Origin of the sequence: Collinsella aerofaciens (genome assembly GCF_015560135.1) — a bacterium.
In the GTDB taxonomy this organism is placed as follows: Bacteria; Actinomycetota; Coriobacteriia; order Coriobacteriales; family Coriobacteriaceae; genus Collinsella; species Collinsella aerofaciens_AN.
Genome location: NZ_JADMRH010000008.1, coordinates 1 through 57,671, shown reverse-complemented (window position 1 = coordinate 57,671; position 57,671 = coordinate 1). Strand labels below are relative to the sequence as shown.

Annotated in this window: 54 protein-coding genes and 1 tRNA gene (1 of these 55 running past the window's edge); 9 read left to right on the top strand and 46 right to left on the bottom strand. The window is 61.3% G+C overall.

Features of this window, described 5'->3' with window-relative positions; genetic code table 11:
- The 26 genes from I2H19_RS05090 to rpsP form a co-directional block, all read right to left on the bottom strand.
- On the bottom strand, window positions 1-1,644 hold the 5' portion of the coding sequence (locus I2H19_RS05090) for a proline--tRNA ligase (RefSeq protein ID WP_229089788.1). It extends 78 nt beyond the left edge of the window; 1,644 of the gene's 1,722 nt are visible here — the first part of the coding sequence; the start codon lies at window positions 1,642-1,644; its stop codon lies beyond the left edge, outside the window.
- Complete coding sequence (gene ispG / locus I2H19_RS05085; RefSeq protein WP_195621726.1) at window positions 1,645-2,727, bottom strand: flavodoxin-dependent (E)-4-hydroxy-3-methylbut-2-enyl-diphosphate synthase; 1,083 nt, start codon at window positions 2,725-2,727, stop codon at window positions 1,645-1,647.
- A 13-nt stretch (window positions 2,728-2,740) separates the two neighbouring features.
- Window positions 2,741-4,102 carry a M50 family metallopeptidase gene (locus I2H19_RS05080; protein ID WP_195621724.1) on the bottom strand — a complete coding sequence of 454 codons (1,362 nt, stop codon included), beginning with the start codon at window positions 4,100-4,102 and terminating at the stop codon, window positions 2,741-2,743.
- A gap of 25 nt (window positions 4,103-4,127) precedes the next feature.
- A complete protein-coding gene (dxr, locus tag I2H19_RS05075; protein WP_195621723.1) occupies window positions 4,128-5,315 on the bottom strand; it encodes a 1-deoxy-D-xylulose-5-phosphate reductoisomerase in 1,188 nt (395 codons plus the stop codon).
- Window positions 5,315-6,214 (bottom strand): phosphatidate cytidylyltransferase, encoded by a 900-nt coding sequence (locus tag I2H19_RS05070; protein ID WP_271745627.1) that lies wholly within the window; start codon window positions 6,212-6,214, stop codon window positions 5,315-5,317. Before I2H19_RS05070 ends, dxr begins: the two co-directional genes overlap by 1 nt.
- Window positions 6,215-6,216: 2 nt before the next feature.
- The gene (locus I2H19_RS05065; protein WP_055309876.1) at window positions 6,217-7,011 is read right to left on the bottom strand and encodes an isoprenyl transferase; all 795 of its coding nucleotides are present in this window, start codon (window positions 7,009-7,011) and stop codon (window positions 6,217-6,219) included.
- A gap of 1 nt (window position 7,012) precedes the next feature.
- Window positions 7,013-7,549: a ribosome recycling factor gene (gene frr, locus I2H19_RS05060; protein WP_006236112.1), complete on the bottom strand. Its 537-nt coding sequence runs from the start codon at window positions 7,547-7,549 to the stop codon at window positions 7,013-7,015.
- Between the two features lie 2 nt (window positions 7,550-7,551).
- The gene (gene pyrH, locus I2H19_RS05055) at window positions 7,552-8,274 is read right to left on the bottom strand and encodes a UMP kinase (RefSeq protein WP_035138557.1); all 723 of its coding nucleotides are present in this window, start codon (window positions 8,272-8,274) and stop codon (window positions 7,552-7,554) included.
- 117 nt (window positions 8,275-8,391) lie between these two features.
- The gene (gene tsf, locus I2H19_RS05050; RefSeq protein WP_022094736.1) at window positions 8,392-9,261 is read right to left on the bottom strand and encodes a translation elongation factor Ts; all 870 of its coding nucleotides are present in this window, start codon (window positions 9,259-9,261) and stop codon (window positions 8,392-8,394) included.
- 45 nt (window positions 9,262-9,306) lie between these two features.
- Window positions 9,307-10,035, bottom strand: a complete 729-nt coding sequence (rpsB, locus tag I2H19_RS05045) for a 30S ribosomal protein S2 (RefSeq protein ID WP_006236109.1) — start codon at window positions 10,033-10,035, stop codon at window positions 9,307-9,309.
- A 219-nt stretch (window positions 10,036-10,254) separates the two neighbouring features.
- Window positions 10,255-11,163 (bottom strand): tyrosine recombinase, encoded by a 909-nt coding sequence (locus tag I2H19_RS05040; RefSeq protein WP_229089790.1) that lies wholly within the window; start codon window positions 11,161-11,163, stop codon window positions 10,255-10,257.
- A gap of 8 nt (window positions 11,164-11,171) precedes the next feature.
- A complete protein-coding gene (gene trmFO, locus I2H19_RS05035) occupies window positions 11,172-12,509 on the bottom strand; it encodes a methylenetetrahydrofolate--tRNA-(uracil(54)-C(5))-methyltransferase (FADH(2)-oxidizing) TrmFO (RefSeq protein WP_195621722.1) in 1,338 nt (445 codons plus the stop codon).
- 14 nt (window positions 12,510-12,523) lie between these two features.
- Window positions 12,524-13,456: a DNA-processing protein DprA gene (locus I2H19_RS05030; RefSeq protein WP_117745984.1), complete on the bottom strand. Its 933-nt coding sequence runs from the start codon at window positions 13,454-13,456 to the stop codon at window positions 12,524-12,526.
- Entirely contained in the window at window positions 13,456-14,979 is a 1,524-nt protein-coding gene (locus I2H19_RS05025; protein WP_195621721.1) for a YifB family Mg chelatase-like AAA ATPase, read from the bottom strand. The genes I2H19_RS05030 and I2H19_RS05025 overlap by 1 nt, the downstream gene beginning before the upstream one ends.
- Window positions 14,979-15,464 carry a YraN family protein gene (locus tag I2H19_RS05020; RefSeq protein ID WP_195621720.1) on the bottom strand — a complete coding sequence of 162 codons (486 nt, stop codon included), beginning with the start codon at window positions 15,462-15,464 and terminating at the stop codon, window positions 14,979-14,981. The genes I2H19_RS05025 and I2H19_RS05020 overlap by 1 nt, the downstream gene beginning before the upstream one ends.
- 189 nt (window positions 15,465-15,653) lie before the next feature.
- Complete coding sequence (locus tag I2H19_RS05015) at window positions 15,654-16,442, bottom strand: ribonuclease HII (RefSeq protein ID WP_195621719.1); 789 nt, start codon at window positions 16,440-16,442, stop codon at window positions 15,654-15,656.
- 93 nt (window positions 16,443-16,535) lie between these two features.
- Window positions 16,536-16,877 carry a 50S ribosomal protein L19 gene (gene rplS, locus I2H19_RS05010; RefSeq protein ID WP_006236098.1) on the bottom strand — a complete coding sequence of 114 codons (342 nt, stop codon included), beginning with the start codon at window positions 16,875-16,877 and terminating at the stop codon, window positions 16,536-16,538.
- Window positions 16,878-17,086: 209 nt separating this feature from the next.
- Window positions 17,087-19,837 carry a pyruvate, phosphate dikinase gene (gene ppdK, locus I2H19_RS05005; protein WP_271745625.1) on the bottom strand — a complete coding sequence of 917 codons (2,751 nt, stop codon included), beginning with the start codon at window positions 19,835-19,837 and terminating at the stop codon, window positions 17,087-17,089.
- A gap of 296 nt (window positions 19,838-20,133) precedes the next feature.
- Window positions 20,134-21,009 carry a pyruvate, water dikinase regulatory protein gene (locus I2H19_RS05000; protein WP_055250015.1) on the bottom strand — a complete coding sequence of 292 codons (876 nt, stop codon included), beginning with the start codon at window positions 21,007-21,009 and terminating at the stop codon, window positions 20,134-20,136.
- Between the two features lie 34 nt (window positions 21,010-21,043).
- The gene (gene glyS, locus I2H19_RS04995) at window positions 21,044-23,140 is read right to left on the bottom strand and encodes a glycine--tRNA ligase subunit beta (protein WP_195621718.1); all 2,097 of its coding nucleotides are present in this window, start codon (window positions 23,138-23,140) and stop codon (window positions 21,044-21,046) included.
- Window positions 23,141-23,143: 3 nt separating this feature from the next.
- The gene (locus I2H19_RS04990; RefSeq protein ID WP_195621716.1) at window positions 23,144-24,055 is read right to left on the bottom strand and encodes a glycine--tRNA ligase subunit alpha; all 912 of its coding nucleotides are present in this window, start codon (window positions 24,053-24,055) and stop codon (window positions 23,144-23,146) included.
- A gap of 59 nt (window positions 24,056-24,114) precedes the next feature.
- A complete protein-coding gene (gene lepB / locus I2H19_RS04985; protein ID WP_195239252.1) occupies window positions 24,115-24,678 on the bottom strand; it encodes a signal peptidase I in 564 nt (187 codons plus the stop codon).
- Between the two features lie 2 nt (window positions 24,679-24,680).
- Complete coding sequence (gene trmD / locus I2H19_RS04980) at window positions 24,681-25,439, bottom strand: tRNA (guanosine(37)-N1)-methyltransferase TrmD (RefSeq protein WP_055250008.1); 759 nt, start codon at window positions 25,437-25,439, stop codon at window positions 24,681-24,683.
- A 10-nt stretch (window positions 25,440-25,449) separates the two neighbouring features.
- Window positions 25,450-25,971 carry a ribosome maturation factor RimM gene (gene rimM / locus I2H19_RS04975; protein WP_195621714.1) on the bottom strand — a complete coding sequence of 174 codons (522 nt, stop codon included), beginning with the start codon at window positions 25,969-25,971 and terminating at the stop codon, window positions 25,450-25,452.
- Window positions 25,972-25,975: 4 nt separating this feature from the next.
- On the bottom strand, window positions 25,976-26,221 hold the full coding sequence (locus I2H19_RS04970; protein ID WP_171021534.1) for a KH domain-containing protein: 246 nt from the start codon (window positions 26,219-26,221) through the stop codon (window positions 25,976-25,978).
- Between the two features lie 42 nt (window positions 26,222-26,263).
- Window positions 26,264-26,605: a 30S ribosomal protein S16 gene (gene rpsP, locus I2H19_RS04965; protein ID WP_022094749.1), complete on the bottom strand. Its 342-nt coding sequence runs from the start codon at window positions 26,603-26,605 to the stop codon at window positions 26,264-26,266.
- A 201-nt stretch (window positions 26,606-26,806) separates the two neighbouring features.
- Between rpsP and dinB the strand changes: the two genes are divergently transcribed.
- Window positions 26,807-28,063 carry a DNA polymerase IV gene (gene dinB, locus I2H19_RS04960; protein ID WP_195621712.1) on the top strand — a complete coding sequence of 419 codons (1,257 nt, stop codon included), beginning with the start codon at window positions 26,807-26,809 and terminating at the stop codon, window positions 28,061-28,063.
- 43 nt (window positions 28,064-28,106) lie between these two features.
- Here the strand turns inward: dinB and I2H19_RS04955 are convergent, their stop codons facing one another.
- The 20 genes from I2H19_RS04955 to I2H19_RS04860 form a co-directional block, all read right to left on the bottom strand.
- On the bottom strand, window positions 28,107-28,847 hold the full coding sequence (locus tag I2H19_RS04955) for a transposase (RefSeq protein ID WP_040359946.1): 741 nt from the start codon (window positions 28,845-28,847) through the stop codon (window positions 28,107-28,109).
- A gap of 137 nt (window positions 28,848-28,984) precedes the next feature.
- A complete protein-coding gene (gene rsfS / locus I2H19_RS04950) occupies window positions 28,985-29,440 on the bottom strand; it encodes a ribosome silencing factor (protein ID WP_022094751.1) in 456 nt (151 codons plus the stop codon).
- Between the two features lie 27 nt (window positions 29,441-29,467).
- A complete protein-coding gene (gene yqeK, locus I2H19_RS04945) occupies window positions 29,468-30,001 on the bottom strand; it encodes a bis(5'-nucleosyl)-tetraphosphatase (symmetrical) YqeK (protein ID WP_193221482.1) in 534 nt (177 codons plus the stop codon).
- Window positions 30,002-30,088: 87 nt separating this feature from the next.
- Window positions 30,089-30,766: a nicotinate-nucleotide adenylyltransferase gene (gene nadD / locus I2H19_RS04940; protein ID WP_089573445.1), complete on the bottom strand. Its 678-nt coding sequence runs from the start codon at window positions 30,764-30,766 to the stop codon at window positions 30,089-30,091.
- A gap of 3 nt (window positions 30,767-30,769) precedes the next feature.
- Complete coding sequence (gene obgE / locus I2H19_RS04935) at window positions 30,770-32,236, bottom strand: GTPase ObgE (protein WP_195621701.1); 1,467 nt, start codon at window positions 32,234-32,236, stop codon at window positions 30,770-30,772.
- A gap of 85 nt (window positions 32,237-32,321) precedes the next feature.
- Window positions 32,322-32,579 carry a 50S ribosomal protein L27 gene (gene rpmA, locus I2H19_RS04930; protein ID WP_006236075.1) on the bottom strand — a complete coding sequence of 86 codons (258 nt, stop codon included), beginning with the start codon at window positions 32,577-32,579 and terminating at the stop codon, window positions 32,322-32,324.
- Between the two features lie 33 nt (window positions 32,580-32,612).
- Window positions 32,613-32,987, bottom strand: coding sequence for a 50S ribosomal protein L21 (gene rplU / locus I2H19_RS04925; RefSeq protein WP_035138585.1), 375 nt, complete (start codon window positions 32,985-32,987; stop codon window positions 32,613-32,615).
- Between the two features lie 67 nt (window positions 32,988-33,054).
- Window positions 33,055-33,867 (bottom strand): TIGR03936 family radical SAM-associated protein, encoded by an 813-nt coding sequence (locus tag I2H19_RS04920; RefSeq protein ID WP_195621699.1) that lies wholly within the window; start codon window positions 33,865-33,867, stop codon window positions 33,055-33,057.
- Window positions 33,864-35,741, bottom strand: a complete 1,878-nt coding sequence (locus I2H19_RS04915) for a TIGR03960 family B12-binding radical SAM protein (protein ID WP_195621697.1) — start codon at window positions 35,739-35,741, stop codon at window positions 33,864-33,866. The genes I2H19_RS04920 and I2H19_RS04915 overlap by 4 nt, the downstream gene beginning before the upstream one ends.
- 10 nt (window positions 35,742-35,751) lie before the next feature.
- Window positions 35,752-36,681, bottom strand: coding sequence for a YcjF family protein (locus I2H19_RS04910; RefSeq protein WP_195621695.1), 930 nt, complete (start codon window positions 36,679-36,681; stop codon window positions 35,752-35,754).
- 18 nt (window positions 36,682-36,699) lie between these two features.
- Window positions 36,700-37,926: an FtsW/RodA/SpoVE family cell cycle protein gene (locus I2H19_RS04905; RefSeq protein WP_152068245.1), complete on the bottom strand. Its 1,227-nt coding sequence runs from the start codon at window positions 37,924-37,926 to the stop codon at window positions 36,700-36,702.
- A 9-nt stretch (window positions 37,927-37,935) separates the two neighbouring features.
- The gene (gene mrdA, locus I2H19_RS04900; RefSeq protein ID WP_118405501.1) at window positions 37,936-40,005 is read right to left on the bottom strand and encodes a penicillin-binding protein 2; all 2,070 of its coding nucleotides are present in this window, start codon (window positions 40,003-40,005) and stop codon (window positions 37,936-37,938) included.
- 13 nt (window positions 40,006-40,018) lie between these two features.
- Entirely contained in the window at window positions 40,019-40,585 is a 567-nt protein-coding gene (locus I2H19_RS04895) for a rod shape-determining protein MreD (RefSeq protein ID WP_195621693.1), read from the bottom strand.
- 11 nt (window positions 40,586-40,596) lie between these two features.
- The gene (gene mreC, locus I2H19_RS04890) at window positions 40,597-41,538 is read right to left on the bottom strand and encodes a rod shape-determining protein MreC (RefSeq protein WP_082421788.1); all 942 of its coding nucleotides are present in this window, start codon (window positions 41,536-41,538) and stop codon (window positions 40,597-40,599) included.
- A 78-nt stretch (window positions 41,539-41,616) separates the two neighbouring features.
- Window positions 41,617-42,648 (bottom strand): rod shape-determining protein, encoded by a 1,032-nt coding sequence (gene mreB / locus I2H19_RS04885; RefSeq protein ID WP_195621762.1) that lies wholly within the window; start codon window positions 42,646-42,648, stop codon window positions 41,617-41,619.
- A gap of 127 nt (window positions 42,649-42,775) precedes the next feature.
- On the bottom strand, window positions 42,776-44,080 hold the full coding sequence (locus I2H19_RS04880) for a tetratricopeptide repeat protein (protein ID WP_229065279.1): 1,305 nt from the start codon (window positions 44,078-44,080) through the stop codon (window positions 42,776-42,778).
- Between the two features lie 11 nt (window positions 44,081-44,091).
- On the bottom strand, window positions 44,092-44,634 hold the full coding sequence (locus tag I2H19_RS04875; RefSeq protein ID WP_006236059.1) for a peptidylprolyl isomerase: 543 nt from the start codon (window positions 44,632-44,634) through the stop codon (window positions 44,092-44,094).
- Between the two features lie 101 nt (window positions 44,635-44,735).
- On the bottom strand, window positions 44,736-45,884 hold the full coding sequence (locus tag I2H19_RS04870; protein ID WP_195621691.1) for a zinc ribbon domain-containing protein: 1,149 nt from the start codon (window positions 45,882-45,884) through the stop codon (window positions 44,736-44,738).
- A 103-nt stretch (window positions 45,885-45,987) separates the two neighbouring features.
- Window positions 45,988-48,711: an HAD-IC family P-type ATPase gene (locus tag I2H19_RS04865; RefSeq protein ID WP_195621689.1), complete on the bottom strand. Its 2,724-nt coding sequence runs from the start codon at window positions 48,709-48,711 to the stop codon at window positions 45,988-45,990.
- A gap of 76 nt (window positions 48,712-48,787) precedes the next feature.
- Window positions 48,788-48,864, bottom strand: a tRNA-Arg gene (locus I2H19_RS04860).
- 204 nt (window positions 48,865-49,068) lie between these two features.
- Between I2H19_RS04860 and aroF the strand changes: the two genes are divergently transcribed.
- The 8 genes from aroF to aroQ all read left to right on the top strand — a co-directional run bounded on the left by aroF (window position 49,069) and on the right by aroQ (window position 57,516).
- Entirely contained in the window at window positions 49,069-50,091 is a 1,023-nt protein-coding gene (aroF, locus tag I2H19_RS04855) for a 3-deoxy-7-phosphoheptulonate synthase (protein WP_035138595.1), read from the top strand.
- 3 nt (window positions 50,092-50,094) lie between these two features.
- Window positions 50,095-51,009, top strand: coding sequence for a prephenate dehydrogenase (locus tag I2H19_RS04850; protein WP_195621688.1), 915 nt, complete (start codon window positions 50,095-50,097; stop codon window positions 51,007-51,009).
- Window positions 51,010-51,045: 36 nt separating this feature from the next.
- Entirely contained in the window at window positions 51,046-52,152 is a 1,107-nt protein-coding gene (gene aroB, locus I2H19_RS04845) for a 3-dehydroquinate synthase (protein WP_195621685.1), read from the top strand.
- Window positions 52,146-53,465 carry a 3-phosphoshikimate 1-carboxyvinyltransferase gene (aroA, locus tag I2H19_RS04840; protein WP_138112729.1) on the top strand — a complete coding sequence of 440 codons (1,320 nt, stop codon included), beginning with the start codon at window positions 52,146-52,148 and terminating at the stop codon, window positions 53,463-53,465. The genes aroB and aroA overlap by 7 nt, the downstream gene beginning before the upstream one ends.
- A 1-nt stretch (window position 53,466) precedes the next feature.
- Window positions 53,467-54,564 (top strand): chorismate synthase, encoded by a 1,098-nt coding sequence (gene aroC / locus I2H19_RS04835; protein ID WP_195621683.1) that lies wholly within the window; start codon window positions 53,467-53,469, stop codon window positions 54,562-54,564.
- A gap of 53 nt (window positions 54,565-54,617) precedes the next feature.
- Window positions 54,618-55,763: a prephenate dehydratase gene (pheA, locus tag I2H19_RS04830; RefSeq protein WP_195621677.1), complete on the top strand. Its 1,146-nt coding sequence runs from the start codon at window positions 54,618-54,620 to the stop codon at window positions 55,761-55,763.
- On the top strand, window positions 55,764-57,014 hold the full coding sequence (locus I2H19_RS04825; protein ID WP_195621676.1) for a shikimate kinase: 1,251 nt from the start codon (window positions 55,764-55,766) through the stop codon (window positions 57,012-57,014). It begins immediately after the preceding gene.
- A 64-nt stretch (window positions 57,015-57,078) separates the two neighbouring features.
- Window positions 57,079-57,516 (top strand): type II 3-dehydroquinate dehydratase, encoded by a 438-nt coding sequence (aroQ, locus tag I2H19_RS04820; RefSeq protein WP_195503086.1) that lies wholly within the window; start codon window positions 57,079-57,081, stop codon window positions 57,514-57,516.
- Window positions 57,517-57,671 lie beyond the last annotated feature (155 nt).

The window sequence follows — 57,671 nt, the reverse complement described above, 5'->3', positions numbered from 1 at the left end:
AGCACGGTCCTTGAGCTCAACGGTGCCATTCTTAAGGCCGCGCTTGCCCAGAACCACCTGATACGGGAAGCCCATGAGGTCGTTATCGACAAACTTAAAGCCCGGACGCTCATCGCGATCGTCGACGACGACCTCGATACCCTCGGCACACAGGCCATCAACAATCTGCTCGCAGACGGTAGCGCACTCTTCCTTCTTGGGATCAAGCGGAATCACCGCGACCTCGTACGGGGCAACGGAGACCGGCCAGACGATACCGTGCTCGTCGTTGTGCTGCTCCACGACGGCAGCAAGCGAGCGGGACACGCCCACGCCGTAGCAACCCATGATGAGCGGCTTCTCCTTGCCGTCCTCATCCATAAAGGTGGCACCCATGGCCTCGGAGTACTTGGTGCCCAGCTGGAAGACCTGAGAGACCTCGATGCCGCGGGCAGCGGAGAGCGGCTTGCCGCAGTGCGGGCAGGGGTCGCCGGCGACAACGGTGACCAGATCGGCCCACTCATCGACGGTAAAGTCGCGCTCGGGGCAGGCACCGGTAAAGTGATAATCGACCTCGTTGGCACCGCAGGCCCACTGTTTGGACTCGCGCAGGCTCTCGTCGCAGACCAGACGAATGCCATCGGGCAGGTTAACCGGTCCGATAAAGCCCTTGTGCAGACCGTTCGCCTGAAGCTCCTCGTCGGTCATCATGCGATAGCCCTTGCCAAAGACGTGCTCGGCCTTGCAATCGTTGAGCTCGTGATCGCCCGGAACAATGGCCACGACCGGCTTGCCCTCGGCGTCGATGAGTGCCAGCGACTTGCGCGTGCCGTTCTCGGGGAACCCAAAGAACTTAGCAACAGCCTCAATGGTGCCCATGCCCGGAGTCTCAACCTTGGTGAGCGTACCGTCACCAGGACCCTCGGTCACGACGACCTTGGTGCTTGCAGCCTCGTCATCGGCAGCGAAGCCGCAATCGTCGCAGTAGACGAGCGAAGCCTCGCCGGCGTCAGCCAAAGCCATGTACTCGACGGAGGTATCGCCACCGATCTCGCCAGAATCGGCGACGACGGGCAGAGCCTTGATGTAGCAGCGCTCGCAGATATTGGCGTACGCCTGCTTCATCTTGTCGTACTCCTCCTGCAGGCTCTCCTGCGTGGCGGAGAAGCTGTAGGCGTCCTTCATGATGAACTCGCGGCCGCGCATCAGGCCAAAGCGGGGACGGAACTCGTCGCGGAACTTGTCCTGGATGTGGTAGAGGTTAACGGGCAGCTGCTTGTAGGAGCGCAGCTCATTGCGAACCAGGGCCGTAACGGTCTCCTCGTGCGTGGGGCCCAGGACGAACTCGCGACCATGACGGTCGTCAAAGCGCACAAGCTCCTTGCCATAGGCGTCGATGCGGCCGGACTCGCGCCACAACTCGGCGTCGACCATGATAGGCATCATAAGCTCCTGGGCGCCGGCAGCGTCCATCTCGTCGCGCACGATGTTCTCGATCTTACGGATCGAGCGCCAGGCAAGCGGCAGGTAGGAATACAGGCCGGCGGCCTCCTTGCGGATCATGCCGGCACGGAGCAGCAGGCGGTGACTGGCGAGCTCAGCGTCCGCCGGATCCTCTTTAAGCGTCGGCGCATAGAGCTTAGACATATACATTGCTCGGGTCATTTATTTCTCCTCAATAAGCTTGTCGACCTCTGCCATAAGCGCGTCGACAATTTGGTCCTCAGCTACTTTACCAATGATCTGGCCATGCGAAAAGAGCAAGGCCTGACCACGTCCGCAAGCAACGCCCAGGTCGGCATCAGAAGCCTCGCCGGGGCCATTAACGGCACATCCCATAACGGCAATCGAAAGCGGCGCGGTATAGTTCTTAAGCCGCTCGGTTACTTCCTCGGCAATGGGAATAAGGTTAACCTGGCAGCGGGCGCACGTGGGGCACGAGACAATCTCGGGGCCACGGCGACGCAGGCCCAACGACTGCAGAATACCCCAGGCAACCGGCGGCTCCTCAACCGGGTCGGCTGTGAGCGACACACGCATGGTGTCGCCAATGCCTTCGGAAAGCAAGATACCCAAGCCTACAGAGCTCTTGATGGTGCCCTGGAGCTTGGTCCCCGCCTCCGTCACGCCCAGGTGAAGCGGAACGTGGGGAATCTCACGCGACAGGGCTCGATAGGTATCGAGCGTCGTTTGCACGCTATGGGCCTTGGCCGAAAGCACAATGTTCGTAAAGCCGTGGTCCTCAAAGTGCTTGACGAAGCGCTCGCTCGACATCACGAGCTTTTCGGGCTGCGTGAGGTCGTCGCGCTCGGCGATATCCTGCTCAAGCGAACCAGCGTTGACACCGATGCGAATTGCGCAGCCCGCAGCACCCGCGGCATCGATGACAGCATCGACCTTGGCCCAATCGCCGATATTACCGGGATTGATGCGGAGCTTGGCGGCACCGGCCTCGACGGCGCCGATGGCCAGCTTGTGGTTAAAGTGGATATCGGCAACGATTGGCACCGGAGACTCGGCACAGATGGTGCGGAAACCCTCAAGCGCGGCCTCGGTGGGCACGCTCACACGCACGATATCGCAGCCAGCCTGCGCCAACGCGCACACTTGCGCAAGCGTTGCCTGGGCATCAGCGGTATCGGTGCAGGTCATGGATTGGACCACCACCGGCGCGCCGCCACCGATCTGCACACCGCCCACATGCACGGGGCGCGTCAACTCGCGAGGCAAAGGATGGGATAAAGACAATCCAAACACTCCCCTACAGAATAAATCGAAGGATGTCGGAACGAAGCATATAGACAAACAGCAGCGCAAAGAGCGCGATGCCCACATAGCTCACAATCGTCTGGACCTTGAGAGGTAGCTCGCGGCCCGCAATCTTTTGAATGATCTCGATGACCAGCTTGCCGCCATCGAGTGGTGGGATGGGCAGCAGGTTCATAAAGCCAAGCGAGAACGAAATGAGGGCGGCAAACGAAAGGAACGTGGCAGGGCCGGCAGCAGCAGCCTGTGAGGACATAACGCTAATACCCACGATCGACGAGGACTGGTCGAGAATCTCCATCGTATGCTGCGGCTGGAGTAGGCGCATCACGCCCTCCGCTGTCTGCACGACATAGGAGAAAGACAGGCGAGCCGACGTGATGAGGTCTAAACGGACCACCTGCGTAGAGGCATACACACCTAGGCGCTCATCCTCTTTGAGCGCAACCGTGGTCGAATGCTGCTTGCCGTCACGCTCGTACTCGATGGCGATATCGTCCTTACCGGCAGCCTTGCCGATGGCATCGTAAACGTCCATCCAGGTAGAGCACGATACTCCGTCAACCGAAAGGATCGCGTCGCCGCCCTCGATACCCGCCTTGGCGGCAATAGACCCCTCGTCAACCTGACCGATCACGTTGGTATCCATCGGCACGGTGACACCCGTAATGGAATAGATGCTCATAAGGAGCAAAAAACCCGTCAGGATATTGACGAGAATGCCCGCGAGCAGCATAAAGGCGCGCTTGAGAAAGCCCTGGCCAAGATAAGTGTGCGAGCGCTCTTGCGCCAAGAAATCAGCCTCGCCGCACGGCAGCTCCCACACATCGCCCTCGGCAGTCGCATGCTCTCGATCGAACCGGCGGCCGTCAAAGGTGGTGTAACCCGCAGCGTCTCGAGGCAGTGTCTGATACTTAGTGGGATAGTAGCTCGGTGAGGGCTTCTCCCCTTCCTCATACCAAGGTGCGATGGAGCCCCAGCCCAGCAACAGAGCACAAGCCTCGAGCACATCCTCCTCGGAAAGCTCGAGCTCGACAGCAAGGTCGGCCACGGTCACGCGACCATGACGGTAGATAGCCGCGAGCACGCGATCGGCGCACGAGACATCGGTCGGATCCATACCGCAGATGGCAGCGTAGCCACCCAGCAGCAGCGGGGTCACGCCAAACTTGGTTCCAATGCGACGCGACGTGTAATGGATGTCAAAGCGGCACGGCAGGCCCAAAAAGAACTCGGTCACACGGACGCCGCAGGCACGCGCCGCCAAAAAGTGGCCACCCTCGTGCAAAAACACGAGGACGGAAAGCATCAGCAGGCCCCAAAAGACCGATGAAAGAACGCTCAGAACAGTATCCATAAAACGAAAAAGCAATCCTTATGGGTTAGGAACGGGTTGCGACGAGTACCTGCGCAGCCTTTTCACGCGCCCACGCATCGATATCGTGAAGTTGCTCAAACGAATCGACCGCCTGCACATCGTGGGCATCCATGCAGGATTCCACAATGCGATCGATATCGGTAAAGCTGCAGCCATCGCGCAGGAAGGCATCGACGGCGACCTCGTTGGCGGCATTGAGCACGCACGGCATGGTGCCACCCGTCTTGCCGGCACGCTCGGCCAGTGCCAGACAGCGGAAGGTATCCATGTCGGCAGCATCAAACGTGAGCTGCCCCAACTCGCGAAAATCGATACGAGGCGCCGGAGTATCCCAACGCTCGGGATACGAGAACGCGAACTGGATGGGAATACGCATGTCGGAAGCACCGAGATGCGCCATCACGGAGCCGTCGGAGAACTCGACCATAGAGTGAATCTTGGACTGACGCTGCACGACCACGTTAATGAAATCGAGGTCGCAGTTAAACAGATGCATGGCCTCAATGCGCTCCAGGCCCTTGTTCATGAGGGTGGCGGAGTCGATGGTGATCTTGGCGCCCATGGCCCACGTGGGATGTGCGAGGGCATCGGCACGCGTCACGCGGTCGAGCTCGTCGCGCGTGCGGCCAAAAAACGGACCGCCCGAGCAGGTGAGCCAAATACAATGAGCCTCGCGTGGGTTCTCCCCCAGATAGCACTGGAAGATGGCGGAGTGCTCAGAGTCGACTGGAATAAGCTGGCCCGGTTGCGCCAACGGCATAAGCAAGTCGCCACCGACGACGAGGGACTCCTTGTTGGCAAGGGCAAGGCGCTTATTTGAGGTCAAGGCCGCATGGCTCGCCTCGAGACCGGCGGCACCCACAATAGCGACGAGTACGCAGTCGACATCGTCGCGACGCGCGAGCTCGCAAACCGACTGCGCGCCAACGCCGAGCTTCGTTCCCTCGGGCAACTCCTGCAGCACGGCGTCATCGCCATGAGCGACATCGGCCACGGCAACCGCCGAAACCGAGAACTCGCGGGCAGCGGCAACAAGCTCGGAGGTACTGGAGTTAACGGACAGCGCCGTCACCTGCAGGCGATCGGCATGCTGGCGGCACACATCGAGCGCCTGGGTGCCGATGGAGCCCGTACAACCCAGGATGGCAACACGGAGGCGTCCATCGGGGCCATACGTCATCTGGAATGACATTACAGCACGCCTCCGATCATCAGCATCAGCTGCGCGGTGATGCAGCCGAAGATAAGCGAATCGCTACGATCGAGCATGCCGCCGTGGCCCGGGATAAGGTTGCCGGAATCTTTGACGCCCACACCGCGCTTGATGCGCGACTCGATAAGGTCGCCGATAACGCCCAGAATGGACACGACCACGCCGCACAGCAGCGCATAGGGCAGGCTGAGCTTGAAGAAATGCGTCGCCCACAGGATGAGCCAAATCAAAACCGAGCCCAGGATGCCGCCAACAAACCCCTCCCAGCTCTTTTTGGGAGAGATCTTGGGAACCATCTTGTGTTTGCCGATACGGCTACCCACGATATAGGCAAACGAATCGGAGACCCAGAGAGACGCGCAAACACCCACCGAAAGCAGGGCGCCGGCAAAACCGGGCACGGCATCGCGCAGCATCACGATAGCCGACAGCATAAAACCGGTGTAGATGGGACCCATGAGTGTCACGGCAACATCGGATATGCGGGTACGCGGCGACCAGACATACCAAATGCCCACAGCGAGCATCAGGGCAAAAAGCAGGGCATTCAGCAGCATCGAATCGCCCAACGCCGACAGCGGAAAGAGCACGGCGGCAGCGATACCCATGCGCTCGTTAGCCATCTTGCCATCGAGCCTTGTCATACGGAAAAACTCATAGCAGCACAGACCGCTCATGACGGAAACAAAGATGGCCGTGGGCACGATACCCAAAACCAGGCACAGGATAAAGACAACGGCGTAGACGATACCGGCGGCGGCACGGGTAATAAAGCCCGCCAGCCAAGAACCGGTGCCGCTCTTCACTGCAGGCGTTCCCGCAGTGGCAGCTTTGCGCGCAGGCGTCTTGGGAGCAGATGCCTTGGGACGATCGGACACGATTAAGCCTCCTCGGTCTTGCTCAGTCCACCAAACCTACGGTCACGGCCCTGATAGGCCAAAATGGCGTCGACAAGGCCCCAACGATCAAAGTCGGGCCAATAGGTATCGGTGACGTAGAATTCGGAATAAGCCACCTGCCACAGCAGATAGTTCGAAAGGCGCAGCTCACCAGAAGTGCGAATCACAAGCTCAGGATCGGGAAGGCCGGCGGTATAGAGGTGGGAAGCCACCATGTCGTCATCAATTGCGCCAGGATCGATCTTACCGGCGGCAGCGTCGAGTGCGATCTGACGGACAGCGCGGGTAATCTCGGCACGCGCGCCGTAGTTGACGGCAAGCGCCAGCGTCATGCCGGTGTGATTGGCGCACTCGGCAAGACCGCGTTCAAAAACGTCGCGGGTCTTCTTGGGCAGCGCGGAAATGTCACCCAAAAAGACAACGCGCACGTTTTCGCGCTTCAGAAGCGGCAGCTCGTCGATGAACGTCTTGGCAAACAGATGCATCAAGACGTTGACCTCATGCTGCGGACGGTTCCAGTTTTCGGTAGAAAACGCATAGGCCGAAAGCACGTCGACGCCCAGACGCACGCAGGCGGTAATAATCTCGCGAAGGGAGACGATACCCGCCTTGTGGCCCTCGGTGCGCGCAAGACCGCGCGACGTGGCCCAACGACCGTTGCCGTCCATGATGCACGAGATATGGTGCGGAATGTTATTGAGGTCAAGGTCGGAAAAACCGACGCCCGCAGGGGCGTCGGCAAAGTACTCGACCAGTTTATGCTCGTCGTATTGCACCTTAGATCTCCATGACCTCGGCTTCTTTTTCCTTCAGAAGCTCCTCGACCTTGGCGACATACTCATCAGTGTGCTTCTGGACCTTGGCCTGCTCGCGACGGACATCGTCCTCGGTGAGCTCCTCATCGCGCTCGAGCTTGTTGTTGAAGTCGCGACGGATGTTACGGATAGACACCTTGGCCTGCTCGGCGTACTCGCGGCACTCCTTGACGAGCTCGCGACGGCGCTCCTCAGTGGGAGCCGGGAACGGAAGACGAACGACGGTGCCATCGGAGTTGGGGGTAATACCCAGATCGGAAGCGCCGATGGCCTTGACGATAGCATTGATGAGTGCCTTGTCCCACGGCTCGATGAGCAGCATGTGGGCCTCGGGGGTCTTGACGGCGGCAACCTGCGTGACCGGCGTGGGAACACCGTAATAATCGACGGTGATGTCGGACAGAATGTTGGCATTGGCGCGGCCGGTACGGACCTTGGAGAAGTTATGCTTGAGGGACTCGAGCGACTTGTCCATATGGGCGGTGATGTTCTCTGCCATGCTTAATCCTCCTGATAGACGAGCGTGCCGACGGGCTCACCCGAAAGCGCGCGCTTGACGGTGTCCTCGCCATCGATGTTGAGGACCAAAATCGGCATACGGTTATCCTGGCACAGTGCCGTAGCCGTGGAATCCATAACCTGCAGACCGCGGACGAGCACCTCGTGATAGGTAATCTTGTCAAAACGGACGGCATCGGCGCACTTGACGGGATCCTTGTCGTAGATGCCGTCAACCTTGGTGGCTTTAATCAGAATCTCGGCGCCGATCTCGCACGCACGAAGAGCCGCGGCGGTGTCGGTCGTAAAGTACGGATTGCCCGAACCGGCGGCAAAAATAACGACGTTGCCCTTGGAAAGGTGGTTGATGGCGCGACGGCGAATATAGGGCTCGCAGATCTCGTTCATCTGGATAGCGCTCATCACGCGGCAGGGAACATCGTTATGCTCGAAGGCATCCTGCAGGGCGAGCGCGTTCATAACGGTTGCCAGCATGCCCATGTAGTCGGCCTGAGCACGCTCCATGCCACCGGCAGCGCCGGCCATGCCGCGGAAAATATTGCCGCCGCCGACAACGACGCCGACCTCATGGCCAACGGCGAGCAGCTCCTTGACCTGCTTGGCAAGATGGTCGGTAACCTTGGGGTCGATGCCATATTGGCCGTCGCCCATCAGTGCTTCGCCGGAAAGCTTAAGAAGCACGCGTTTATATCGGATGTCGGACAAAGCGATCCTCCTTTAATTAGACTTTCAATATGATATCAAAGGCTCTGATAAGAGCCATGAAAAAGCAGGCTGTGAGTAAAACCCACAGCCTGCTCATTACCAGCTACAAGAGCTTATTTACTCGCCACGGACCAGACGGTCAAAGGCAACGACGGTAATGGTGTCGCCGAGCTCCTTGGAGACCTGCTCAGCGTACTTCTTGATAGTGAGGGAGCTGTCCTTGATGAACTCCTGCTCGGTGAGCACGGACTGCTTGTAGAACTTCTCCAGACGGCCGACAGCCATCTTCTCCTGGATAGCCTCGGGCTTGCCGGACTCGGCAGCCTGGGCCATGTAGATCTGCTTCTCGTGCTCGACGGTCTCGGCAGGAACCTGATCGCGGGTAGCGCAGATCGGGGCGACGGCAGCAACCTGAAGGGCAACGTCGTGAGCGAAGGTCTTGAAGGACTCAGCCTGAGCGGTCTCGGCCTTCTCGAAGGCGAACTCGACGAGAACGCCGATCTTACCACCCATGTGGATGTAAGAAGCGAGCGCGCCGTTCTCGGCCTTGCGGGCAGCGAAGCGGGAGATCTTCATGTTCTCGCCCATGATGTGAATCATCTCGGTGAGCTCGGAGGAAACGGTCTCCTCGCCCATCGGCTTCTCGAGCAGAGCGTCGACGTCAGCAGGCTCGGTGGTAGCGACAACCTCAGCGACCTTGGAAGCAAAGCCAGTGAACTTGGCGTTGGAGCCAACGAAGTCGGTCTCGCAGGAGAGCTCGAGCAGAGCGCCGGTCTTGCCATCCTCGGAGACGAACGCGGCGACAGCGCCCTCGTTGGTCTCACGGCCAGCCTTCTTGGCAGCCTTGGCAAGGCCGTTCTTACGCAGAACGTCGACAGCGGCGTCCATGTCGCCGTCAGCCTCGACGAGAGCCTTCTTGCACTCCATCATCGGGGAGTCGGTCATCTCGCGGAGCTGCTTGACCATAGCGGCGGTAATCTGGGCCATTGTGGTTCCTTTCAAAGAGATGAAAAAGAATTAACTAAGACTGATTTACTCGGCCTTGGGCTCAGCGGCCATCTCGGCCTCGGAGACCTGCTCCTTGCCGGAGCCAGCGAGGCAGGCGTCAGCCATGAGCTCGCACATAAGGGTGACAGCGGAGATAGCGTCATCGTTGCAGGGGATGCCGTACTCGACCTCGTCGGGATCGGAGTTGGTGTCGATCAGAGCGACGACGGGGATGTTCAGGCGCTGAGCCTCCTTGATGGCGTTCTCCTCGCGCTTGGTGTCGATGACGAAGAGAGCCTGGGGCAGACCCTTCATGTCGCGAGCGCCACCGAGGTTGGTCTGGAGCTTGGTGAGCTCCTTGCCGAGAACAGCCTGCTCCTTCTTGGGCAGAACAGCCATGCGGCCGTCCTCGACCATGGCCTCGAGCTCCTCCATGCGGTTGATGCGGGAGCGGATGGTGACGAAGTTGGTCAGCATACCGCCGAGCCAACGCTGGTTGATGTAGGGCATGTTGGCGCGCTCAGCAGCGTTCTTGACGGCCTCCTGAGCCTGCTTCTTGGTGCCGACGAACAGCACGTTGCCACCCTTGGCGACGTTCTTGACGAAGGTGTAGGCCTGGTCGGCGTCGAGAATGGTCTGCTTGAGGTCGAGGATGTAGATGCCGTTGCGCTCACCAAAGATGAACGGCTTCATCTTGGGGTTCCAGCGACGGGTCTGGTGACCGAAGTGGCAGCCGGCCTCGAGCAGGGTGCGGATATTAATCTTGGTAGCCATGTTAAACCTCCTGTGGTTTGCCTCCGCGCGGGGTCATCCTCCAAAACCAACCCGGACATGTGCTACCAAAGCCCGGGCACCACGGTATGAAGTAGCCGCGCGTGCGTGATAAAAACATGTTGCCGTGAAGCAACCCGATGAATGATAGCAGGAATGCCTCTTCCTGCCAACCCGCAATCAAAACCACACACCTGAGTGCGGCGCGGGACGTGCCAGCCACTATTCGCCGCGGGGATGGGCTTGAGCCACAGCCCGCTTAAGCCGATCGGGTGTGAGATGCGTGTAGATCTGCGTCGTGGACAGGCTCGCATGACCTAGCAGCTCTTGAACCGAGCGCAGGTCCGCACCGCCCTCGAGCAAGTCGGTCGCAAAGGTATGGCGCATCGCATGCGGGGCGATGTCGGCCGGAATGCCGGCGAGCGTCGCCAGCGTATGGAACCGCCGCCTGAGCATAGCGGCACTCATGCGGTTGCCGCGCGCCGAGATAAACAACGGATGCGGACCATTTGCGGCATCGCGACGCTTTGCCTGGGCCAGCAGTGCCGGTCTCCCCTCCTCGATATAGGTGCGGGTCGCCTCGAGCGCGCGGCGATACAGGGGCACGATGCGCTCCTTGCTGCCCTTGCCCCACAGCCGCAGCGTGCGCTCGGACCATGCAATGGATTCCACATTGAGCGCCGCGAGCTCGGAGATGCGCGCGCCAGAGGCATAGAGCAGCTCGAGCATCGCCGCATCACGCAATCCCGCGGGCGTCGCGGTGTCGGGGGCACGGAGCAGCTCCTCTACCTGCTGGGTCGTCAGCACCCCGGGTAAGTCGCGCGGGAGTTTGGGCGATGAAATCGCAGAAACCGCATCGCCCTCCACAATCCCCTCGGCAGCCATCCAGCGATAGAACGATCGGATAGCCGACAGATGCGCCGCAAGCGTGCGGTGTGCCACCTGCTCGCGCGAGAGCTCGGCCAAATACGTGCGAATGGTACGCACGTCGGCCGCACGCGCGTCGGTGCCCGTACGCTCGCACCACGCCGCAAAACGTTCCAGGCGCGAGCTATAGGCGACAACCGTGTTGGGAGACAGACCCTCGACGCGAGCGATATAGGCGATAAACGAGTCGACGGTATCGTACAGGTCAAAGGCTATGACCGGTCGCCTCCAAACAGGTCGGAACGCGTTGCCAAGTAGGCATCGAGAGCCTCGAGGGCACGGTCCGCATAGGCCTGATAACGATCGCGCTTGCTACGGCGCTTGCCGTCCTCGAGCGGCGGCACCAGGCCAAAGTTGACATGCATGGGCTGGTAGCCCACCGTGGCGGGATCGGTCGCATAGCCCACGAGCGCACCCAGGGCGCCCACGCGAGGCAGCCCTACAGGATCGGCCTCGATAGCCTCGGCATAGGTGTTGACCGCAGCGAGCAGACCGGTCGCCACTGCCTCCATGTACCCCTCGGTGCCGGTAATCTGGCCGGCAAGGCGCACACTCGTACCGGGCACGGCAAAGGTCCCGTCGAGCACGTGCGGCGCATCGACAAAGGTATTGCGATGCATGACGCCATAGCGGAAGAACTCGGCGTTCTCCAGACCGGGAACCATATGGAACACGCGCTTTTGCTCGCCGAAGGTCAGATTGGTCTGGAAGCCCACCAGGTTATAGGCGGTCTTCTCCTTGTTCTCGGCGCGCAGCTGAATCGCAGCCCAGGGACGACGACCAGTTCGCGGGTCAGTGAGTCCGACAGGCTTCATGGCGCCAAAACGGATCGCGTCCTTACCGGTGCGTGCGACCTCCTCGGCGGGCTGACAGGCCTGGAACAGGTCACCACCCTCAAAGTCTTTAAGCACCACGCGGTCGGCCGTGGTGAGCGCCTCGATAAAGGCCTCGTACTCCTCTTTGTTGAGCGGGGCGTTGAGATAGTCGCCGCTCCCCTGCTCCTCGTAGCGCGACTGCGAGAACAGCACGTCCATATCGAGCGTGGAGGCATCGACGATCGGAGCCGCGGCATCGAAGAACGCAAAGGCGTCGCCACCGACGAGCTTCATGACCTCTTCGCTCAGCGCCGGCGAGCACAAGGGGCCCGCGGCAATGACCACGTGACCCTCGGGAATCTGCGTGACCTCGCCGTGAATGATCTCGATATTGGGACGGGCGGCAACCTCGGCCTCGACAAGCTCGGAAAACTTGACGCGGTCGACCGCCAGGGCGCCACCGGCGGGAACAGCCGCGCGATGGGCGCAATCGAGCAGCACCGAACCCATACGCTCGAGCTCGGCTTTTAGTAGGCCAGCAGCGGAATCTGGACGGGTCGACTTAAACGAATTGGAGCAGACGAGCTCTGCCAGGTGATCGGTATGGTGGGCCGGGGAGCTCACCTGGGGGCGCATCTCGCACAGCTTTACGGCAAACCCGCGGTCTGCCAGCTGGATCGCGCATTCCGAACCCGCCAGACCGCCACCGATAACCGTCACCTGATCGAACTGCATCTGCAAACACCTTTCTAATTGACACGTTTTCCATTGTGACCGAAGGGCGTCTGGGCGTGAAGGGCAAACTTGGAGGGCGCATACCTTCCATCCATCATGCGCTCGATAAGGCCCTCGAGTTCAAGCGAACCCAAGAGTTTGAGTACGCCGACAGCATCGAGTGAGACGAGCGCCGCGATGTCGTCGACCTTGAGCGGAGAGGCGATGAGCGCATGCATCACGGTCTGCTGCGTTGGATTCAGGTCGGCAATGCCGGGAGCATCGGGGCGCGAGTAGCGCAGGGTGCCGTATATGCGAGAGATAGCCATCTCGATGGACTCCTCGTCGACAATGCAGCAGGCACCGTTCGCAATGAGGTAATTCGTGCCACGCGACTCGGGCGATAGGATCGACCCCGGCACGGCAAGAAGTTCGCGCCCCAAATCCATAGCAGCCTCGGCTGTAGAAAACGTCCCGGAAGGCATACCCGCCTCGGATACAAAGAGGGCTTGCGACAGGGCCGCGATCACGCGATTGCGACGCGGAAAGGCAAACTTGCGCGGACCCATGCCCCACGGAGAGATCGACACGACCGCGCCGCCCGTATCGAGCGTGCGCGTAATAAGCCCCGCGCTCGAACGCGGGTAGACCACGTCGGCGCCCGTCCCCAGCACCACGACGTGTTTGCCGCCGGCGTTGACCGCAGCCCAACCCGAGGCCTGGTCACAACCGACCGCACCGCCCGAAACTACCGTCACTCCCGCCTCAACCGCCACCTTCGCCGCAAGCTCTGCCACGGCAAGACCATACGGCGAGGCCTTTCGCGCACCGATGATGGAGAGCGCGGGCGTCGAAAGCGCCTCGGGGTTGCCGCGCACATAGAGCGTCTGAGGTACATCAGAAAGCTCCAAAACGGTCTCGGGATACAACGCGTCACCTGGATGCAGCTCGAAGGTCCCCTCAGCCATCATTGGTCCCTCCTTCCCTGGTACATCGCCGCCTCGAGCACGTGGTCCTGCGTCACCTGCTCGCTCTCGGCGACATCTGCGATCGTGCGCGCAATGCGAACAAGGCGCACGATGCCACGCCCTGTGAGATGCGTGCGCTTCGACAGGCCGAGCACACACTTCTCCGCCGCATCATCGAGCTCAAAGGTCGAAACGACGCCGTCAATGGACCGAGTATCGTCATCCTCGGCCTCGGCATCCGCATCGTCCATGCGGGATTCGCGCCAAGCGCGAAAGGCGCGACCGCGCACAACGTAGTCACGTAACTCGGCCGACGACATGCCCTCCGCACCCTCGATAATCACTTGAGGGTCGGGACGGGTCACATCGATCATCATGTCGATACGGTCGGCCAAAGGACCGCGCAGTTTAGACCGATAGCGCTCGACCATCGCCGCCGAGCAGCGACACGGCACCTCGCGATCGCCCAAAAAGCCGCAGGGGCAGGGATTGCTCGCAGCCAGCAGCTGAAAGCGCGACGGGAAGGTAAAGGCCCCGTCGACGCGTACGATCCTCACGTAGCCGCGCTCGATGGGCTGACGCAGCGTCTGCAGCACGCCAGTGGGAAACTCGGCAAGCTCGTCCAAAAAGAGCACGCCGCCATGAGCAAGGCTGATCTCACCCGGGTGCACCGGGCGCCCGCCGCCGATAAGGCCTGCGGTCGAAATACTGTGGTGGGGACTGCGGAAGGGGCGGTGCCCCGCCAACAAGCCATCAATGTTCTCACCCAAAACCGAATGGATGCACAGTGCCTCCTGCTGATCCTCAACGGAAAGCTCGGGCAGGATGCCGGTCATACGGCGTGCGAGCATCGTCTTGCCCGATCCCGGAGACCCGATCATGAGCAAGCCGAGTTCTCCTGCCGCCGCAAGCGCCATGCCGCGTTTAGCGACTTCCTGCCCCAGCACGTCTGCATAGTCGAGCTCGGGCTCAAAGGTCGCCTCGACGCCCTCGGAATCCAAGTAGTGCCGCGCGGCATCGCCCATGCCATGGGCAAGCTGAGACAAATGATCGATGAATCCACAATCCACGCCCGCGAGTGGCACATGCTGGTCGGACCTGCCGGCGATAAAAGACAGCCCCATGTCGCGAGCCAATAGCTGAAACGCTACCTCGCCCTTGACAGGAAGCACCGTACCGTCCAAGCCGAGCTCGCCGGCGATAAGGCAGCGATCGAGGTTATCACGGGGAATCTGCCCATCGGCCGCCAGAACCGCGATGGCGATGGGCAGATCAAAGCCGCTACCGGTCTTGCGAATATCGCCGGGCGCCAGGTTGACCGTAATGCCCGAGCGTGGGATCTCGAACCCGGCGGAGCGCATCGCGCAGCGAATACGACCGCGTGACTCCATCACCTCCATACTCGGAATACCGAGCATCTGAATGCCTGGGATGCCACCGGCAAGCGAGACCTCGACCGTGACGGGAATCGCCTCGACGCCGCGGATGCAGGCCGCGTGAACGGCAAACGTCTCGAACGCCATCACGACACCTGCCAATCGAACGCGTTGTACTGGTGCTCGATCTCGGCGATATGCCCGTCGCGGATGGTGACACCCACGGCATCGAAGCGAATCGCCTTGAGCGGATAATGCTCCATGAGATAGCAACTTGCGATGCGGCGGTAGCGGCGTTGCTTTTGGGCGTCCACGGCCTCCTCCGGAAAGACCCTCGTGCTGCAATCCAGTGCGACGCGTCTGGTCTTGACCTCGGCCATTACCACGACATCGTCGAGCTCATCGAGCAGCACCAGGTCGGCCTCGCCCTCGGTGCAACGATAACCCTGCTCCAGCAAGGTGTAGCCGCGCTCGTTAAAGTAGTCGATTGCGATAAGCTCGCCCAGCATACCCAGCTCGCGGGGACTGAGTCCCTTGATAAACTCGGGCGTCATCGCCCCGCAGTCGAGCTCGCCGTTTTCCCAACGCTCCTTGAGCTGCTGCGTCTTGCTCTTTTTGCTTGCGGCACTCATGGGGTCTCCTTTCCCGCACACTGCATTGCCCCGATGATGAGGGCACCTTTCATGCGGGTAAGTACCGGAAGCAAACCAAAAGCTGACCAAATGCCGACAAAAAACGGGCCGTACGCAGCAATGGTGCTGCATACGGCCCGCTACCAGCTGGTTTACAAAACTCCAGAAGTCCCTGTCTCCACAATTGACCTAGAAAAGGCGCTCAGTCTGCAGAAAGTTTCCGCAAAAGCTCACGCGATGCAGCGGACAAAGTCCATGTTTGCGAATGGCCTCGATATGCTCGGGGCTTGCATAGCCCTTCGACTCGGCCAGATGGTACTCGGGGTACTCGGCGTCGTACTCGACCATCATCTCGTCACGCGTGACCTTGGCCATGATGGACGCCGCGGCGATGCAGGCGATCTTGGCATCGCCCTTCACCACATCGCGCTCGTTAGGAACGGCGCCCAGGGGGTTGCCGTCCATGAGGACGCAATCGGGCTCGAGCCCCGTATCGGCCACCGCACCCGCGACGGCGGTACGGATAGCGCGGGCCATACCCATCTCATCGATATCCGCAGGCGCGATATGGCAAAAACCAATCGCCGTCGCGACCTCGGCAATCTTCACCGAGAGCAGCTCGCGACGCGCCGGCGTAAGCTTTTTGGAATCGTTGATACCCCAGACGCGCGGCTCCATGGGAAGGCACACGGCACACACGGTTAAGGGACCCGCTACCGAGCCACGGCCCACCTCGTCGACACCAACGACCACCCCATCGCCGCCAAGCTCGTGCATAAGCTCATACATGCCGTTGACGCGCTCGCGCTCGGCAAGCTCTTTGGCATGGCGTTTGAGGGCGCGTTCGCAAGCCTTGATCACCTGCTGGCGCGGATCCTCGCGATAATGCTCCACGAGGGCGGGAATCTCCTCAAACGTAGCGCTCGCCAACTCACCGGCAACCTGCGATGCCGAAACCGAGCTCGTCATGTTGGCCATACCAGGCCCTCCTTGCATGCAAATCAGATAATAAGAAGGGCCACCCGAAGGTGACCCTTACGTCCAAACGAGTGGACAGACGCTGCGATCTTCTTAGCGCTTCTCGGGGATGCGAGCAGCCTTGCCCACCTTGTCGCGGAGGTAGTACAGCTTGGCGCGACGGACGCGACCATGACGAACGACCTCGAGCTTGGCGATCTTGGGGCTGTGAAGCGGGAAGGTACGCTCAACACCGACACCGAAGGACATCTTGCGAACGGTGAAGGTCTCGCGGGCACCGGCGCCGGCCATGCGGATGACGTCGCCCTGGAAGACCTGGATGCGCTCGCGGTCGCCTTCCTTAATGCGGTAGTGAACCTTGACGTTGTCGGCGACGCGAACCTGAGGAATGTCCTCGCGGATCTGCTGACGTTCGATTGCGCGGATGTAATCCATGTGCAATTCCTTACTCTTCTAGAGGTGCCGTACCACCTTGGCCGGCACGTAGTTGAACAAACGTATTCGAGTATACACGCGCGGGTTTCTGCTGCAAGAACAATTTTTTACGCAGACAAAAAGACAAAACCCGCACATGATAACCGCCCGTCTCACGAATGAGACGGGCGGCATGAAGGGGGCTACGCTAGGCGTCTAAACCCAAAACGTTACGCGGAGCGTTTCGCCTCGAGCTTGGCCTGGGCGGCAGCCAGGCGTGCGAGGGGCACGCGGTAGGGCGAGCAGGACACGTAGTCAACGTCGGCCACGTTAAACAGGCCCTTGATGGACTTGGGGTCGCCGCCGTGCTCGCCGCACACGCCAAAGTGCATGTCGGGGTTGGTGGCGCGACCCTTCTCGACGGCCATACGCACCAGCTCGAGCACCGCTGTGTCGATGGTCTCGAAGGGGTTGTCCTTCAAGATCTTCTTGTGCATGTACAGCGGAATGAACTTGGCCTCGGCATCATCGCGGGAGAAGCCGAAGGTGGTCTGGGTGAGGTCGTTGGTGCCAAAGCAGAAGAAGTCTGCGTGATGGGCGATCTCGTCAGCGACCATGCAGGCGCGCGGCAGCTCGAGCATCGTGCCCACGGGAATATTGAGCTCGACGCCCTCTTCGTCGGAAACCTCGGCGATCACGCGCTCGATGACCTCGCGGGTCTGGACATGCTCGGCCGTGATGGAAACGAGCGGAACCATGATCTCGGGGCGTGGGTCGACACCCTCCTTGATAAGGCGGGCGGCAGCCGTGGCGACGGCGCGGACCTGCATGAGCGGCAGATCGCTAAAGACGACAGACAGGCGCACGCCGCGTAGGCCGAGCATCGGGTTGGACTCGACCATGCCGTCAATACGACGCAGGCGGGCGCGCAGGACGGCAAGTTCTTCCTCACTAGCGCCTGCGGCTTCCTTCTTGGTGATGTCGACCTCGAGCTCGCGAGGATTATCCAGGAACTCATGAAGCGGCGGATCGAGCAGGCGGACGACCACATCGCGACCGGACATGGTCTTGAACATCGCCAGGAAGTCCTCGGTCTGAACCTTGAGCAGGTCGGCCAGGGCCTGCTGCTTCACGGCCTCATCGTCAGACAGGATAAAGCTCTGGATGATGTTCTTACGGTCACCCAGGAACATGTGCTCGGTGCGGCATAGGCCGATGGCCTCGGCACCAAACTCGAGTGCGAGCGCGGCGTCCTCGGGGTTGTCGGCGTTGACGCGCACGTGGTTGGCGTGACCGTCGGTCTCGTCCAGACGGATCTCGTCGGCCCAGGACAGGATGGTGTCCAGATCGCCGGTGAGCTCAGCCGAAACCAGATCGACGGCGCCGTCGACGACGATGCCCTGAGTACCGTCGATGGAGATGATGTCGCCCTCATGCAGCACGCGGTCGCTGCCCTCGATGTGCACGACCTTCTCGGCGGCGTCGATATGGAAGCGTTCGACGCCGCAGACGCAAGGCGTACCCATGCCGCGGGCGATAACGGCGGCATGGCTCGTCTTGCCACCGTGGCTTGTCAGAATGCCCTCGGCGGCGACCATGCCTTTCAGGTCGTCGGGGTTGGTCTCCCAGCGGACCAGGATAACCTTGTGACCCTCGTTGGCGCGCGCGACGGCGTCATCGCTCGAGAACACGACCTCGCCCACGGCGGCACCGGGGCTGGCGTTAAGACCGCTGGCCAGAACCTCGTACTTCTTGGAGGCGTCGAACTGCGGGTGAAGGAGCTGGTCGAGCTGCGCAGGATCGATGCGGCTCACGGCCTCTTCGCGGGTGATCAGGCCTTCCTCGACCATTTCGATAGCGATGCGCAGGGCTGCGGTAGCAGTGCGCTTACCCACGCGGGTCTGAAGCATCCAGAGCTTGCCCTGCTCAATGGTGAACTCGATGTCGCACATATCGCGGTAATGGTCCTCGAGCGTCAGGAACACGCGCTCGAGCTCTTCACCTGCAGACTCGAGGCCCGGGGTGGCCTTGAGGTCGCCAATGGGCTCGGTGTTGCGGATGCCGGCGACGACGTCCTCGCCCTGGGCATTAACCAAAAAGTCACCGTAGAACTCCTTGGTGCCGTCGGCCGGATTACGCGTAAAGGCGACGCCCGTCGCAGAGGTCTCGCCCTTGTTGCCAAAGGCCATGGCCTGGACGTTGACGGCAGTACCGAGCTCGTCGGAAATGCCATGCTGCTTGCGGTAGATGCAGGCGCGCTCGTTCATCCAGCTGCCAAAGACGGCCTGGATGGCAAGGCGCAGCTGAAGCTCAGGATCGTGCGGGAAGACGGGCTTGCCATCGGCGACCTCGAGCTCGGGATACAGGGCGGCATCGACGTTCTCGGAGAAGATGCCCTTAAAGGTCTCGACGAGTTCCTGCAGGTCCTCGGCCGAAAGCTCGGAATCGACGCGAACGCCGGCGACCAGGCGGGCCTGGGTCAGGGCGTTCTCGAACAGGTCGGCATCGACACCCATGACGACGTTGGAGAACATCTGGATAAAGCGACGATAGCTATCCCAGGCAAAACGCGGGTTCTGCGTCTGCGCGATGAGGCCCTGGACGGAATCGTCATTGAGGCCCAAGTTGAGGACCGTGTCCATCATACCGGGCATGGAGAACGGAGCGCCCGAACGAACCGACACGAGCAGCGGATCGGAGGCGTCGCCGAGCTTCTTGCCGCAGCGGGCCTCGAGGTCCGCCTCGGCGGCAACGATCTCATCGAGTGCGCCCTCGGGCCACACGTTGCCGGCACCGGAGTACTCGACGCAAGTCTGGCAGGTAATGGTAAAGCCACCGGGAACCGGCAGGCCGATACGGCTCATCTCGGCAAGGTTAGCGCCTTTGCCGCCAAGCACGAAGTTCATGGACTTGTCGCCCTCGGTGACACAGGTGCCCTGGGCGTCGGTTCCAAAACGGTAAACCCTCTTGCAATCGCTCACGATACTTCCCCTTCCATGCGCTTACGCGCACGACCGTGGTAACGAATCGACCCGCCAGATGCGGGCCGTGAGGGAACTATACGGCGGGTTTTGAGCGGGCTTAAGCAGAGGATGCGCGGTTTGGTAAACGTGCTAAAACTGGCGGTAAACGGTAGGTAAAGGTGGTTACCTTATGAAGAGACCACTTCAATAAACTTGCAGGTCAAATGCAAGTAATTTGCTAAATCGCTTTACCATTATCGTGCATTATTTTTAGTTAGTCTTTTTAGACGGGGCTTTTTAGCTACCCCAATAAGCTAGCTTTGTTGGGCTCGACGGGCGGCGCGGCGGGCGCGGGCTTCTTGGATTTCCTCCAAGTGGCTGATGATCTCGGAGGCGCTCTCCTCGATGGCCTTGCCGTCGGTACGTACCACAAAGCAGCCTAGGCGCTTCATGAGCGCACGGGCTTCCTCGAGCTCGCTGTGCACGCTCTCGGGCTCGGCATAGGAGCCGGCAACGGCACGAGCGTAGTCATCGCCCAAGCGGCTATCGCGAATTTCAGAAATCACATCGACGGTCGAAATCAGGCCGAACAGGCGCATCGGGTCAACCTCGTAAATCGACTTCGGCGGCTCCATGCCATGGGCCAACGGAACATTGGCAACCTTGTAGCCCTGATAAGCCAGATACATCGACAGCGGCGTCTTGGACGTGCGCGATACGCCCAGCAGCACGATATCGGCACCCGACAAATCGTCGCAACCGCGCCCGTCATCGTGCTCAACGAAATATTCCATGGCCTCGATACGATGGAAATAGCGGTCATCGGTCCTGTGAATCACGCCCGCGACGCCTTTGGGCGGCACACCGATGAGCGACGATAGCACGGCGAGCGTCGGACCGATCAGGTCGACCGAACGGATATGCAGCATGCCCAGGTAATCGAGCACGCGGGCGCGAAGCGCCGGATCGACAATGGTGTGAAACACGGCAATATCGCGATGGTCGGCATCGACGCGCGGGCCCACAAACGACTCCACCTGCTCCACCGAGGTCACCTTGGGCAGGCGCAACAAACGAAAAGCCCCTTCATCAAATTGCCCGGACGCCGCAAGCACCACCTCACAAGCGGTATCGCCGAGCGAGTCGGAGATAACGATAACGGTGGGACGAGCGGTGACCGGGCAATCCATGCGGGGCTCCTTTTGCGCTTATGCGCAGGCTAGCTTACTTTTTGCGGGCAAGCTCACCGATGTTGGCGATGCCGGAGAAAACGGCCTCGAAGCGGTTGAGCAGCTTAAGGCGATTATCGCGGAGCTGTTCGTCCTTGTCCATGACCATAACCTCATCGAAGAAACGGTCGATGGGCGCGCGCAGGGCGGCGAGGGCGGCAAATGCGGCCGGGTAGTCCTCGGCAGCAAGGGCAGCATCGACAGCAGTCTGAGCAGCCTCGGAAGCATCGGCAAGCGCGAGCTCGGCCTCGCCCATCAGGCTGCGGTCGTACTCCGCGCCCAGCTCGGACTTGGAGATATGCGCGGCACGGGCATAGGCCGTAGCCAGGTTGTCAAAGGTCTCGGCATCGTTCTTGCGGGCCTCGTCGAGGGCGGCGCAGCGGGTGAAGAAGACGGACGGGGCGATGATGTGCACCGCGGAGACGGCAGCAACGGTGTCGGCCGGGATCTTCTCGTCGCGGGCCATGCTCACCAGGCGGCCATGGAAGAAGTCGCGAACCTGCTGGGCGACTTCGGCGGCGTCAAACTCAATGCCCTGCTCACTATAGAGCTCGAGCGCAAAGTCGATAAGCGACGTGGGGTCGATCGGCAGGCGGTCGCGCAGGATGTTGATGATGCCGATAGCGGCACGACGCAGCGCATAGGGGTCCGAAGAGCCGGTCGGGGGCTCGCCGATGGCAAAGATACCGGCGATGGTATCGAGCTTGTCGGCGCAGGCCACGATGCAGCCAGCGGTGCCCTCGGGCAGCTCGTCACCGGCAAAGCGGGGACGATAGTGATCGCGAATGGCGTGGGCGACCTCGTCGTTCTCCCCCATCGCGGTCGCGTAATAACCGCCCATCACGCCCTGCTGGCTCGTGAACTCGACAACGGCGTTGGACACCAGGTCGGCCTTGCACAGGTGCGCGGCACGGCCGGCATCGGCGGCAAGGTGGGCGCCCAGATGAGCCTCGCGGGCAATAGCGAGCGCGAGCTGCTCGATGCGCTCGGACTTGGCGAGCACGCTACCGAGCTTCTCCTGGAAGGCAACCTTGGCCAGACGCTCACGGAACTCGTCAAGGGAAATCTTCAGGTCCTCCTCGTAGAAGAACTTGGCGTCGTCCAGACGGGCGCGCACGACGCGCTCGTTGCCGTCGATCACGCGCTCGGCATTCTCGGGCTTGCTGTTGGAGACGACCACGAACTCACGCGTGAGCTTGCCCTCGCCGTCATAGATCGGGAAGTAGCGCTGGTTGGTGAGCATGGACTCGCAGATGATCTCGTGCGGGACCTTGAGGAACTCCTCATCGAAGGTACCAACGAGCACCGTCGGCCACTCGCAGAGGTTGATGACCTCCTCAAAGACCTTCTTGGGCGTATCGACATGGCAGCCGGGACGGGCAGCCTCGACCTCGGCGATACCGGCAAGGATGGCCTCGCGACGACGCTCGGCAGAAAGCACGCCGGCGTCCTCGAGCACCTGCTCGTAGACGGCGGGGCTGGCGACCACATGGTCACCGGGGCCAAGCACGCGATGACCACGCGTGGTATTGCCACTCGTCACGTCGGCAAACGACACGGGCACAACGTCCTCGCCCAGAAGGCAGCAAATCCAGCGGACCGGACGAACAAAGGTCGCATGCTCGTGACCCCAGCGCTGAGAGCGGTAGTTGGGCCACTGCAGGCCAGCGATAGTCTTCTCGCACAGGGCCGTCAGGATCGGGGTGGCCGGGGCGGAAGGGATGTTCTTCTCGGCAAAGACGTACTCACGGCCGTCGGTGTCCTCGCGACGGACCAGATCCTCGGCAGCCACACCGCACTTGCGGGCGAAGCCCTGGGCGGCCTTGGTGGCGTTACCGTCGGCATCGAAGGCGATGTTGGCCGCGGGGCCGCGCTTGACCTCGTGAACCTCGTCGGTCGCGGTGGCGACGTCGGCAACGAGCGCAGCCAGGCGGCGCGGGCTCGAGATCACGCGGACCTCGCCGTGGGCCAGACCGGCCTCGTCGAGACCCTTGGCGATCATGGTGCCAAGCTGCTTGACGGCATTGTTCAGCGGTGCGGAGGGCATTTCTTCCGTACCGATCTCAAACAGGAAATCCTTAGCGTCTGCCATGGCTTACGCCACCTCGCCTTCCTGGTCGGCATTCTCGTTGACTCCGGCGACCTCGGCCATATAGGCCTCGCAGCACGCCTTGGTGACGGCGCGGACGCGCAGGATGTAGTTGGCACGCTCGACCGCGGACAGAGCGCCGCGGGCATCGAGCAGGTTGAAAGCGTGGCTGCACTTCATGACGCAGTCATATGCCGGCAGCGACAGCTTGCGCTCCAGGCAGGAGTGGCACTCGGCCTCGTAGTCGTCAAACTTCTGACGCATCATCTCGACGTTGGCGACCTCAAAGTTATAGGCACTGAACTCGCGCTCGTTCTCAAGGAACACGTCGCCATAGGTCATGGGCGTGCCGTCGGGCAGGTAGCTCCACACCAAGTCGTAGACCGAGTTAACGCCCTGCGCATACATGGCAATGCGCTCTAGGCCATAGGTGATCTCGACGGGTACGGGGTCGACCTCGATGCCGCCTACCTGCTGGAAGTACGTAAACTGCGTGACCTCCATGCCATTGAGCCAGACCTCCCAGCCAAGGCCCCAGGCGCCAAGGGTCGGGCTCTCCCAGTCGTCCTCGACAAAGCGGACGTCATGGTCGTTGGGATCCAGGCCAATGGCGGCAAGAGACCCCAGGTAAAGCTCCTGGGCGTTGACCGGAGAGGGCTTGATGAGCACCTGGAACTGATAGTAGTGCTGCATGCGGTTGGGGTTCTCGCCGTAGCGGCCGTCGGCGGGACGGCGGCAGGGCTGCGCATAGCAGGTGCGCCACTCGGCGGGACCGAGCGAGCGCAGCGTGGTCGCGGTATGGAAGGTACCGGCACCGACCTCGGAGTCATAGGGCTGCATAATGACGCAGCCCTGCTCGCCCCAGTACTGCTGGAGGCGCAGGATGATGTCTTGGAAGGAAAGCGATGAAGCGTTCATGCCTCTAATATCCCCTCGTCGAAACGATTACACGGTTAGGTACTGTACTATAGCGGTTTTTAGTCGATAGCGCCCAGACGGTTGAGCGGCCAGTAACGCACGAGCGCCACGGCGATCAGATCCGAACGGTCGACGGGACCAAAGTAGCGTGAGTCGGCAGAGTTTTCGCGGTTGTCGCCCATCACCCACACGCACCCGTCGGGAACGGTGTAGGGATAGCTTACCTGAGCGCCGGGCGCTTGGACCGAAAGTGGCCAGCTCATGCCCGTCGTATAGTCCTCGTCGAGCGCTTGGCCGTCAACGACCACCTTGCCATCCTGCAGGTCGACCGTCTGGCCGGCCGTGGCAATAACACGCTTGACAAGAACATCATGCTCGGAGGTGCCATCGGGGTTGTGAAACACCACGATATCGCCCTGCTTGACGGGCTGACCGAGCTCGAGGCTCACCTTTTGTGCCAGGATCTGGTCGCCAATCTCGATCGTGGACTCCATGGAGCCGGTGGGCACCACAAAGGGCTCGACCACAAACGAGCGAATCAAGAAGGTGGCGACCAATGCGATCGCGATGACCGCAATCCACTCAAAAGCGCCCCTCAACGCGGAATGCTGCGATGGAACCATTCTCACTCCTCGCTCTGCGAATACGAAGCGTCCAAAATCTCCTGCGCGTACGCACGCTCTTGGGGCGTAAGGCGCGCCGTCTCGATCAGATCGGGACGCCAGCGGCAGGTGCGCTCGATGGCGTTCTTGCGACGCCAGGCATCGACCTTGGCGTGATCGCCACTCACGAGCACCGGCGGCACGCCCTCGCCGTTGAACTCGGCGGGACGGGTGTACTGCGCGTACTCGAGCAGGCCTCCGTCCTCGGCGGTCGAGAACGACTCGTCCACATTGCTCATCTCGTCGCCCAGGGCGCCGGGAATCAGGCGTACGACGGCATCGGCAACGACCATAGCGGGAAGTTCGCCACCCGTAAGCACGTAGTCGCCGATCGACAGACGCTCATCGGCATACGCATACGCACGCTCGTCGACGCCCTCGTAGCGGCTGCACACAAACAGCAGGCGCTCACTTTTGAGCAGGCGCTCGGCCACATGTTGCGTAAAGGGCTCGCCACAGGGGGTGAAGAACACTACGGTGGGCTTGGGACCCTCGGAGCTGATGGCCTCGATGGCCTCGGCAATAGGCTCGACCTTCATGAGCATGCCCTGCCCGCCGCCGTAAGGCTCGTCATCGACGGTACGATGGCGGTCGTGCGTCCAGTCGCGCAGGTTATACGCCTTAAAATCAAAAAGGCCGGCCTTGCGGGCGCGGCCCAAGATCGATGTGGACATGACGGGCTCAAACATCTCGGGAAAGACCGAAAGGGTCTCGATCAGCATGTTGTCCTCCCTACTTGTCCATATCGATCAGACCGTCCATAACGTGGACGGAAATTGTTCCTGTGTCGGGAAGATCGAGCACGACCTGCTCGATCACGGGAATCAGTACCTCGCCGTACCGATCGCCCTCAACAACCCAAACATCGTTAGCGGGCGTCGACATGATCTCTACGATCGTGCCGAGCAAACCGAAGCGCTCGTCGACCACCTCGCGACCCATCAGGTCGGTATAGGCAGCGTCGAGCGAATCGAGCTCAAAATCGTCACGATTTGCCAGCACGTAGCATCCCGTGATGCCCTCGGCGGCCGTCAAGTCGTCAATGCCCTCAAACGAGACCAGATCGCCATCGCCCGTATCGGTGACGGACACGACCGTGCAAAAGCGGTCGCGCTTGAGCGCCGGCGGCGTCAGGGCGACGCGCATACCCGGCTCTAATACAGAAGGAAGCCCCCGCAGCGGCTGCGCGAGGACCTCCCCCTTCCTTCCGTGCGGCTTGACCACACGGGCGATGTTTTTGTACTGGGACCTCAAGGTCCTAGCCCAGAACCTCTACCTCGACAGCAGTGTCGAGGCGAGCGGCCAGTGCACGGGCGAGCGTGCGAATGGCCTTGATGGTACGGCCACGACGGCCGATGACCTTAGCGACGTCATCCTCGGCGACCGAAACCTCAATCGTAGAGGCGTCGTCACCATCGATGACCTCAAGGCTCACGGAATCCGGGTCGTCGACGATCTGAACAACGAGATATTCGACGAGATCGGCGATGCGATCTGAGAGCATTGCCTCACCCTCGAGCTGTGCAGCGTCAACCTCAGGCACGATTTACTCCTCGGCGCCCTCAGCGGCCTCAGCGGCAGCCTTAGCGGCCTCGGCCTCTTTGGCGAGCTGCTTCTTGGACTTCTTGACGACGGTCTCGGTCTTCTCGCCCTCGTTGGCGGCCTTGACCAGAGCGGCGACGGCGTCGGTGAGCTGAGCGCCCTTGGACTGCCAGTCGGCGATCTTCTCGAGGTCGAGGTTGATGGTCTTGGGGGCGGTCATCGGGTTGTAGCGGCCAACCTCCTCGATGATACGACCGTCACGCGGGGCGCGGGAATCGGCGACGACGACACGGTAGTACGGACGCTTCTTAGCGCCGTGACGAGCAAGGCGAATCTTGACTGCCAAAGGAAACTCCTCCAACCAAGCAGCTTTAGGCTGCAACTACAAACAAACAGTTGAACATAATACGCCATCGACGCGGGCAGGTGAAGTCCGTGAGACCAACTTCTTCGGTGTAGTCGAGGGCAAATCCATATCTTAGACAAGAATTCGGGATTTGCAAGCACATACACGCGCCCCACATGAGCTGCGCGGTATACTCATGACATGGAAAGACGCGAACATACATACGGTTATGAGGATGCCATGGGCGTCACGCCGCCTCCCTGGACGGGTCCGGCGGTGGGCCTCATGGACCTCGATGCGTTTTTTGCGAGCGTGGAGATGCTCGATCATCCCGAATGGCGCGGAAAGCCACTCATCGTGGGCGGAGACGCCGATTCGCGTGGCGTCGTGTCCACGTGTTCGTATGAGGCGCGGCGCTTTGGCGTGCACTCTGCCATGGCCTCGGCCGAGGCGCGGCGCTTGTGCCCGCAAGCCATTTGGACACACGGGCACTTTGACCGATACCGCGAGGTGAGCGCGCAGGTCATGGCGATTCTCGCCGAGGAGACGCCGCGCGTGGAGCGCGTATCCATCGACGAAGCCTTTATCGATATCACACCGGGTCGCTTTGCGCCCGAAGACCCGCTGCTGGTTGCGCGGCGTATAAGCGACCGCGTGGCAGGGCTGGGAGTGACCTGCTCCATTGGCGTGGGCTGCAACAAGACGGTCGCAAAAATCGCAAGCGAGCGGGATAAGCCGTTTGGGCTGACCATCGTGCGCCCCGGAACCGAGCAGCGCTTTTTGGCCGCGCTGCCGGTATCTGCCATGAGTGGCATCGGGCGCTCGGCCGAGGAGCGACTGCGCCGCATGCGCATCTACACCCTCGGCGAGCTATCACGTGCACCGGAATCCACCTTGGCCTCTATTTTTGGCGTCAACGGCGAACGCATGCGCCAGCGTGCGCTGGGACTCGAAATCTCCGAAGTCACGAGTCTCGATGAAGAGCGCGAGGTCAAGTCGGTCAGCAATGAACGCACCTTTGCTAAAGATTTGACTGAGCGTGGGGATATTGAGGCGGCGATTGCGCTGCTGGGCGAGTCAGTGGGACGCCGTCTGCGCCGTCAGGGACTAACAGGCGCCACGGTAACGCTCAAGCTCAAGTATTCGTATGGAAACGGTCGCTCGGCACAGCGCCGGCTGCCTCATCCGACCGACGATGAGAACATCTTCGTGGCGGTTGCACTCGAACTGCTCGGCAACATCTGGCAGGAAGGAATGCACGTTCGCTTAGCAGGCATCGGCATGAGCGACTTCGACCACCAAGGCGGCATCCAGACCGACCTGTTCTGCGAAATCGACGACCGCGGAGCCCAATCCAGCGACCGACGCGACCTCTCCGTCGCCATCGACGCCGTCCGAGACAAATTCGGTGACACCGCCCTATCCTTCGGCCGTCAATCCCGCTTCTCCTCCCAATGAAAATGATTATTCTAGGACGGGGATTTTTTAATCATTTGGAGCGTCATTTCGCCCTTTGAATGATATTGGTCCCAATTCCCGTCAGACGCGAAATCTGGTCAATCGTAAACCCCCGATGCCTCAACACTGCCAGAAGACGATTTCGCTCTGATTTCGGCAAAGTTTTAAGCTGATAAGGCTCATGAGGAGCCAAAAGAGCCCGGGCAACTTCCAGCGCATCCATATCGGAGATATGCTTACCTTCGGGCATAAAATAGGGATTAGGCTTGCCGTCGGTACTCGAAAGATAAAACGCTTCCGTACCCCCAAACAGATTGAGAATACCTTCACAATCACAAATTTCGGGATGAGAGAAATACTCATGGAAGCTGCTCCAGCGATACAGAGGAGCAGAAGAAATACCTGCTTTTGCAGGATTGTCGTGTATGTATCGGACGCAACGGAGCAGCTGTTTGTCGTCAGAAATGATCACACTCTTGAATCGTTCCTGGAACACCGGTCCGCGGCGACCGGTTTTTTGATTGAAGTGTTTCGCATATGCCGTATCAATCGCATGCATAGCAACGCTCATCTGATTATCGAGATCATCAAATAGCAGGTGAACATGATTGTCCATGAGGCACCAGGCAAGAAGACGAATATGAGCGGACGTAAATCGTCTGTTCAATAGATTGAGAAAATAAAGGCGATCGTCATCGTCTTCGAAGATCAGCTGGCCAGCACAGCCCTTGAGCATGACGTGATAATGGCCGAGTTCGGACAACGCACGGGCAACACGAGTCATCGAAACCCTCCCTTCCAAGGATGCAGTAGTCACAGCATACAAAAGGAAAGGAAGAAAAGGGCCGAACCGCCCAACAAAGGTGAGCGGTTCGGCAAACGGTAGCAATGATTATTTTATCCCCGTCCCAGAAAAATCATTTAGAGGAGGTTGAGGGGGAGCTGGGGGGCGTCTCCCCAGAGTTTCTCGAGGCGGTAGAAGTCGCGGGCTTCGGGAGTGAAGACGTGGACGACAACCGAACCATAGTCCATGAGCATCCAGGTCTTCTGCTCGCGGCCCTCGATGGAGAACGGATGCTCGCCGCAAGCCTCGGCGACCTTCTCCTCGATCTCGTCGACGATCGAATCGACCTGGCGATTGTTGGTGCCGGTAGCGAGCACAAAGTAGTCGCACACGTCGGAAAGCTCGGTCAGGTCGAGCACCTGAACGTCCTCGCCCTTCTTGTCGTAGGCGGCCTGCGCGGCGGCGCGGGCGACATCCTCGGCAGCGACACCGCTCGCGGACAGCGAGGCGGCGGTGCGGTCGGACGTGGCGGCGAAGCTCTTGTGCTCCACACCTTCAAGAATCTGCTCGTCGGTCATGGTCTCGTCGGCCATGGAATACCTCTTTCTAGACAGCCCGAGCTAGCGCAGCTGGGCGTAATGGTTGTAAATCGTAATAGCCGTGGGATAAAGATAGCGCCCGGACTGGATCACATAGACCAGACCTTGCGCAAAACAGGAGAAGAACAACTCATCGAGCGTCGACTCCCCCACCATCTTGCGCAGCGCATGCGCATAGTCGCCGTGGCGGTTGGGCTCGATGGCATCGGCCACAAAGACCACCATATCGAGCGGCGTCATGTCGCAGGCACCCACGGTGTGACGGTCGACAGCCTGGAAAACGGCCGGCGACAGCTCGGGAAAAAGCTGCGGAAGCTCATAGGCGGCAACAGGGCCATGCAAAAGCGGCGTCGCGGCGGAAGGAGAGCCGGCAATCTTAATGCCGTAATGCAGAGCGCGCGTGACCAGCTCGTCGTCGGAGAGCACTTTGTCCCAGTCATGGATCAGGCCGGCGGCAGCGGCATCAAAGCGGTCAACGCCGTAGACCTCGGCCAGATGAAGTGCGGTCTCGGCAACACCCAGCGAATGCACATAGCGCTTGCGCTTATCCTTCATGCGAACATCGAGCAGCTCTTGAATGCGCTTGAGCAGCGCGCGCTCATCGCCCTCAAACTGATCCTCTACCGACAACGTAGACCCCCATCACTCAAAATCTTCTTGGCCCAAATCGGCATATAGCCTGCGTTTGCGAATGTAGCCGAGCACGGACTCGCTCGTAAGATAGCGCACGCTCATACCGCGAGCTACTCGCTTACGAATGTTCGTCGAGCTGATCGCCAGCGCCGGAATCTGAATATAGCGCACGTCGAACGGCAGCCCCGACTCTTTGATTCGGGCACGCGCCGTATCGATATCAAAGCCCGGTCGTGTCGCCGCAATAAAGGTAGCAAGCTCAGCGATTCGTTCGGCATCATGCCAGGTAACAATATCGATAATCGCGTCGGCGCCCGTAATAAAGTAGAGCTTTACCTGCGGCGGGTAAAAGTCGCGAAGGGCATGAAGCGTATCGGCCGTATAGGTTACACCCGGACGGTCAATCTCGAACCGACTCGCCAAAAAGGCCGGGTTCGCAGCGGTGGCGAGGACCGTCATGGCATAACGGTCCTCGGCAGGCGTCACCGGCTTGTCAAGCTTAAAGGCAGGCGTGCCCGCCGGCATAAAGAGCACGGCATCCAAGTCGAGGGACTCACGCGCCTGCTCAGCGGTCACCAGGTGCCCGTAATGGATGGGATCAAAGGTGCCACCCATAATGCCGAGCCTAAACTCCTGCCCGTCCTCTAGAGGAAGCTCGGGCAGACCGATTCCACCGCGCAGCGACATGGCTTACTCGCCCTCCGAGGTCTCGGCATCGTCCTCGGCATCCGCCGCATCGACAACCTCGACGCCCTCGTCCGCAGCATCGGCCACGTCAATGGCCTCGACGGCAACGTCCTCGCCAGCATCCTCGAGCTCTTCGTACTCCGAGAAGTCCTCGGCGCCCTCAAAGTCAAAGGCGCGCTGGCAAATGCGGACCTCGTCGCCCGCACGGCAACCGGCCTTCTCGAGCGCGTCGTCAACACCCATACGCGCAAACTTATGCTGCAGGTAAATGACGGCTTCCTCGTTTTCCCAGTCGGTCTGGATGACCATGCGCTCGATGGCACGACCGACCACGCGGAAGGCACCGGGCTCTTCCTGGACAATGCGGAAACGCTTCTCGCGCTGCAGGCGGCGACGCTCCCACTCCTCGTCGTGCAGGTCGACCGGCTCATCGGAGACCGCCAGCTCGGCGCGGAGCTTGGCCACCTGCTCACCCACGGCAAGCATCAGCGTGTTGAGGCCGGCGCCCGTCACGGCAGACACGGCAAAGAACATATGGCCATCGTCGAGCGCTGCACGCTTGAGGTCGGCAATCTTATCGGCCGTGCCCGGCGCGTCGCACTTGTTGGCAACGACAATCTGCGGACGCTCCGAAAGCTCGGCGCCATACTGCTCGAGCTCGCGGTTGATGATGCGATAGTCCTCGACCGGATCGCGATCCTCAAAACCACCCGTCATGTCGACGACATGCATGATCAGAGCCGTACGCTCAATGTGGCGCAGGAACTGGTGACCCAGGCCCTTGCCCTCGCTCGCGCCCTCGATGAGACCGGGGACGTCGGCAACGACGTAAGAATATTCGCCGGCACGCACCATGCCGAGGTTCGGCACGAGCGTGGTAAACGGGTAGTCAGCGATCTTGGGGCGGGCGGCACTCATGCGCGCAATGAGCGATGACTTACCCACCGAGGGAAAGCCCACGAGCGCGGCATCAGCCATAAGCTTCATCTCGAGCTCGATCCAGTGCTCCTCGGCCGGCTCGCCCAGCTGAGCGAACGCGGGCGCGCGGCGCACCGACGTCACAAAGTGCGTGTTGCCCAGGCCGCCGGCACCGCCGGGCGCCACGACAACGCGCTCGCCATCGTGAACGAGGTCGGCAATCTCGAACATCGGGGTCTGCGTCTCGGGATCGAGCTCGCGCACCACGGTACCCATAGGGACCTTGAGAATCAGGTCCTCGCCGCTCTTACCGTTACGACGGGCACCCTGCCCGTGCGTGCCGCGCTCGGCGCGGAAGTGATGCTTAAAGCGGTAATCGATCAGCGAAGACAGCTGAGCATCGGCCTGAATGACGACATTGCCGCCACGACCGCCGTCGCCGCCATCGGGGCCGCCCTTGGGGACAAATGCCTCGCGCCTAAACGACATGCATCCGGCTCCGCCGTCGCCGCCGCACACGTTAATGCGGCTGATATCGGTGAACTGTGACAACAGAATCGCCTCCTACAAAAAAGAGGGAGACCCTTGAATCCTAAAACTCAAGTGCCTCCCACATATGTGCTCTATGAAGGGTGAATTACGCGTTCGCGAGCGGGCGTACGCTGACCCTGTGCTTGATACCCTTGTGGAACTCAACGGTACCGTCGACCAGCGCGAACAGCGTGTCGTCCTTGCCACGGCCAACGTTCTCACCCGGGTGGATGTGCGTGCCGTGCTGACGGACGAGAATCGTGCCCGTGGTTACCGTCTGGCCGGCATAGCGCTTCGTGCCAAGGCGCTGACCGCGGGAGTCACGGCCATTACGGGAGGAACCGAGTCCTTTTTTGTGTGCCATTGTGTATACCTACTCTTTCGTTACGAGTGTAATCTACTCGGCGACGGGAGCCTCGGCAACAGCCTCAGCCTCTGCCTTGACAGCCTTCTTGGCGCGGGAGGTAGCCTGAACCTTCACGATCTTCAGCTTGGTGAGCTGCTGACGGTGACCCTTCAGACGACGATAGCGCTTGCGCTTGTGGAACTTGAAGACCAGCTGCTTCTCGCCCTTGAACTGCTCAACGATCTGAGCGGTAACCTTGGCCTTGGCCAGCTTGTCGGGATCGGTGACGATCTTCTTACCATCGTTGAGGAAGATAACCGGCAGGGTGACCTTGTCGCCCTCATTGCCCTCGATCTTCTCGACGGTGATGACATCGTCGGTGGCGACCTTGTACTGCTTGCCGCCCGTGTTAACGATTGCGTACATGTTTACTTGCCCTTCATGCATCAGTTAGTGCAACAGCCGAATATAGTAGCAGGCGAAAATACCCCCGTCAACGAGTATGTGGAGCAAATCCACAAGTTCGCACAGGTATGGGGCTGACGAGTCGGCCCTCGTCGTCCTCGCATGCTTGATTCTGACGCTCGACATCGTAGGAGCAGATGGTCACGAGGTCTTGCATACCGGTGGAAACAATAGGTGCATCCACGCCCGGGGTCAAGCCCTGCAACAAAACATCAGCCGCAGAAAGCAAAATTTCCGGACGCATGGAGCCCTCGTTGTCGGCATGGGTGTCGAGCATGAGCACCAAATGGTCCGGGCGCTCCCCCGCCGTGAGCTCATAGCCCACGAGCGTGTGATCCAAATCTAAGCGCTTGCTCTTTTTGCCGCGCGCGTAGTCGATGCCATGGTCCGCGCGCAGCGTGTCGATCGCACGACGCACCTCATCGTCGCTTACGGGCGCCTCGGGGTCCAGATGCAGGTCGATGCGATACGACAGGCGCGTAAGCTGCGCCGTCAACGCCGGCGTGCGCACGTCGATGTACGCCGCCTCGATGGGTGCCAGATCGGCCGGAGACGCCGCAGCCAGGCGCCCAAACGCCTCGTCGAGCGCCACGAACTCGGTCATAAACAGGTCACACCACTCGCAGGTCGACGACGTGCCCACCGGTAGCGCCGAAGAGAAGCCAACGCGCATGTGCGGAGAGAAGCCCTGCGTGACGGCATAGGGAAGTCCCGCACGGCGCACGATGCGCTCAATGGTATGGATTACTTCGAGATGGCCCAGGTACTTAAGGCGATCGCGCTTGCCATAGCGAACACGAAGCCTAAAGAGCGAGGGGTTGTCGGTCAGGCGCTCACTCATGCGCGATCACCCATCAATACATTCTTGGCGTGGAGCGTGGGGCAGATCCCGCAGCCGGTGCACGACGTGCGGGTGCAGTCGGGAGTCGTGACGCCCTCGAGCGAGCGACGGTACTCGCGCTCGAGGAAGCCGCGCGTGCAGCCGGGGCTCACGTGCTCCCACGGCAGGCGCCAGTCCAACTCGTAGGGCAGGTGCACGAACTCATTGAGGTCTATGCCGTTTTTGGCAGCAGCTTCCTTCCAGTTATCGAGCGAGAAATGCTCTACCCAGGCGTCAAAGCGAGAGCCCGAGCGCCAAGCATCGATGATGACGGGCGTCATGTCACGACCGGCGCGGGACAGCGCGGCCTCGATGAGCGAGGTCTCGGCATCGTGGTAATGAACGCGGACGGCACGGTTGCGAACGCTCGTGATAAGCAGCTTCTGGCGACGCTTGACGTCGTCGTAGTCGAGCTGCGGGCACCACTGGAACGGCGTGGCAGCCTTGGGGATAAAGACCGAAACCGAGATCGACACCGAGATCGAGCCGCGACGAGCCTTGGGCACCACGGAACGACCGAGCTCCAGCACGTGATCGGCCAGATTGGCGATGGCCACGATGTCCTCGTCGCGCTCGCCGGGAAGGCCCATCATAAAGTAGAGCTTCATGCGGTTCCAGCCGGCCTCGAAGGCCGCCTTGGCCGCACGGTCCAGGTCCTCCTCGGTCACGTTCTTGTTAATGATGTCGCGCATGCGCTGGCTGCCGGCCTCGGGCGCGAACGTCAGGCCGCCCTTCTTTTCGCCGGCGACCGACTCGGCCATATCCACGCCAAACGAATCCAGGCGCTGCGACGGAATAGACACGCGAATGCCCGTATCTTCCAGACGGCGGTTCAGGCGACCGAGTACATCGCGGATGCAGGAGTGATCGGTGGTCGAAAGCGAGGTCAGCGACACCTCGTCATAGCCGGTCTTTTCCAGACCCTGAATCACCGACGAGACGATCTGGTCGGCCGAGCGCTCGCGCACCGGGCGATACGTCATGCCGGCCTGGCAAAAACGACAGCCGCGGGCGCAGCCGCGCAGGATCTCGATAGACAAACGGTCGTGGACCAACTGCGCATAGGGCACGCACGACTGCGACAGCGGATTCGTGGCGCCGAAATCCTCGACGACGCGCTTGTAGACCACGGTCGGCGCATCCTTGCCTTCACGCGGCACGGTGTAGCCATGCGGCGAGCAGGGCTCGTCGTGACGAACCTCATAGAGCGACGGCACGTAGTTGCCGGCAATGGATGCAAGCTGCTCGACAATCTGCGCGCGCGGGACCCCTTCGTCACGCAGGCGGCGATGCAGCTGGCAGGTCTCGAGCAGCGATTCCTCGCCCTCACCGATGAGGATGGCATCGAAGAAGGCCGCGTACGGCTCGGGGTTGTACACCGAGGGGCCGCCGGCGATGATAATGGGGTCGTCCTCGGTGCGGTCAGCCGCTAACAGCGGAATACCAGCGAGGTCGAGTGCCTCGAGGAAGTTCGTCACCGCCATCTCGTGCGGCACATGCAGGCCGACGATATCAAACGAAGCGACCGGCGCTGCACCCTCGAGCGAGAGCAGCGGAATGCCCGCCTCGCGCATAGCGTCGCCCATATCGGGCCACGGCACATAGCCGCGCTCGCAGGAGATGCCCTCGGCCTGGTTAAGGATGTTGTAGAGGATGGCGATACCCTGGTTGGGCAGACCGACCTCGTACACATCCGGGTAGATCAGGCAGCAACGGTAGTCGGCATCGGCCTTGGAAAGCGTGCCCCACTCGTGATCGATATAGCGGCTCGGTTTCTCGACCTTGGCGAGCAACGGCTCAATTAAATGAAAACAATCTTGGTATGCAACGCGCAACGGAAAACCCCTAAGCAGCGAGATCTGATGCGTCCTGATAGGACGCCATAGGACGGGTAGCGCCCGCGACCGTGGTCACCAGATCGCGAACGCGGGAGAACGTGGCAGTGACCACCTCGTTGGCACGGCTGTAGTCGACATCGCGCTCGTAGAGCGAAACGAGCGCACGGCCCATGCCATAGGTGCCCGCGGCAGCAGTGAGCGCCTTGACGGCAAACCCAATATGCGGCGTCTGCTTGACGAGCGCGCGGGTGACCGCGCGGATCACAAGACCGCCGGCAAGCACGCCCGCGACCTCGTAGCCACGCTCTGGCTTAATGCCGCGTCCAAAGACGGCAGCGAGCTCAAAGAGCATGCCCACCTGCGCCAGCGCCATAACGGGATAATCGGCGCCCGGCAAAAACGCCAGCGCACCGGTCGCCATATTGGTGAGCGCGCACGAGGTGATGATACGATTGGCTGCCGCAATGCGCATAAAGGCAAAGTTCGCCGCAAAAGCCGTTTCCTTGTCGGTGCGATCGAGAATCCAGCGGGCAAGCGTCTCGAGCAGATACGTCTTATCGGTTGCTGCTACCACGCCAAGCATGGGCGTAGACTCCTCGATAAACGGCACCTCCACAGCAGACTCGGCAAGCACGCACACGGGCGCGCCGGCGATCACGAGCTCCTGCACGGCACTCTCCAAGCGGTCGGAACCACACGAGAGCACCAGCACCACATCGGTATCGGTCTTTGGGGCAATTCGCTCCTCCCCCAGACGCTCGACGCGCACAATGCCCGAGGTCGTCTGCGGCACAAAGGCGTCACGCACCGTCTCGGCCAGAAAGCGCGAGGCGGACGGATCCAGATAGACCGAGACGCGCACCGGCGTATCGGAATCCTTCTTAACGGACGCGCCCATCTTAAAAGCGCGGGTCAGCTTATCTACGGGAATTTTCATAGCAAACCCCTCCAGCGGTTACGCGGCGCCCGAACGATGCCGCCATATGGATTGTACGATACCCACCGTCAGCAGCTGAATCATCATCGAAGACGAACCGAAGCTAATAAACGGTAGCGGAATACCGGTAATCGGCATCATGCCGATGCACATGCCGATGTTTTCGAAAGTCTGGAACGCCCACATGCCAACGATGCCCACACACGAAAGACGCAAAAACAGCGACTCGCACTTAAAGGCGACGCGAATCGTCGAAAAGATCAGCAGCACGTAGAGGCACAGGAGCAAAAAGGAACCGCAAAAGCCAAAGGTCTCGGACAGGAAGGCGAAGACGAAGTCGGTGTGGAACTCAGGCAGAAAGCCGCCGGCCGACTGCGTCGCATGCCCCAGGCCCTTACCAAAGAAGCCGCCCGAGCCAACGGCGATAAGCGACTGCTGCAGGTTGTAGGCATCGTCCGAATCGGCATTATCGGGGTCGATAAAGACCGTCAGACGGTTCATCTGGTACTGCTTGATGAGCACATCGTGGCCGAGCAACGAATCAAAGACCGAATCGAGCGCCAGGACGAGGGCCACCAGGCCCACGAGCAGGGCCAGGGTCGACAGCACCCATTCGCGGCGTGCACCGCTCATACAGATGACGATGGCGCCCGAAACAAGCACGACCAGGCCCGAGCCCAGGTCGCCCATGGCAACGACGGCCAAAAACGGAATGGACAGCATGCCGCAGAGCTTGACGTAGTCGCGAACGGTATCGATGCGACCGTTATACTGCGAGCCAAGCGTAGCAATAAAGAAGATGGTGATGAGCTTGGCAAGCTCAACCGGCTGGAATGTCAAGCCGATACCGGGAATCTTGATCCAGCCCGTCATGCCCAGACCGCCCGTATAGGACAGACCTGGAATCTTGGGCGAGAGGATCACGATCAGGTCGATGACGAGCAACGCCGTCGAGAAATTGGAAATACCGCGCAGGTCGGTACGCCAGACCAGCACCGCCAGCACCGTACCGATTCCAATTCCCAGCAGATGGCGTGAGAACGAAGCGTCGGCCTTAAACTGCGAAGCCGACCAGATAATGATGGCGCCGTAGGCGACGAGGGCCACTGTAGCCACGAGCACACCGATATGCACCTTTTGGCGAAACGTGCCGCGCGAGGCCGAAAGTTGCTTGTTGACACGGTCCAGGCTGCTGCGAGAGCCGGTCTTGGTTGAACGGAACAGATCCGCCGGAGAAAAATCCATCGCAACCTCCTATCGAACCGAAGAATCGCCCGAGGCCGAAGAGGTATCGGGCTCGTCATAAATCACGCCGAGCACGTCGCGCACGACATGCATCGCGGTATCTGAGCCACCGCCGCCCTGCTCCAGGACGGTAGCGATGACATACTTGGGGTCATCGGCCGGTGCATAGGCGCAGAACCACGCGTATTCATCCTCGCCACTTTTCTCGCCCGTGCCCGACTTGCCGTATACCTGCGGCGTCAGGGTGCCAAAGTGAGCCGCCAGGGACGTCGATGCCGTGTAAATCACGTCGTGCATGCCGTTGCGAACAAGAGCCAAATCCGAATCGCTGTTGATCTTGGCCTCCAGGCGCTTCTTCTTGCCCTTGCCGTTGTACTTATAGGCATCGCCGTCGCCATCGCGCGACACGGCAGACAAAAACACGTGAGGCACGTACTGTTTGCCGCCGTTGGCAAGACCCATATAGGCACACGCCATCTGCAGGGGCGTCACCAGGATGTCGCCCTGACCGATGGCAATGTTGGTCATATCGCCGGCATTCCACTTGCGGTCCTCGGCAGATGCGTCGGTGAAGTACGACTCTTTCCACTCGGCATCGGGAATACGGCCCGCGCCCTCACTCGGCAGATCGATACCGCAGGTCTTGCCTAGACCCCAGCGACGAAAGACCTCCTGCAGACCCTCGGGATGTTGCTCGTCATAAAAGAACGCCTTGCCCATGTCGTAGAAGACAGGGTCGCACGAGTTGGCGATACCCGACTGCAGCGTCATGGTGCCGTGGCCGGAATGCAGCCAGCAGTACTTGCCCCACGACTTGCCCAGACCCGTCCAATAACCCGTGCAGTTGGTCGTCTGCCCCGACGTGTAGGTTCCAAACTCAAGACCGGCCAGTGCCGAGAGCGGCTTGATGGTCGAGGCCGACATGTACTGTCCGCTAATGGCGCGGTTGAGCAGCGGGTGGGAACCCTTGTCATCATTGAGCTCGGTCCACACGTCATTTGAGACGCCGCCAATAAAGACGGACGGATCGAACTTGGGCTGGCTCGCCATGCCCAGGATCTCGCCATTGTTGGGATCGAGACACACTACAGCGCCGTTGCCGGCATTGCTGTAGCCAGTGGTCTTGGCAAGCTCGATAGCGCTCGCCAGCGCCGTCTCGCAGGCCTGTTGGATCTTAAGGTCGAGCGTGAGCTTAATGTCAGAGCCGGCCTTCGCGGGCACGGCGCCGGCCTGACCGGTCACATTGCCCGAGGCATCGACCTTGACGGTCTGCTCACCACGAATACCCTGCAGCAGGTTTTCGTAGTAGCTCTCAACGCCCGCCTGGCCCACGATATCGCCCGACTGGTACGTAATCTTGCCAGCAGAAGCATCATCATCGCCAGAGGTTTTCTTATTCTGGGCCTCGAGCTGCTCGGAGGTAATGGTGCCGGTATAGCCCAAGATATGGCATGCCGTCTCGCCATATGGATACTGGCGCTCGGTACGCTCGGCAATCTTGACGCCCGGGAACTCGCCGGCATGCTCCTGAATATAGGCAACCGTGGAGCGACGGACGTCCGTCGCGATGGTATGCAGGCTCTGAGCGCCCTCTGTATTGTCCTGAATATTACGAAGGACCGCCACGTAAGGCATTCCAAGCACGTTGGCAAGATGGCGAACCAGAACCTCATCCTCGGCAAGGTCGCGGTAGGCCACGACAGCAAGTGAGGGACGGTTCTGGACAAGCGCCACGCCATTGCGGTCGAGGATGCGGCCGCGCACAGCGGGAGTGGTAACGGTGCGAGTCTGATTGCTATTAGCCTGCTTCTCGTAATAGTCCGACGAGACCATCTGCATGCCCCACAGCTTGACGGCGAGCGCCGCAAACATCGCGCCCACACCCGTGGTGAGGATGGAAAAGCGGCCCTTAAAGGCGGTCGCCGCGGTATTGCCCTCGCCCTCGGTGGCGCGCGGGGCCGTTCCATGCTGCGTATCGTAGGTAAAACGGGAATCGCCACGACGCATGATGACCAGCGCGACCACGATGGCCACAACCAGCACGATACCGGCGATAATAACCGTCAACTGGGAAGACATCTACGGGCCTCCCCTATTTGAGCTTGCGGGTCTTGGGCTTAAAGCGCATACCCGTCTGGCGTCCGCCACATGCGGAGAATCCATAGCCGGACTGCGGCACGACGCCGGACATCAAAAACGGAATGGCAACCAGACCCGTCAGGATCGAAGACGGCAACGCATGCCCAAAGATCGCCACGACAAAGCTCGTCTCCAAACCCATAAACAGCAAGATGATGCTGTAGATCACATTAATGACGAGCGCAAAGGCGCCCACGGTGATGCCGCGCGCACTCGGGGTACCGCCCGTCTGACCGACGGCGCTGTGCACCAGGGCAAAAGAGCCCACGGTCAGCAGGAGCGACATAACGCCCACCGGCACGGCAGCGAACAGGTCATAAAACAAGCCGCTGCAAAAACCGCACACGACGGCACGGGTCGGGTCGCCCGAGAACACGCTTAGGCACACCAGGATAATCATGAAGTTGACGCGACCGCCCGCAATGGAGATCTGCGGTGCCAGGCCTGCCTGCAGCAGCACGCACACGATGGCGGCGATCACAAACGTACGGGAGTTCATCCCCTGCTCGTGTAGATCCATGGACATGCCCCCTATTCGCTCGAGCCAGAATCGGTCGTCTCGGACGTGTCGGAACTGTCATCCGAGCTCTCGTCCTTCGTCTTGGTCGCAGCGTCGCGCGACGTTCCCTGCGGCGTGCTGTTGGCCGTACTCACGTCCTCATCCGAGGCCGATTGTTCGTCGGTCAGCGAGGTGATGACCAGCACTTCCTCGTTGTTCTCGGCCGTGGTCTGAGCGCGCACCACAATGGTGTAGTACACGTCGTTTGCCGATTTCTCAACCGACGAGACGGTGCCGAGCGGTAGACCCTTGGGGAACACGCCACCGATGCCCGAGGTCACGATGATGTCGCCAACCTTAACATCGGAGTCGACGCTCACGTACTCAAGACGCAGCGTGCCGTCAGCCTGACCCTGCAGCATGCCCTGGGCGCGCGTGTCCTGCACCATGGCGGATACGCCGGAGTTCTCGTCGCCAATCAGGCGCACGGTGGACGTTTTGGCCGAGACTTCGATGATCTGGCCGATAACACCGGCCGAACTCGTCACAGGCATGTTGATGGTAAGCCCGTCGGCAGAACCCTTATCAATCGTGACGGTCGAGGTCCAGGCATCGCCCGAGGCACCAACGATACGAGCTGCGGTCGATTTGAGGTTGTAGGTCGACTGCAGGCCGACCAGCCCCTCCAGACGCTCAGCGGTCTTTTGAGCCTCAGAAAGCTCGGCGACCTTAGAGGTCAGCTCCTCATTTTGCTTCTTGAGCTCGTCGAGCGTGTCCTGCGACGCCGTTAGGTTAGAGAACACGTTGCCAATCGCATTGAAGGGAGCCGCCACAGCCGAGCCCACAAAGCGCACCGGAGAGGTAATCGTCGTTACGCCCGAACGCACGGCATGAATCGGCCCTGCCTCGCCCTCGCGGATGTAAAACGTGAGCAGCAACACCGAAATCAGGCTGAAAACAATCAACGGGCGCATACCCGTTGATTGTCGCTTGGTATTCAGATTTGTGGAGAAACCCGAAGATCGTGCCAAATGGAATCCACCTTTTGGAAATTAAGCATTGGTCTGGACGAAGCCGCCATCAAACGCATTGGCCTCGAGCACGCGGGCGCAGCCGTTAACGACATTATCGAGCGCCGTGGGGCTGACGTTGACCGAAACACCGGTCTCATCGCGCAGGCGCACGTCGAGACCGCGCAGCAGCGCACCGCCACCGGTCAGCAAAATGCCGTAGTACATAAGGTCCGAGGCAAGATCGGGAGGCGTAGCGTCGAGTGCGTCCTTGACGGCCTTGGCCATCTCGTCGAGTGGCTTGTTGAGTGCGCGACGAATCTCCTCGCTCTCGATGCGCACGGTCTTGGGCAGACCGGTGATCACGTCGCGGCCGTTGACCTCGACGTCGAGCTCGTCCTTGAGCGGCACGGCGGAACCGACCTTGATCTTGATGTCCTCTGCCGTACGCTCGCCGATGGCCAGGTTGTAGGCATCGCGAACGTGCGTGAGGATGGCCTGGTCGAACTCGTCACCGGCAATACGGATGGACTGCGAGACGACGATGCCGCCCATAGCGATAACAGCGACCTCGGTGGTACCGCCACCGATGTCGATGACCATGGAGCCGGTGGGTTCCTCGACGGGCAGGTCGGCGCCGATAGCGGCGGCCATAGGCTCTTCGATCAGATAGGCCTGGCGGGCACCGGCCTGGATCGTGGCCTCAAAGACAGCTCGCTTCTCGACCGACGTGACGCCGGAAGGAACGCAGACGACAACGCGCGGACGCGGGGTCCACGGATAGCGCTTCTCGGACGCCTTGTCGATAAAGTAGCGAAGCATGGCCTCGGTAACATCGAAGTCGGCGATGACGCCGTCCTTCAGGGGACGAACGGCCACGATGTTGCCGGGCGTACGGCCGAGCATGCGCTTTGCCTCGATACCGACCGCCAGGATGCGCTCGTCGTTCTTGTCGATGGCGACAACAGAGGGCTCGCGAATGACGATGCCCTTGCCGCGCACGGAGACAAGCGTATTTGCGGTGCCGAGGTCGATGGCAAGATCGCCCGCATAGCTACAGAAGAACATATCCATCAAAGAAAACAACGCAACTCCTGATGTGTTGGATGATTGCTGGAAAACTACTAGCTCATCATACTAGCGCAAGCCCGGCACCTCACTTGCGGTGAAGCGCCGGGCAAAGCTAAATCCCATAAGGTCACTACTGGTTGTCAGCAGCCGAGAAATCCATATCGAGCGAGGAAACGGCCCAACCGATATGGTTATCGGAGCGCACGAATTTGACGGTGTACTCCTGCTCGCCGCCCTTGGACAGCGATGCCTTAACCTTGGCGGTCGTCTCGGTCATGGACTGATCCATGCCCTCGACGGACACGGTGGCGCCCTGCGGAATCGAGGAGATGATCATCGATTTGGCGTCCTCGGACAGGCTCGAGGCCAGGCAAGACTCGGCCTTTGCGGTGTCACCGTCGCCGGCAGCCTGGAACAGATCGGTGATAACCGACTCCTGCGAGGGGAAGCCAAAGCCGCGCGTGTAGGCAAAGCCCAGACCGCCCGCGGCGATCAAAATGAGCAGAAGCAGCACGATGAAGACTTTGAGACCCGTGTGGCGATGGCGACGACGGACCTTGGCCTGCTTACGATCCTGACGGTCCTGCTGGACCATCTCGGACTCGGACAGCGTAAAGAAGCCGGTGTCCGAGGGATCGGGCATAAACTGACCGGTCGCGCCCGTAGGATCGAGCGGATCGACGGCAGGAGCGTCCATCGCGGGCGCCGGAGCCGTGGCCATAGCCGTCTGGGCAGACAGCGCGGCAAGCGAATCGTGCACGCGGGCAAGCTCATCGGCCTGCTCGGAGGTGAGCTGGTAGATGCCATCGGCAGTAGCGGCGTTAAAGGCGTCGAGTGCGTCGGAGGGGCGGCCGGCGGCAGAAAGTGCCTGACCCATGCCGGCGTTGAGCGCACGCGTGTCGTCGCGGGGGCCGGCAAAGTCGATAGCCGTGCGGTAGGTCTCCACGGCATCCGCCGGACGGCCGAGCTTAATGAAGCAACGACCAAGCTCGCCCAGTGCGGCGGCAGGAGCCGGATTGGCGCCGTCGATGGCAGCCTGACGGAAGGCAGTACCCGCGTTGGCATAATCGCCCGACTGGAACAGCGCATTGCCCAGGCCCAGATAGGCCTTGAACGGCGTGGCATAGGAAGCATCCTGCGTAGCAGCAGAGAACGCCTGGGCGGCCGTCGTGTAGTCGCCCACGGCGGCGAGCGCCTTGCCGCGGTTGGTGAGCAGCGCGCCGCGCTTGCCGTAGGTGCCGTCGTTGAGGGCGGCAGCATAAGCCTCGGCGGCCTCGGCATACATGCCCAGGTGCATCAAGGCGTTGCCACGAAGGTGATCGGCCTCGCCCATAATCTCATCGGGAGTCTTTGCCGCCCCAAGCATCTGGGCTGCAGCGGAAAAATCACCCGCGCGGTAAGCGGCGCGGCCCTGTTGGATCAGCTGGCTATTCAAGGAAGTCCCCTTTACTCGTGAACGATCTCGACATGGACGATCTCGTCGCCGGCACGCAGCTGCGAAATCACATCGAGACCCTCGACCGTGGTACCAAAGACGGTGTAACCGGAATCGAGGTTATGCTGGGCGCCCAGGCAGAAGTAGAACTGCGAACCCGCGGAATCGGGGTCCATGGAGCGTGCCATGGCAAGGGCACCATCGACATGGCTGTTGCGCGGATTGGTGGCAAACTCGCCCTTGATGCAGTAGCCGGGGCCACCGGTACCGGGCATGCCATCGGGGCCCTCAAGACCGGCAGCAACGTCGGCGCCGGACATATCGCGGGTATTGGGGTCGCCGCCCTGGATGACAAAACCGGGCACATAGCGATGGAACTTAAGGCCATCATAGAAGCCCATCGTGGAAAGCTCGCAGAAGTTCGCGACATGAATGGGAGCGCCCTCGCCGTCAAACTTGACCTTGATGGTACCCTTCGACGTCTCGATAACGGCGCACTCGTCGCCGGCAAGCTGATACTCGGGCGTGTAGAGCTCTTTCTTAAAACCAAACATGTGGTTCCTTCCTCGTGCGTTTAAAGCATATTTGTACGAATTGTAGCAATAAGCATACGCTTACATCAATTGCGCACGTAGGTTATGCCGACTATGGCGAACTAATTTTGGGAACGCTGCTGCGGCTTCCAGGAGCCCACATTGGCGTCGTACTGGTTCAGCGCGCTGTTGCCGCCCTGTGCGATGGGCGCCAGGATATCGCTTTGGTGGGAACTCATCGACTCACCATCGGGAATGGCCAGCGAGATGTCCCAGCTCTGACAGATCACGTCGACACGCTCGTACATCCACTCGGCAAGCTGCTTTAAGTGGGCGATGTCATCCGCATAGACCGTATCGTCCTGATACTTAAGGTTGTTAAGCTCATCTTGCGTCTTTTTGATCTGGTCGCGCAGGGCGTAGGCACTCTGCGACAGCTCCTGACGGGTGGACAGTGGCGTTCGAAGATAGCCATTGTTAAAAGAATCGATGACCTCGCCGATCTGGTCCTCGTCACCGTAGGACACGATGGTCTGATACAGACCGTCGAGCCTGGTATAGAGCTGATCATCGGTGAGCACAGTTTCTTCCTGGACCACCTCGGCAGAATCGTCCTGCTTGGTATCGTCCTCAGTCGCCTCGCCCTTTTGGCGCGTGGGGAAGGTCGTCTGCGCGGCCTGGCCAAACTGGTCATAGAAGCCAGGCATGACACCCATGGGATCGGCCGTCACGAACCAATACGCACCACCGCACACGACGGCAAGGACCGCGATGACGATGAGCGGCTTGGGGATATGACGCTTGTGCTTGTGATAGGCGTCCTCGTCGGGGTGCACCTTGCGCTTGGGTTTTTGAGCATCGTCGTGCAGGGAAACGGGCGTGGGAATGTCGACCTTGGGGATACCGAAATCCTTATCGAAAGCCGGCAGCACGCAAGTCTCATTGGGGTCGGCGGCATCCGAAAGAACCGCGGCAGCCGAGGCGGGCGCATGAGGCACCTCGGTATCGATCTGCTCTTGCGTTAGGCGCGGAAAGCCCGCCGTGCGGCCCGCTGCCAGGTCAGATGCGGCCGCGTCCTCGGAGAGGATACCCGGAGCGGGGCGTCCGCATTTGGGACACGTACGATCATGCGGAGAAAGACGGGCACCGCAGCCCTCGCAGAACACGAACTCGGTGTGCTCGGGGCCATCGCCCGGACCCACATAGGCGTTGCAGTAGGGGCAGAACGAGGCGCCGTCCTCGATAGTCTTAAGGCAATGCGGGCAGATCACGGCATCCTCTTTTCGAAGCAATTCAAACAATCGAGGTTAGAGCATAACATCGCCACGGCCCCACAGGAGCAAGGCACCAATTCAACATCGGCAGGGCGCGTAGTTACTTCTTCTTTTTGCTTGGCATCGAGACTTTGATGCCTTGGGCGGACTTGGTCACGCGAGAGCGCTTGGCTCCGGTACTCTTCTTTTTCTTGGGCTGGGCCTGGGCCACGCCCTCGAGTGCGCGGGCCTCGGCCTCGCGAGCGGTGCGATCTTCGCGGCGCTGCGCCATGTCGGCGGCGACGCGCTTGGCAAAACGTTCGGCCGTCGAGCCCGTCGAGCTCACCTTGCCGCCACCGCGACCCAGGCGGACGCGCACACCGCGGCCAAAACCAGTTGCGGCATGACGACGACGCGGCTTGAGCGAATCCATCATCGTGGCGAGCTTAAAGAACACCGAGCAGGTAAAGACCACGATAACAGCCAAGATAACCATCTGGCCCATCGACAGGTTGGCAATAGACAGCAGCTCCGGGAATCCGATAACGCCCACCAGGATGCCGGCGACTACAAACACAAAGAGCACCACACGTAAGGGCGTGAGAGGCTGCGAGATGCGCCAGATTAGGCTGACGCTCGCCGCGCACGACGTAAGCAGGCACATCGTAGACAGCGTGAGCTGGCTAAAGCCAAACACGCGCGCCACAAAGATGTCGAGCGCCGCAGCCAAAATGACCGCAATCGACGCCGGCAGTGCACGCTTGAGTACGTTGCTCAAAAACGCACCCTTCACACGAGCATTGTTGGGCTCCAGGCCCAACACAAAGCCCGGCGCGCCGATGCAGAAGAAGTTAATGAGCGTCATCTGGATGGGCTCGAAGGGGTACGGCGGCAGCGCGATGCACAGCGCCGCCAGGCCCATCGAGAACAGCGTCTTGGTCAGGAACAGTGAGGCCGAACGCTGCAGGTTGTTGATGGAGCGACGGCCCTCGGCCACCACGGCGGGCATCGAGGCAAAATCGTTGTCGACGAGTACGATTTCGGCCACATTACGCGCGGCATCGGAGCCGGCCGCCATGGCGACGGAGCAGTCGGCCTCCTTGAGCGCCAGCACGTCGTTGACGCCGTCGCCCGTCATGGCCACGGTGTGCTCGCGGCGCTTGAGCGCCTGCACGAGCTCGCGCTTCTGCTGCGGGGTCACACGACCAAAGACATGGTAGCGGTCCACTGCGGCATCGAGCTTGGCCGGCGTATCGAGCGTCGTGGCGTCCACATAAGCGTCCGCCCCCGGCACGCCCACCACGCGCGCGATCGACGACACCGTACGCGGGTCGTCGCCGCTGATCACGTTGAGGGTCACGCCCTGCTCGTTAAAGTAGCCGATGGTCTCGGCCGCCGAGGTACGAATCTCGTCGCGGATGGTCACAAATCCCACGGGCTCGGCCTCGCCCACCATATCCCCATCGGGCGTAAAGCCGTCCACGCGCGCCACCACGAGCACGCGGCAGGTATCGGCAAGCTCGGCGACACGGTTCTCGACCTGGGCAAACGCACGATCAGAGAGCACAAATTGCGCGGCGCCCATTACGTAGGAGCCCTGCGCAAACGACGCGCCGCTCCATTTTTTAGACGACGAGAATGGAATGACCGACAGCGGCTCGGACACCTCGACCGGGCGATCGGCGTAATAGTTGAGCAGCGCCTGGCAGGTCTCGTTGGCATCGGCCGAAGTCGCACGTGCCACGTTGGCAAGCGCAAAATCGAGCACTGTGGTATCGACGGGAACAGCCGCCTCGTCCGAGTCCACGCCAAAGCCAACACCCTCAACAGGCAGCGGATACGTGCCCTCGACCTCCATACGGCCCGACGTGATGGTGCCCGTCTTGTCCAGGCACAGCACGTCGACGCGAGCGAGTGTCTCGATGCAGTAGAGCTGCTGTGCCAGCACCTTGCGGCGGGCCAGGCGCACCGTGGCGATGGCGAGCACCGACGAAGTCAGCAGCACCAGGCCTTGCGGGATCATACCCAGCAGGGCGCCCACCGTGGACAGCAGCGCCGACGAAGGCACATGACCGGCCAACAGCTCGGAGAAGCACCACGAAAGCGCGCTATCGCCCGGGGTTCCCGCGGCATCCCACAGCTCGCTCACACTCGAGGCAAACAACGCCAAACCGAGCGGGATCATGATGATGCTCGCAAAGCGCACGATGGCGTTCAGCGCGTTCATGATCTCGGAATTAACCTTTTTGACGTACTTGGCCTCGTTATTAATTTTGGCCACGTAGTTGTCGGCGCCGACATGGATCACGCGGGCGCGCAGCAGGCCCGAGTCGATAAAGCTGCCGCTCATGAGCTCAGAGCCTGGCTGTTTCTTAATAAGGTCGCTCTCGCCCGTCAGCAGGCTCTCGTTCACGAGCGCCTCGCCCGACACCACCACGGCGTCGGCGGGAATCTGGTCGCCGCGCCCCAAGCGGATGATGTCGTCGAGCACGATCTGGTCCAGGCCGAGCTCCACCTCGGCGCCGTCGCGCACCGCGATGGCCTTCTTGGAGGTCAGCAGCGTGAGCTTATCGACCATCTTCTTGGAACGCATGGACTGAATGACGCCAATAGCGGTGTTCAAGAACACCACGAACAGGAACGTCAGATTCTTAAACGAACCGGTCAAAATGACCAGGAAAGCCAAGATCACGTTGATCAAATTGAACAGCGTGCAGAGGTTCTCGATGATGAACTCTTTGACCGACTTGGTCTTGAGTTCCATGTTGCGGTTGATTTTACCGGCGGCGATACGCTCCTCGACCTCGGCGGTTGAGAGTCCGCGCTCGATATCCGTTGCTGCCATACCACGTCCCATCACGTCGCGTCGGTATAAGAAAAACCGCCCGGACCATGCGAGGTTCGGACGGTCTTACGTTCGATGGTGCCCCATGTTGGATTCGAACCAACGGCCTTCTGCTCCGGAGGCAGACGCTCTAATCCCCTGAGCTAATAGGGCCAACGTTTGGCATTATACCCAAGTGCACCACGGGCTATCAAAATAAAAGAAAAAGCTTTGCAATTCCGAGGAAGACGCGGCGCAACGGCCCACTTTAGAAGGCAAAAGCGAGTCAGATAGTATAAACTCTCATGCACCATATATACACGGCTCGCGATGCGGGCCGTTTTTGCAAAAGTTATCCATCGAGGTGAGAGGCACACCATGATTGCAATTTTAAAGCAGAGCGCCAGCGACGAGGCCGTCGGCCATATCGTCAGCTGGATTGAGAAAAAGGGCCTGAAGACCGATGTCTCGCGCGGCGAGAATGAGACGATTATCGGCCTGGTGGGCGATACGACCAAGATCGACCCGTTCCTGCTCGAGTCCATGGATGTCGTCGAGCGCGTGCAGCGCGTCTCCGAGCCGTTCAAGCGCGCCAACCGCAAGTTCCACCCCGAGGACTCCGTCATCGACTGCGGTCACGGCGTCAAGATCGGCGGCGACCAGTTCCAGGTCATCGCCGGTCCCTGCTCCGTCGAGGGCGAGAACCTCATCCGCATCGCACGCCGCGTGAAGGCCGCCGGCGCCACGATGCTGCGCGGCGGTGCCTACAAGCCCCGCACCTCCCCCTACGCCTACCAGGGCATGGGCCCCGCCGGCCTCGACCTGCTGTGCGAGGCGTCTGCCGAGCTCGACATGCCGATCGTCACAGAGATCATGGATCCACGCGACGTGCAGGTCTTCTTGGACAAGAAGATTGACGTCATGCAGATCGGCGCCCGCAACGCCCAGAACTTCCCCCTGCTCAAGGAGGTCGGCAAGACCCAAACCCCGATTCTGCTCAAGCGCGGCATGTCCGGCACGATCGACGAGCTGCTTATGGCAGCCGAGTACATCATGAGCGAGGGCAACGACAACGTCATCCTGTGCGAGCGCGGTATCCGCACCTTCGAGACCCGCACCCGCAACACCTTCGACCTTAACGCCGTGCCGGTGCTGCACCACCTGTCGCACCTGCCCGTCGTCGCCGACCCCAGCCACGCCACCGGCTACACCCGCTACGTCGAGCCCATGGCGCTCGCCGCGACCGCCTGCGGTGCCAACGGCCTGGAGATCGAGGTCCACGACGAGCCGAGCCGCGCCTGGTCCGACGGCGCCCAGGCCCTCACCCCCGATCAGTTCGACGACACCATGCGCCGCATCCGAGCCATCCGCGAGGTTGTCTGCCAAGAGACCATGGAGTAGCCCATGGGTACGGTGAGAAACGCGCGCGTTAACCAGGGCGGCCCCAAGTGCGCCGGCATCGTCGGCCTTGGCCTCATCGGCGGTAGCTTTGCCCGCGGCTATGCACAGGCGGGCGTCCGCGTGCTGGCCTGGGACCCCGATGACGATGTCATGACGGCCGCCAGCATGGGCACTGTCGCCGGAGAGCTCAACGACAAGACACTCGGCGAATGCGACATCATCGTCCTGGCTTGCTACCCCGAGGCATGCATCGAGTGGCTCGAGGCGCATGCCCAGGCGCTCGCCGACGCCACCGACACCGACGCCATCATGGGCCCCGTGGTGATCGACACGGTGGGCGTCAAGGGCATCGTGTGCGAACGTGCCTTTGAGCTTGCCCGCGAGCACGGCTTTTACTTTGTGGGCGCGCACCCCATGGCGGGCACCCAGTTCTCGGGCTACGCTAACTCTCGTGCCGACCTGTTCCAGGGCGCCCCGCTGGTGCTCGTACCGCCCGCGGTAGACGATGCGCTCAAGCTGGAGCTTTTGGGCCAGGTGCGCGAGATGGTGCGCCCCTTGGGCTTTGGCAAGTTCAGCGTGACCAGCGCCGCCGAGCACGACCGCGTCATCGCCTTCACGAGCCAGCTTGCGCACGTGGTATCCAACGCCTACGTCAAAAGCCCCACCGCCCAGGTCCACCACGGCTTTTCGGCCGGTAGCTACCGCGATCTCACCCGCGTGGCGCACCTCAACCCGCAAATGTGGTCCGAGCTCATGATCGACGACGCCGACGCGCTCGCCTTCGAGATCGACCATCTGATCGAGTCGCTTGGCGCCTACAGCCGTGCGCTCAAGAACCGCGACCAGCGCTATCTGGAGAATCTCCTTGCCGAGGGCGACCGCATTAAGCGCGCACTCGACGACGAGGCCTCCCACTAGACCACCTATCACGCCAGGTCGAAAGGACCGAAGCTTATGGCGATTACCATCGATATCGACACCGCACGCCCCTACCAGGTGCATGTTGGCACGTTTTTGCTGGAGCAGGCGGGACCGCTCGTGCGCGCCACTGCCGGCGGCACCAAGGCCGTCATCGTGACGGACACCAACGTAGGCCCGCTCTACCAGATGCCCGTTAAGCAGAGCCTGGAGGCATCAGGCTACGAGGTGAGCATCTGCACCTTCGAGGCCGGCGAGGCCCATAAGCGCGCCGAAACCTATGTTGCCATTTTGGAGTTTGTGGCCGAGCACGAGCTTTCGCGCTCCGACGTGATCGTGGCACTCGGGGGCGGCGTCGTGGGCGATGTGGCGGGCTTTGTGGCCGCGACCTACATGCGCGGCTGCAAGTTTGTGCAGATCCCGACGAGCCTGCTCGCCATGGTGGATTCGTCGGTGGGCGGCAAGACCGCCATCGACCTGGCTGCCGGCAAGAACTTGGCCGGCGCCTTTTGGCAGCCGAGCGTGGTTATCGCCGACGTGGGGTGCCTGGCCACCCTCACGCCCGAGCAGTTCGCCGACGGCTGCGGCGAGGTCGTCAAGCACGCCGTGATCGCCGACCCGGAGCTTTTCGCCGAGCTGGAGAAGACCCCGCTCACGCTGGAGCTGCTCAACCGCGATGTGGCCCGCGTAGCACTCATCATCGCCCGCAACATCGACATCAAGCGCGCCGTGGTCGTCGCCGACGAGCGCGAAACCAACCAGCGCAAGCTGCTCAACTTTGGACACAGCGCCGGACACGCCGTCGAGGCCTGCGAGCACTTTGAGCTCGGACACGGCAACTGCGTGTCGATCGGCATGGGCATCATCACGCGCGCCGCGGCCCTGCACGGCGTTTGCGATGCTGCACTGCCCGGCCGTATTGAGGAGCTCTGCGCCCGCCACGGCCTCAAGACCCGCTGCGACCTCAATGCCGATGCCGTCTTTGCCGAGGCGCTCCACGACAAGAAGCGCGCGGGCGACACCATCGACCTGGTGATTCCGCACGGCATTGGCCGCTGCAGCATCGACCGCACGCCGCTTTCCACTTTCCACGAACTCATTGCCGAGGGCCTCGGCCAGAAGGGAGACGCATCCGCATGCTAGCCCGCATCACCCCGTCCCCGCTTAAGGGCACCGTTCCCGCCATCGCGTCCAAGTCGATGGCGCACCGTCTCATCATCTGCGCTGCCCTTGCCAACGGAGAGACGCATGTGACCTGCAACACCACCTGCGCCGATATTGAGGCCACGGTCCGCTGCCTCACGGCGCTCGGCGCCCGCATCGAGACCGTCGAGGACGGCTTCCAGGTCCACCCCACCATGAAGAGCATTGAGTTCGGCCTGCTCAAGGCCCTTGCCGGCGGCACGCTCGACTGCGGCGAGAGCGGCTCCACGCTCCGCTTTATGCTGCCCGTCGCCTGCGCGCTGGGGGCAGAGGCAACCTTTGTGGGACAGGGCCGCCTAGGCGCACGCCCGCTGTCCCCGCTCTCGGACGAGATCATTGCCGCCGGCTGCGACCTACAGGGTCTGGGCGGTTTTCCGCTCAAGACAAGCGGACGCATGCGCCCGGGCACCTTTGTGCTGCCGGGCAACGTAAGCTCGCAGTATATCTCCGGCCTGCTGCTGGCAGCCCCGTTGCTCGCCCAGCCCTCCTGTGTGCAGGTGACTGGCCTCATTGAGAGCCGCCCCTACATCAACCTAACGATCCAGGCCATGAAGGCCTTTGGCGTTGAGGTCAACGTCGAGCGCATTCCGGCCAAGGACGGCCAGCCCGAGGTCACGAACTTCCGCGTGAGCAGCGGCTCGTACCGCACGCCCGGCAGCGTGGCCGTCGAGGGCGACTGGTCCAACGCTGCCTTTTGGCTGTGTGCCGGCGCTATCGGCACCGACCCCATCACCGTCGAGGGCGTGTCCCTGAGCTCCGCACAGGGCGACCGCAACGTGCTTGCCGCGCTTTCGCGCTTTGGCGCCCGCATCGTGCGCTCCACCAACGCCGCCACCGTGCAGTCCGACAAGCTCGCCGGCTTTGAGATGAGCGCCCACGACATTCCCGACCTGGTGCCCGTTATCTCGGCCGTGGCCTCGCTGGCACAGGGCCGCACCTTTATCCGCGATTGCGCCCGCCTGCGTATCAAGGAATCCGACCGCCTGGCCACCACCACCCGCGAGCTCACCGCGCTGGGCGCGCAGGTGCGTATTGCCGGCGACGACCTCATCATCAAGGGCGTCGATGCCTTTACCGGCGGCGAGGTCGATTCGCACAACGACCACCGCATCGCCATGATGGCCGCCATCGCCGCGAGCCGTGCCACCGGCGAGGTCGTGATCCACGGCGCCGAGGCCGTCAACAAGTCCTATCCCGATTTTTTCGACCACTACCGCCTGCTGGGCGGCAAGGTCACACTCGAGGAGGAATAGCATGTCCTCGACCTTTGGCAACGTCTTGCACTTAAGCATCTTCGGCCAATCGCACTCCCCCGCTATCGGCTGCTCGCTCGATGGCATCCCGGCGGGCATCGCCGTGGACCAGGAGAAGCTGCAGGCCTTCCTCGACCGTCGCGCCCCCGGCCGCGACGAGACCGCAACCAAACGCCGCGAGGCCGACGCAGCGCATATCATCGCCGGTGTGATCGATGGACATACCACCGGCGCGCCCATCGCCGCGATTATCGAGAACACCAACACGCGCTCCAATGATTACACCGAGCTGCGCCGCAAGCCCCGTCCCGGACATGCGGACTTCCCTGCGCGCGTGAAGTATCACAACATGCACGATGTCGCTGGTGGCGGGCATTTTTCCGGCCGCCTAACGGCCCCCTTATGCATCGCCGGCGGCATTGCGCTGCAGGCACTTGAGGCCCGCGGCATTCAGGTCATGGCGCACGTCGCGCAGATCGGCGGCATCTCCGACCTGCCGATGGACGATATGGTCTATCGCGAGGCCGACCGCAAGGCAATCCTTACGAACGATCTGCCGTGCATTGACGCCGCCGCAGCCGGCCGCATGCGCGAGGAGATTCTTGCCGCGCGCGACGAGCTCGACAGCATCGGCGGCATCGTGGAGTGCGGCATTTACGGGCTTCCCGCGGGCATCGGCGACCCCATGTTCGACGGCATCGAGAACCGCATCGCGCAAATCGCGTTTGGCATTCCCGCCGTAAAGGGCGTGGAGTTTGGCATGGGCTTTGCCGTGGCCGCCATGCGCGGCAGCGAGAACAACGATCCGTATCGCATCGACGCCGAGACCGGCGAGATCGAGGTTGAGTCCAACAACGCCGGCGGCATCCTGGGCGGTATTTCGACCGGCGCGCCCGTCATGTGGCGCATGGCCGTAAAGCCAACGCCCTCGATTGGCCGCGAGCAGCAGACCGTAGACATGGACGCCATGGAAAATGCCGAGCTCTCGATCCACGGCCGCCACGATCCCTGCATCGTCCCCCGAGCCGTCCCCGTAGCCGAAGCAGCCGCCGCCCTCGCCATCTGGGACGCTCTCCTCGAGGACGCCGCCCAGCTCTAACCCGACTCACCTGGGTTGCCTGCCAACTCAGCCGTTACGTGAAAGGGGCCTCCATGGACCTTGCTGACATCCGCCAGGCCATCGATGGCATCGACACCACGCTCCTCAACAGCTTTGTCGAGCGAATGGACATTGCCACCGAGGTAGCCAAGTCAAAAATCGAGATGGGCAAGGCCGTCTTCGACCCCGCCCGTGAGCGCTCCAAGCTCAACAACCTCGCCAGCCGCGCGCCCGAGCGCTACGAGGCGCAGACCATCACCCTGTTCCGCCTCCTCATGAGCATGAGCAAGGCCGAGCAGCAGCGCTACATCAACGAGCTCAAGGGCATCACCGTCTCGCAAAAGGCACACGCCACGGCTGCAGCCTCCGACACGCCCTTCCCTCAAACGGCCACCGTTGCCTGCCAGGGCGTGGAAGGTGCCTATAGTCAGATAGCCGCGTGCAAGCTCTTCGACGTGCCGGATATTGCGTTCTTCGAGACCTTCGAGGGCGTCATGCGCGCCGTACGCGACGGGTTCTGCGAGTTTGGCGTGCTGCCCATCGAGAACTCCACCGCCGGCTCGGTCAACGCCGTCTACGACCTGCTCGCCCAGTCCGACTTCCACATCGTGCGCTCGCTTCGCCTCAAGATCGACCACAACTTGCTCGTCAAGCCCGGCACCAAGCTCGCGGACATACGCGAGGTCTACAGCCACGGTCAGGCCATCGCGCAGTGCGCTAGCTTTATCGAGTCCCACGACCTGCACGCCACCAAGTACCCTAACACGGCCATGTCGGCCGAGATGGTCGCCAGCTCCGAGCGTACCGATGTCGCCGCTATCGCCTCGCGCAGCTGTGCCGCGCTGTATGGTATGGAGGTGTTGGAATCCAACATCCAGGACTCGGACAACAACTACACGCGCTTTGTCGTCATCAGCCGCGAGCCGCGCGTCTACCCCGGCGCCAACCGCACCTCGCTCATGATCACCACGGCCAACGAGCCGGGCGCCCTCTACCGCGTGCTCGAGCGCTTCTACGCGCTCAACATCAACCTCATCAAACTCGAGAGCCGTCCCATCCCCGGGCACGACTTTGAGTTTATGTTCTACTTTGACCTGGACTGCCCCTTTGGCAGCAAGGCACTCGACGACCTGCTCGATTCCATCGACGACGTGTGCGAGAGCTTTACCTACTTTGGCAGCTACACGGAGGTGCTCTAGATGACCGATACCGCCGCAACCCGTCCCTATGGCGTGCTGGGCCGCGTGCTGGGCCACAGCTACACCCCGACCATCTACAAGGAGCTGGCGGGGCTTGAGTACGTGCGTTTTGAGCGCGAGCCCGAGGACCTCGCGGCCTTTATGAGGGGCGACGAGTGGGAGGGCACCAACGTGACCATCCCCTACAAGCGCGCCGTCATGGAGTACCTGGACGAGCTGAGCCCGCTGGCCGAGCGCATGGGCAACGTTAACACCATCACACGCCTGCCCGACGGCCGCCTGCGCGGTGACAACACTGACTATTTCGGTTTTCAGTGCCTAGTCGAGGAATTGGGCGTAGAGGTTGCCGGCAAGAAGGTCCTCGTCCTCGGTGCCACCGGTGGTGCCGGCACCACGGCAAGTATGGTGCTGGGAGACCTGGGCGCCATCGTCGTACCCGTGGGTCGCACGAGCGAGGTCAACTACGGCAACATCGCGCAGCAGTCCGACGCCGCCCTGCTCGTCAACTGCACGCCTGCCGGCATGTTCCCCCACTGCCCCGACGCGCCCTGCACACTCGAAGGGCTCGATGCGCTCGAAGGCGTTATCGACATTGTCTACAACCCCGCCCGCACGGGACTCATGCTCGAGGCCGAGCGCCGCGGCATCCCCTGCATCGGCGGCCTGCTCATGCTCGTGGCCCAGGCAGCGCAAGCCGTCGAGCGCTATACCGGCCAGGTCACCCCGCGCGAGCGCATCCTGGACGTAACGGAGCGCCTGTCGCGCCGCGAACAGAACATAGCGCTGATCGGCATGCCGGGTTCGGGCAAGACCCGCGTGGGTGAGCAGATCGCAATGCTGACGGGTCGCGAGCACATCGATCTGGACCGCGCCCTCGAGGAGCGCCTGGGCATGCCCTGTGCCGACTTTATCGTCGAGCGCGGCGAGGCCGCCTTCCGCGAGCAAGAGACAGCGGAGCTGGCCGACATTTCCAAGCGCAGCGGCCTGGTGCTCTCCACCGGCGGCGGCGTGGTCACACGCGACGAGAACTACCCGCTGCTGTACCAGAATAGCCAGATCGTGATGCTCAACCGCAAGCTCGACGAGCTCGCCCACAAGGGCCGCCCCATCACCGCGCGCGACGGCATCGATAAGCTGGCTGAACAGCGCATGCCGCGCTACCGCGCCTGGGCCGACTACATCATCGACTCACGCGACTGCGCTGCCAACACCGCCCAAGCCCTCCTCGAGACCCTCCCACCCGCTCTCTAACCTAAGCCACCACAAAGGGGACAGACACCTTTGTGGTGGCTTTCCAACCGCAAAGGAAGCAACCATGAAAGCACTCGTCATCAACGGCCCCAACCTCAACATGCTCGGCATTCGCGAGCCGGGCATCTATGGTAGCGACAACTACGACCGCTTAGTGCAGATCTGCCAGGAAGCGGGAACCGCACAGGGCTTCAGCGAGGTCGAGGTCTTCCAGTCCAACCACGAGGGCAGCATCGTCGACAAGATCCAGGAGGCTTACGGCAAGGTCGACGGCATCGTCATCAACCCGGCAGCCTACACGCACACCAGCGTGGCAATCCTTGACGCCCTCAAGGCCGTCGCCATCCCTGCCGTCGAGGTGCACATCAGCGCCGTAGAGACGCGCGAGGACTTCCGCCAGGTGAGCTATGCACGCCTAGCCTGCTTCGCCACCATCACCGGCGAAGGCCTCCAGGGCTACGCCCACGCGCTGGAGCTGCTGAAAGAGCATCTGGAAAAGTAAAATGCCAACCCCAACAAACAGCAGCGGCTTGTTCGCGCTCGGCTTCAGCAGCATACAAGATGAAAAAAGCCCAGACCACCATTGAACTGCCTCCCATTTCTTGGACATGAGAAATGGGAGGCTTTCTTTATGCGCGTTGATTTGAGGGTGAAGCA

Bases quoted from the DNA above. Each gene is read 5' to 3' on its own strand.
- I2H19_RS05080 (WP_195621724.1), bottom strand. From the start codon at position 4,102: ATGGATACTGTTCTGAGCGTTCTTTCATCGGTCTTTTGGGGCCTGCTG.
- dxr (WP_195621723.1), bottom strand. From the start codon at position 5,315: ATGTCATTCCAGATGACGTATGGCCCCGATGGACGCCTCCGTGTTGCC.
- frr (WP_006236112.1), bottom strand. From the start codon at position 7,549: ATGGCAGAGAACATCACCGCCCATATGGACAAGTCGCTCGAGTCCCTC.
- tsf (WP_022094736.1), bottom strand. From the start codon at position 9,261: ATGGCCCAGATTACCGCCGCTATGGTCAAGCAGCTCCGCGAGATGACC.
- rpsB (WP_006236109.1), bottom strand. From the start codon at position 10,035: ATGGCTACCAAGATTAATATCCGCACCCTGCTCGAGGCCGGCTGCCAC.
- trmFO (WP_195621722.1), bottom strand. From the start codon at position 12,509: ATGCAGTTCGATCAGGTGACGGTTATCGGTGGCGGTCTGGCGGGTTCG.
- I2H19_RS05030 (WP_117745984.1), bottom strand. From the start codon at position 13,456: ATGGCTGAGGGGACCTTCGAGCTGCATCCAGGTGACGCGTTGTATCCC.
- I2H19_RS05025 (WP_195621721.1), bottom strand. From the start codon at position 14,979: ATGGCGTTCGAGACGTTTGCCGTTCACGCGGCCTGCATCCGCGGCGTC.
- I2H19_RS05020 (WP_195621720.1), bottom strand. From the start codon at position 15,464: ATGAGTGCCGCAAGCAAAAAGAGCAAGACGCAGCAGCTCAAGGAGCGT.
- I2H19_RS05015 (WP_195621719.1), bottom strand. From the start codon at position 16,442: ATGGCCAACATGACGAGCTCGGTTTCGGCATCGCAGGTTGCCGGTGAG.
- rplS (WP_006236098.1), bottom strand. From the start codon at position 16,877: ATGGATTACATCCGCGCAATCGAACGTCAGCAGATCCGCGAGGACATT.
- I2H19_RS05000 (WP_055250015.1), bottom strand. From the start codon at position 21,009: ATGGATTGCCCGGTCACCGCTCGTCCCACCGTTATCGTTATCTCCGAC.
- glyS (WP_195621718.1), bottom strand. From the start codon at position 23,140: ATGGCAGACGCTAAGGATTTCCTGTTTGAGATCGGTACGGAAGAAATG.
- I2H19_RS04990 (WP_195621716.1), bottom strand. From the start codon at position 24,055: ATGAACGCTTCATCGCTTTCCTTCCAAGACATCATCCTGCGCCTCCAG.
- lepB (WP_195239252.1), bottom strand. From the start codon at position 24,678: ATGGTTCCATCGCAGCATTCCGCGTTGAGGGGCGCTTTTGAGTGGATT.
- trmD (WP_055250008.1), bottom strand. From the start codon at position 25,439: ATGCTGATCGAGACCCTTTCGGTCTTTCCCGAGATGTTTGAGCCCGTC.
- I2H19_RS04970 (WP_171021534.1), bottom strand. From the start codon at position 26,221: ATGCTCTCAGATCGCATCGCCGATCTCGTCGAATATCTCGTTGTTCAG.
- dinB (WP_195621712.1), top strand. From the start codon at position 26,807: ATGGAAAGACGCGAACATACATACGGTTATGAGGATGCCATGGGCGTC.
- I2H19_RS04955 (WP_040359946.1), bottom strand. From the start codon at position 28,847: ATGACTCGTGTTGCCCGTGCGTTGTCCGAACTCGGCCATTATCACGTC.
- rsfS (WP_022094751.1), bottom strand. From the start codon at position 29,440: ATGGCCGACGAGACCATGACCGACGAGCAGATTCTTGAAGGTGTGGAG.
- yqeK (WP_193221482.1), bottom strand. From the start codon at position 30,001: ATGAAGGATAAGCGCAAGCGCTATGTGCATTCGCTGGGTGTTGCCGAG.
- nadD (WP_089573445.1), bottom strand. From the start codon at position 30,766: ATGTCGCTGCGCGGTGGAATCGGTCTGCCCGAGCTTCCTCTAGAGGAC.
- rpmA (WP_006236075.1), bottom strand. From the start codon at position 32,579: ATGGCACACAAAAAAGGACTCGGTTCCTCCCGTAATGGCCGTGACTCC.
- rplU (WP_035138585.1), bottom strand. From the start codon at position 32,987: ATGTACGCAATCGTTAACACGGGCGGCAAGCAGTACAAGGTCGCCACC.
- I2H19_RS04920 (WP_195621699.1), bottom strand. From the start codon at position 33,867: ATGAGTGAGCGCCTGACCGACAACCCCTCGCTCTTTAGGCTTCGTGTT.
- I2H19_RS04910 (WP_195621695.1), bottom strand. From the start codon at position 36,681: ATGAAAATTCCCGTAGATAAGCTGACCCGCGCTTTTAAGATGGGCGCG.
- I2H19_RS04905 (WP_152068245.1), bottom strand. From the start codon at position 37,926: ATGGATTTTTCTCCGGCGGATCTGTTCCGTTCAACCAAGACCGGCTCT.
- mrdA (WP_118405501.1), bottom strand. From the start codon at position 40,005: ATGTCTTCCCAGTTGACGGTTATTATCGCCGGTATCGTGCTGGTTGTG.
- I2H19_RS04895 (WP_195621693.1), bottom strand. From the start codon at position 40,585: ATGGATCTACACGAGCAGGGGATGAACTCCCGTACGTTTGTGATCGCC.
- mreC (WP_082421788.1), bottom strand. From the start codon at position 41,538: ATGCGCCCGTTGATTGTTTTCAGCCTGATTTCGGTGTTGCTGCTCACG.
- mreB (WP_195621762.1), bottom strand. From the start codon at position 42,648: ATGGATATGTTCTTCTGTAGCTATGCGGGCGATCTTGCCATCGACCTC.
- I2H19_RS04875 (WP_006236059.1), bottom strand. From the start codon at position 44,634: ATGTTTGGTTTTAAGAAAGAGCTCTACACGCCCGAGTATCAGCTTGCC.
- I2H19_RS04865 (WP_195621689.1), bottom strand. From the start codon at position 48,711: ATGGCAGCAACGGATATCGAGCGCGGACTCTCAACCGCCGAGGTCGAG.
- aroF (WP_035138595.1), top strand. From the start codon at position 49,069: ATGATTGCAATTTTAAAGCAGAGCGCCAGCGACGAGGCCGTCGGCCAT.
- I2H19_RS04850 (WP_195621688.1), top strand. From the start codon at position 50,095: ATGGGTACGGTGAGAAACGCGCGCGTTAACCAGGGCGGCCCCAAGTGC.
- aroB (WP_195621685.1), top strand. From the start codon at position 51,046: ATGGCGATTACCATCGATATCGACACCGCACGCCCCTACCAGGTGCAT.
- aroA (WP_138112729.1), top strand. From the start codon at position 52,146: ATGCTAGCCCGCATCACCCCGTCCCCGCTTAAGGGCACCGTTCCCGCC.
- aroC (WP_195621683.1), top strand. From the start codon at position 53,467: ATGTCCTCGACCTTTGGCAACGTCTTGCACTTAAGCATCTTCGGCCAA.
- pheA (WP_195621677.1), top strand. From the start codon at position 54,618: ATGGACCTTGCTGACATCCGCCAGGCCATCGATGGCATCGACACCACG.
- I2H19_RS04825 (WP_195621676.1), top strand. From the start codon at position 55,764: ATGACCGATACCGCCGCAACCCGTCCCTATGGCGTGCTGGGCCGCGTG.
- aroQ (WP_195503086.1), top strand. From the start codon at position 57,079: ATGAAAGCACTCGTCATCAACGGCCCCAACCTCAACATGCTCGGCATT.